58 protein-coding genes, 1 other RNA gene and 1 pseudogene (1 of these 60 only partly in view) are annotated in these 54,982 nt (G+C 71.5%); 26 read left to right on the top strand and 34 right to left on the bottom strand.

Features of this window, described 5'->3' with window-relative positions:
• Positions 1 to 25: 25 nt before the first annotated feature.
• The 3 genes from K1T35_RS14145 to K1T35_RS14155 all read right to left on the bottom strand — a co-directional run bounded on the left by K1T35_RS14145 (position 26) and on the right by K1T35_RS14155 (position 4,025).
• Complete coding sequence (locus K1T35_RS14145) at positions 26 to 370, bottom strand: VOC family protein (RefSeq protein ID WP_220260625.1); 345 nt, start codon at positions 368 to 370, stop codon at positions 26 to 28.
• Between the two features lie 182 nt (positions 371 to 552).
• Positions 553 to 2,421, bottom strand: coding sequence for an ABC transporter ATP-binding protein (locus K1T35_RS14150; RefSeq protein ID WP_255622587.1), 1,869 nt, complete (start codon positions 2,419 to 2,421; stop codon positions 553 to 555).
• 26 nt (positions 2,422 to 2,447) lie between these two features.
• Entirely contained in the window at positions 2,448 to 4,025 is a 1,578-nt protein-coding gene (locus tag K1T35_RS14155) for an MFS transporter (protein ID WP_220260626.1), read from the bottom strand.
• Positions 4,026 to 4,674: 649 nt separating this feature from the next.
• Between K1T35_RS14155 and K1T35_RS14160 the strand changes: the two genes are divergently transcribed.
• Together K1T35_RS14160 and K1T35_RS14165 are read left to right on the top strand one after the other, a co-directional pair.
• Entirely contained in the window at positions 4,675 to 6,042 is a 1,368-nt protein-coding gene (locus K1T35_RS14160; RefSeq protein WP_255621877.1) for an Nramp family divalent metal transporter, read from the top strand.
• Positions 6,043 to 6,103: 61 nt separating this feature from the next.
• Positions 6,104 to 6,496, top strand: coding sequence for a hypothetical protein (locus tag K1T35_RS14165; RefSeq protein ID WP_220260628.1), 393 nt, complete (start codon positions 6,104 to 6,106; stop codon positions 6,494 to 6,496).
• 90 nt (positions 6,497 to 6,586) lie between these two features.
• Here the strand turns inward: K1T35_RS14165 and hpf are convergent, their stop codons facing one another.
• From hpf to K1T35_RS14185, 4 genes are all read right to left on the bottom strand, one after another.
• The gene (gene hpf, locus K1T35_RS14170; RefSeq protein WP_220260629.1) at positions 6,587 to 7,081 is read right to left on the bottom strand and encodes a ribosome hibernation-promoting factor, HPF/YfiA family; all 495 of its coding nucleotides are present in this window, start codon (positions 7,079 to 7,081) and stop codon (positions 6,587 to 6,589) included.
• Positions 7,082 to 7,169: 88 nt separating this feature from the next.
• On the bottom strand, positions 7,170 to 7,637 hold the full coding sequence (locus K1T35_RS14175) for a DUF5994 family protein (RefSeq protein WP_220260630.1): 468 nt from the start codon (positions 7,635 to 7,637) through the stop codon (positions 7,170 to 7,172).
• 179 nt (positions 7,638 to 7,816) lie between these two features.
• Positions 7,817 to 8,275 carry a hypothetical protein gene (locus tag K1T35_RS14180; RefSeq protein ID WP_220260631.1) on the bottom strand — a complete coding sequence of 153 codons (459 nt, stop codon included), beginning with the start codon at positions 8,273 to 8,275 and terminating at the stop codon, positions 7,817 to 7,819.
• A gap of 174 nt (positions 8,276 to 8,449) precedes the next feature.
• Positions 8,450 to 9,706, bottom strand: a complete 1,257-nt coding sequence (locus tag K1T35_RS14185; protein ID WP_220260632.1) for an AI-2E family transporter — start codon at positions 9,704 to 9,706, stop codon at positions 8,450 to 8,452.
• A gap of 168 nt (positions 9,707 to 9,874) precedes the next feature.
• Here K1T35_RS14185 and K1T35_RS14190 point away from each other — a divergent pair, with 168 nt between their 5' ends.
• Entirely contained in the window at positions 9,875 to 10,204 is a 330-nt protein-coding gene (locus K1T35_RS14190; RefSeq protein WP_220262593.1) for an SDR family oxidoreductase, read from the top strand.
• Between the two features lie 374 nt (positions 10,205 to 10,578).
• Positions 10,579 to 10,773: an RGCVC family protein gene (locus K1T35_RS14195; protein ID WP_220262594.1), complete on the top strand. Its 195-nt coding sequence runs from the start codon at positions 10,579 to 10,581 to the stop codon at positions 10,771 to 10,773.
• A gap of 736 nt (positions 10,774 to 11,509) precedes the next feature.
• Here the strand turns inward: K1T35_RS14195 and K1T35_RS14200 are convergent.
• Positions 11,510 to 12,487 carry an acyl-CoA desaturase gene (locus K1T35_RS14200; protein ID WP_220260633.1) on the bottom strand — a complete coding sequence of 326 codons (978 nt, stop codon included), beginning with the start codon at positions 12,485 to 12,487 and terminating at the stop codon, positions 11,510 to 11,512.
• Positions 12,488 to 12,725: 238 nt separating this feature from the next.
• Here K1T35_RS14200 and K1T35_RS14205 point away from each other — a divergent pair, with 238 nt between their 5' ends.
• The 3 genes from K1T35_RS14205 to K1T35_RS14215 all read left to right on the top strand — a co-directional run bounded on the left by K1T35_RS14205 (position 12,726) and on the right by K1T35_RS14215 (position 14,387).
• The gene (locus K1T35_RS14205) at positions 12,726 to 13,451 is read left to right on the top strand and encodes a TetR/AcrR family transcriptional regulator C-terminal domain-containing protein (RefSeq protein ID WP_255621878.1); all 726 of its coding nucleotides are present in this window, start codon (positions 12,726 to 12,728) and stop codon (positions 13,449 to 13,451) included.
• 176 nt (positions 13,452 to 13,627) lie between these two features.
• The gene (locus tag K1T35_RS14210; protein WP_220260634.1) at positions 13,628 to 14,161 is read left to right on the top strand and encodes a DUF5994 family protein; all 534 of its coding nucleotides are present in this window, start codon (positions 13,628 to 13,630) and stop codon (positions 14,159 to 14,161) included.
• A 64-nt stretch (positions 14,162 to 14,225) separates the two neighbouring features.
• Positions 14,226 to 14,387, top strand: a complete 162-nt coding sequence (locus K1T35_RS14215; protein ID WP_255621879.1) for a DUF6307 family protein — start codon at positions 14,226 to 14,228, stop codon at positions 14,385 to 14,387.
• Positions 14,388 to 14,658: 271 nt separating this feature from the next.
• On the opposite strand, the gene K1T35_RS14220 is transcribed toward K1T35_RS14215, so the two are convergent.
• From K1T35_RS14220 to K1T35_RS14240, 5 genes are all read right to left on the bottom strand, one after another.
• Positions 14,659 to 16,158 carry a glycoside hydrolase family 130 protein gene (locus tag K1T35_RS14220; RefSeq protein WP_220260635.1) on the bottom strand — a complete coding sequence of 500 codons (1,500 nt, stop codon included), beginning with the start codon at positions 16,156 to 16,158 and terminating at the stop codon, positions 14,659 to 14,661.
• Positions 16,159 to 16,169: 11 nt separating this feature from the next.
• On the bottom strand, positions 16,170 to 17,201 hold the full coding sequence (locus K1T35_RS14225) for a hypothetical protein (protein ID WP_220260636.1): 1,032 nt from the start codon (positions 17,199 to 17,201) through the stop codon (positions 16,170 to 16,172).
• Positions 17,198 to 18,394, bottom strand: coding sequence for a glycosyltransferase (locus tag K1T35_RS14230; protein WP_220260637.1), 1,197 nt, complete (start codon positions 18,392 to 18,394; stop codon positions 17,198 to 17,200). The genes K1T35_RS14225 and K1T35_RS14230 overlap by 4 nt, the downstream gene beginning before the upstream one ends.
• 98 nt (positions 18,395 to 18,492) lie before the next feature.
• Positions 18,493 to 18,726, bottom strand: a complete 234-nt coding sequence (locus K1T35_RS14235) for an RGCVC family protein (RefSeq protein ID WP_220260638.1) — start codon at positions 18,724 to 18,726, stop codon at positions 18,493 to 18,495.
• 202 nt (positions 18,727 to 18,928) lie between these two features.
• The gene (locus K1T35_RS14240) at positions 18,929 to 19,471 is read right to left on the bottom strand and encodes a TetR/AcrR family transcriptional regulator (protein WP_220260639.1); all 543 of its coding nucleotides are present in this window, start codon (positions 19,469 to 19,471) and stop codon (positions 18,929 to 18,931) included.
• A gap of 55 nt (positions 19,472 to 19,526) precedes the next feature.
• On the opposite strand from K1T35_RS14240, the gene K1T35_RS14245 reads away from it, so the two are divergent.
• The 3 genes and pseudogenes from K1T35_RS14245 (at position 19,527) to K1T35_RS14255 (ending at position 22,631) form a co-directional block, all read left to right on the top strand.
• Entirely contained in the window at positions 19,527 to 20,801 is a 1,275-nt protein-coding gene (locus tag K1T35_RS14245) for an ATP-grasp domain-containing protein (RefSeq protein WP_220260640.1), read from the top strand.
• 35 nt (positions 20,802 to 20,836) lie between these two features.
• Positions 20,837 to 21,574 carry a zinc ribbon domain-containing protein gene (locus K1T35_RS14250; protein ID WP_220260641.1) on the top strand — a complete coding sequence of 246 codons (738 nt, stop codon included), beginning with the start codon at positions 20,837 to 20,839 and terminating at the stop codon, positions 21,572 to 21,574.
• Positions 21,571 to 22,631: pseudogene (locus K1T35_RS14255) on the top strand (bifunctional RNase H/acid phosphatase). Before K1T35_RS14250 ends, K1T35_RS14255 begins: the two are co-directional and overlap by 4 nt.
• Here K1T35_RS14255 and K1T35_RS14260 read toward each other — a convergent pair.
• The 4 genes from K1T35_RS14260 to K1T35_RS14275 are packed head-to-tail and all read right to left on the bottom strand — an operon-like array spanning position 22,628 to position 25,512.
• Positions 22,628 to 23,845 (bottom strand): RNA polymerase sigma factor, encoded by a 1,218-nt coding sequence (locus K1T35_RS14260; protein ID WP_220260642.1) that lies wholly within the window; start codon positions 23,843 to 23,845, stop codon positions 22,628 to 22,630. The pseudogene K1T35_RS14255 and the gene K1T35_RS14260 sit on opposite strands and share 4 nt — an antisense overlap.
• Entirely contained in the window at positions 23,842 to 24,213 is a 372-nt protein-coding gene (locus tag K1T35_RS14265) for a YciI family protein (RefSeq protein WP_220260643.1), read from the bottom strand. Before K1T35_RS14265 ends, K1T35_RS14260 begins: the two co-directional genes overlap by 4 nt.
• Positions 24,210 to 24,698, bottom strand: coding sequence for an SRPBCC family protein (locus K1T35_RS14270; RefSeq protein WP_220260644.1), 489 nt, complete (start codon positions 24,696 to 24,698; stop codon positions 24,210 to 24,212). The genes K1T35_RS14265 and K1T35_RS14270 overlap by 4 nt, the downstream gene beginning before the upstream one ends.
• Positions 24,699 to 24,750: 52 nt before the next feature.
• A complete protein-coding gene (locus K1T35_RS14275) occupies positions 24,751 to 25,512 on the bottom strand; it encodes a sulfite exporter TauE/SafE family protein (protein WP_220260645.1) in 762 nt (253 codons plus the stop codon).
• A gap of 96 nt (positions 25,513 to 25,608) precedes the next feature.
• Here K1T35_RS14275 and K1T35_RS14280 point away from each other — a divergent pair, with 96 nt between their 5' ends.
• The 3 genes from K1T35_RS14280 (at position 25,609) to rnpB (ending at position 26,800) form a co-directional block, all read left to right on the top strand.
• Positions 25,609 to 25,785 (top strand): hypothetical protein, encoded by a 177-nt coding sequence (locus tag K1T35_RS14280; protein ID WP_220260646.1) that lies wholly within the window; start codon positions 25,609 to 25,611, stop codon positions 25,783 to 25,785.
• 44 nt (positions 25,786 to 25,829) lie between these two features.
• Entirely contained in the window at positions 25,830 to 26,375 is a 546-nt protein-coding gene (locus K1T35_RS14285) for a hypothetical protein (protein ID WP_220260647.1), read from the top strand.
• A gap of 28 nt (positions 26,376 to 26,403) precedes the next feature.
• Positions 26,404 to 26,800, top strand: an RNA gene (gene rnpB, locus K1T35_RS14290) — RNase P RNA component class A.
• Positions 26,801 to 26,864: 64 nt separating this feature from the next.
• Here the strand turns inward: rnpB and K1T35_RS14295 are convergent.
• Positions 26,865 to 27,911 (bottom strand): bifunctional 2-polyprenyl-6-hydroxyphenol methylase/3-demethylubiquinol 3-O-methyltransferase UbiG, encoded by a 1,047-nt coding sequence (locus K1T35_RS14295; RefSeq protein ID WP_220260648.1) that lies wholly within the window; start codon positions 27,909 to 27,911, stop codon positions 26,865 to 26,867.
• A gap of 261 nt (positions 27,912 to 28,172) precedes the next feature.
• Here K1T35_RS14295 and K1T35_RS14300 point away from each other — a divergent pair, with 261 nt between their 5' ends.
• Positions 28,173 to 28,574, top strand: a complete 402-nt coding sequence (locus tag K1T35_RS14300; protein WP_220260649.1) for a VOC family protein — start codon at positions 28,173 to 28,175, stop codon at positions 28,572 to 28,574.
• Between the two features lie 198 nt (positions 28,575 to 28,772).
• Here K1T35_RS14300 and K1T35_RS14305 read toward each other — a convergent pair whose 3' ends face one another.
• From K1T35_RS14305 to K1T35_RS14320, 4 genes are all read right to left on the bottom strand, one after another.
• Positions 28,773 to 28,979, bottom strand: coding sequence for a hypothetical protein (locus K1T35_RS14305; RefSeq protein ID WP_220260650.1), 207 nt, complete (start codon positions 28,977 to 28,979; stop codon positions 28,773 to 28,775).
• Between the two features lie 334 nt (positions 28,980 to 29,313).
• The gene (locus K1T35_RS14310) at positions 29,314 to 30,021 is read right to left on the bottom strand and encodes a class I SAM-dependent methyltransferase (protein ID WP_220260651.1); all 708 of its coding nucleotides are present in this window, start codon (positions 30,019 to 30,021) and stop codon (positions 29,314 to 29,316) included.
• 117 nt (positions 30,022 to 30,138) lie between these two features.
• On the bottom strand, positions 30,139 to 31,149 hold the full coding sequence (locus K1T35_RS14315) for a hypothetical protein (RefSeq protein ID WP_255621882.1): 1,011 nt from the start codon (positions 31,147 to 31,149) through the stop codon (positions 30,139 to 30,141).
• A gap of 14 nt (positions 31,150 to 31,163) precedes the next feature.
• On the bottom strand, positions 31,164 to 31,607 hold the full coding sequence (locus tag K1T35_RS14320; RefSeq protein ID WP_220260652.1) for a hypothetical protein: 444 nt from the start codon (positions 31,605 to 31,607) through the stop codon (positions 31,164 to 31,166).
• A gap of 116 nt (positions 31,608 to 31,723) precedes the next feature.
• Here K1T35_RS14320 and K1T35_RS14325 point away from each other — a divergent pair, with 116 nt between their 5' ends.
• On the top strand, positions 31,724 to 32,599 hold the full coding sequence (locus tag K1T35_RS14325; RefSeq protein ID WP_255621883.1) for an LLM class flavin-dependent oxidoreductase: 876 nt from the start codon (positions 31,724 to 31,726) through the stop codon (positions 32,597 to 32,599).
• A gap of 7 nt (positions 32,600 to 32,606) precedes the next feature.
• A complete protein-coding gene (locus tag K1T35_RS14330; protein ID WP_220260653.1) occupies positions 32,607 to 32,807 on the top strand; it encodes a hypothetical protein in 201 nt (66 codons plus the stop codon).
• Positions 32,808 to 32,816: 9 nt separating this feature from the next.
• On the opposite strand, the gene K1T35_RS14335 is transcribed toward K1T35_RS14330, so the two are convergent.
• Complete coding sequence (locus tag K1T35_RS14335; protein WP_220260654.1) at positions 32,817 to 34,382, bottom strand: multicopper oxidase domain-containing protein; 1,566 nt, start codon at positions 34,380 to 34,382, stop codon at positions 32,817 to 32,819.
• The gene (locus K1T35_RS14340) at positions 34,379 to 34,783 is read right to left on the bottom strand and encodes a hypothetical protein (protein WP_255621884.1); all 405 of its coding nucleotides are present in this window, start codon (positions 34,781 to 34,783) and stop codon (positions 34,379 to 34,381) included. The genes K1T35_RS14335 and K1T35_RS14340 overlap by 4 nt, the downstream gene beginning before the upstream one ends.
• A gap of 132 nt (positions 34,784 to 34,915) precedes the next feature.
• Here K1T35_RS14340 and K1T35_RS14345 point away from each other — a divergent pair, with 132 nt between their 5' ends.
• The 7 genes from K1T35_RS14345 to K1T35_RS14375 all read left to right on the top strand — a co-directional run bounded on the left by K1T35_RS14345 (position 34,916) and on the right by K1T35_RS14375 (position 43,667).
• Entirely contained in the window at positions 34,916 to 36,025 is a 1,110-nt protein-coding gene (locus K1T35_RS14345; RefSeq protein WP_255621885.1) for a sensor histidine kinase, read from the top strand.
• Positions 36,022 to 36,681 carry a response regulator transcription factor gene (locus K1T35_RS14350; protein WP_220260656.1) on the top strand — a complete coding sequence of 220 codons (660 nt, stop codon included), beginning with the start codon at positions 36,022 to 36,024 and terminating at the stop codon, positions 36,679 to 36,681. Before K1T35_RS14345 ends, K1T35_RS14350 begins: the two co-directional genes overlap by 4 nt.
• Positions 36,682 to 36,825: 144 nt before the next feature.
• Positions 36,826 to 38,250, top strand: a complete 1,425-nt coding sequence (locus K1T35_RS14355; RefSeq protein WP_220260657.1) for a dynamin family protein — start codon at positions 36,826 to 36,828, stop codon at positions 38,248 to 38,250.
• Positions 38,247 to 38,840, top strand: a complete 594-nt coding sequence (gene grpE, locus K1T35_RS14360; RefSeq protein ID WP_220260658.1) for a nucleotide exchange factor GrpE — start codon at positions 38,247 to 38,249, stop codon at positions 38,838 to 38,840. Before K1T35_RS14355 ends, grpE begins: the two co-directional genes overlap by 4 nt.
• Positions 38,837 to 40,639 carry a dynamin family protein gene (locus tag K1T35_RS14365; protein WP_220260659.1) on the top strand — a complete coding sequence of 601 codons (1,803 nt, stop codon included), beginning with the start codon at positions 38,837 to 38,839 and terminating at the stop codon, positions 40,637 to 40,639. The genes grpE and K1T35_RS14365 overlap by 4 nt, the downstream gene beginning before the upstream one ends.
• Positions 40,636 to 42,471 carry an Hsp70 family protein gene (locus tag K1T35_RS14370; protein ID WP_220260660.1) on the top strand — a complete coding sequence of 612 codons (1,836 nt, stop codon included), beginning with the start codon at positions 40,636 to 40,638 and terminating at the stop codon, positions 42,469 to 42,471. The genes K1T35_RS14365 and K1T35_RS14370 overlap by 4 nt, the downstream gene beginning before the upstream one ends.
• The gene (locus K1T35_RS14375; RefSeq protein ID WP_370645506.1) at positions 42,471 to 43,667 is read left to right on the top strand and encodes a DUF6777 domain-containing protein; all 1,197 of its coding nucleotides are present in this window, start codon (positions 42,471 to 42,473) and stop codon (positions 43,665 to 43,667) included. The genes K1T35_RS14370 and K1T35_RS14375 overlap by 1 nt, the downstream gene beginning before the upstream one ends.
• A 42-nt stretch (positions 43,668 to 43,709) precedes the next feature.
• Here the strand turns inward: K1T35_RS14375 and K1T35_RS14380 are convergent, their stop codons facing one another.
• The 5 genes from K1T35_RS14380 to K1T35_RS14400 all read right to left on the bottom strand — a co-directional run bounded on the left by K1T35_RS14380 (position 43,710) and on the right by K1T35_RS14400 (position 47,423).
• Positions 43,710 to 44,177, bottom strand: a complete 468-nt coding sequence (locus K1T35_RS14380; RefSeq protein WP_220260662.1) for a DoxX family protein — start codon at positions 44,175 to 44,177, stop codon at positions 43,710 to 43,712.
• A 327-nt stretch (positions 44,178 to 44,504) separates the two neighbouring features.
• Positions 44,505 to 44,801, bottom strand: a complete 297-nt coding sequence (locus K1T35_RS14385; RefSeq protein ID WP_220260663.1) for a hypothetical protein — start codon at positions 44,799 to 44,801, stop codon at positions 44,505 to 44,507.
• Positions 44,802 to 44,877: 76 nt separating this feature from the next.
• Positions 44,878 to 45,438, bottom strand: coding sequence for a PadR family transcriptional regulator (locus K1T35_RS14390; RefSeq protein ID WP_370645377.1), 561 nt, complete (start codon positions 45,436 to 45,438; stop codon positions 44,878 to 44,880).
• Positions 45,439 to 45,477: 39 nt separating this feature from the next.
• A complete protein-coding gene (locus K1T35_RS14395; RefSeq protein WP_255621887.1) occupies positions 45,478 to 46,608 on the bottom strand; it encodes a YbfB/YjiJ family MFS transporter in 1,131 nt (376 codons plus the stop codon).
• Positions 46,608 to 47,423, bottom strand: coding sequence for an alpha/beta hydrolase (locus K1T35_RS14400; RefSeq protein ID WP_220260664.1), 816 nt, complete (start codon positions 47,421 to 47,423; stop codon positions 46,608 to 46,610). The genes K1T35_RS14395 and K1T35_RS14400 overlap by 1 nt, the downstream gene beginning before the upstream one ends.
• A gap of 73 nt (positions 47,424 to 47,496) precedes the next feature.
• Between K1T35_RS14400 and K1T35_RS14405 the strand changes: the two genes are divergently transcribed.
• A complete protein-coding gene (locus tag K1T35_RS14405) occupies positions 47,497 to 48,093 on the top strand; it encodes a TetR/AcrR family transcriptional regulator (protein WP_220260665.1) in 597 nt (198 codons plus the stop codon).
• Positions 48,094 to 48,333: 240 nt separating this feature from the next.
• Here K1T35_RS14405 and K1T35_RS14410 read toward each other — a convergent pair whose 3' ends face one another.
• Complete coding sequence (locus K1T35_RS14410) at positions 48,334 to 50,055, bottom strand: HNH endonuclease signature motif containing protein (RefSeq protein WP_220260666.1); 1,722 nt, start codon at positions 50,053 to 50,055, stop codon at positions 48,334 to 48,336.
• A gap of 39 nt (positions 50,056 to 50,094) precedes the next feature.
• Positions 50,095 to 50,496, bottom strand: a complete 402-nt coding sequence (locus K1T35_RS14415; protein WP_220260667.1) for a PPOX class F420-dependent oxidoreductase — start codon at positions 50,494 to 50,496, stop codon at positions 50,095 to 50,097.
• Between the two features lie 144 nt (positions 50,497 to 50,640).
• Between K1T35_RS14415 and K1T35_RS14420 the strand changes: the two genes are divergently transcribed.
• Positions 50,641 to 51,027 carry an amino acid synthesis family protein gene (locus K1T35_RS14420; RefSeq protein WP_220260668.1) on the top strand — a complete coding sequence of 129 codons (387 nt, stop codon included), beginning with the start codon at positions 50,641 to 50,643 and terminating at the stop codon, positions 51,025 to 51,027.
• A 23-nt stretch (positions 51,028 to 51,050) separates the two neighbouring features.
• Complete coding sequence (locus tag K1T35_RS14425) at positions 51,051 to 51,320, top strand: amino acid synthesis family protein (protein ID WP_220260669.1); 270 nt, start codon at positions 51,051 to 51,053, stop codon at positions 51,318 to 51,320.
• A gap of 47 nt (positions 51,321 to 51,367) precedes the next feature.
• Here the strand turns inward: K1T35_RS14425 and K1T35_RS14430 are convergent, their stop codons facing one another.
• From K1T35_RS14430 to K1T35_RS14440, 3 genes are all read right to left on the bottom strand, one after another.
• Positions 51,368 to 52,600, bottom strand: coding sequence for a flavin-dependent oxidoreductase (locus tag K1T35_RS14430; protein WP_220260670.1), 1,233 nt, complete (start codon positions 52,598 to 52,600; stop codon positions 51,368 to 51,370).
• Positions 52,601 to 52,762: 162 nt separating this feature from the next.
• Positions 52,763 to 53,653, bottom strand: coding sequence for a pentapeptide repeat-containing protein (locus tag K1T35_RS14435; protein WP_220262602.1), 891 nt, complete (start codon positions 53,651 to 53,653; stop codon positions 52,763 to 52,765).
• Between the two features lie 94 nt (positions 53,654 to 53,747).
• On the bottom strand, positions 53,748 to 54,982 hold the 3' portion of the coding sequence (locus tag K1T35_RS14440; protein ID WP_220260671.1) for an aminotransferase class V-fold PLP-dependent enzyme. Its footprint extends 115 nt past the window's final position; the window shows 1,235 of its 1,350 coding nt (coding positions 116-1,350); its start codon lies off the right edge, out of view; it ends in the stop codon at positions 53,748 to 53,750.

The raw sequence follows: 54,982 nt of genomic DNA on the forward strand, positions 1-54,982 counted from the left end.
GTCGAGTACCGGGGCCGAGCCGGGGTCAGTGAGCTGCCGGCTGGTGGAGGCCGAAGCGGACGCCTTGGTCGTCGCGACACGCGGTGAACCGGCCGAATCCCTCAGCTTCCGGGCCCGGGTCGTCGGCCTGACCACCGGCCTGGCGGACCCGGGCGATGGCGGCCTCGATGTCGGGTACCGCGAAGTAGATCTCGATCCTGTGCTCGGGATCGTCGTCGTGGATCCCACCGCGGGCGCCCGGTGTCTCGATCCAGGACATGTCGCTATCAGGCCATGCGTGGAAGGCCCAGTCGAAGACGTGAGAATAGAAGGTGCGCGCACGTGTGGCGTCCGGGACGCCGATCTCGAAGAACGATGGTTCACCGGCCATGGCTGATTCATCTCTGCTCGTGGTTTGTCTCCACGATGAACCTACGCGCGGGATGGCTGCGGCGTATTGGACGTTTGGGTCGCCACGATCGGCGTAACGACTGACCCGGGCCTGAGAGTCAGTAGGGGCCTGCGCGCCGCGGGCGGTGACCCAGTGGCTTGCTGGTCAGGACCCGCTTCGCATCAGCCGACCACTTCGATCTCGCGTGCCGGCGCACCGGACGGCTGGTCGAACTGGGTGTGGTGCAGCTCCGCGTAGCGGCCGCCGCGGGCGAGCAGCTCCGTGTGCGTGCCGCGCTCGACGATCCGGCCCGCCTCCAGCACCAGGATCTGATCGGCCGCGCGGATCGTGGAGAGCCGGTGTGCGATCACGATCGAGGTGCGCCCGACCAGCGCCTCGGTGAGGGCTTCCTGCACGGCCACCTCGGAGGTGGAGTCCAGGTGCGCGGTGGCCTCGTCGAGCACGACGACCCGAGGCCGGGCGAGCAGCATCCGGGCGATCGCGAGCCGCTGCCGCTCGCCACCGGAGAGCCGGTAGCCGCGCTCGCCGACGACCGTCTCCAGGCCGTCGGGAAGCGACGCGATCATGTCGGCGAGCCGGGCGCGGCGCAGCACGTCCCACAGCTGCGGCTCGTCGGCCTCGGGCCGGGCCAGCAGCAGGTTGGACCGGATCGACTCGTGGAACAGGTGCCCGTCCTGGGTGACCAGGCCGAGGGTGGCGCGGATCGTGTCGAACGACAGTCGGCACACGTCGACCTCGCCGATGCGGATCGCCCCGGCGTCGACGTCGTAGAGGCGCGGAAGAAGTTGCGCGATGGTCGACTTGCCTGCACCGGAGGATCCGACGAGTGCGATCAGCTGCCCGGGCTCTGCCCGGAACGTCACGTCGTGCAGGACCTCGTCGCCGCCGCGGGCGTCGAGCTGAGCGACCTCCTCCAGCGACGCCAGTGAAACCTTGTCCGCTGCCGGGTAGCCGAAGCCGACGGCGTCGAGCTCCACCGACAGCGGACCCGCGGGCAGCGGCAGCGGGGTGGCCGGCTCGGCGATCAGCGGTGGCAGGTCGAGCACCTCGAACACCCGCTCGAAGCTGACCAGTGCGCTCATCACCTCGACCCGGGCGCTGGCCAGTGCGGTGAGCGGGGCGTAGAGGCGGGTGAGCAGCAGCGCCAGCGCGACCACGTCGCCGGCGGCCAGGCCGCCGTTCAGCGCGAAGTAGCCGCCCAGGCCGTAGACCAGGGCGAGCGCGAGCGCGGAGACGAGGGTGAGCGCCGAGACGAAGATCCACTGCACCATGGCGGTGCGGATCCCGATGTCGCGCACCCGCGCGGCGCGGGCGACGAACTCGCGGGTCTCGTCGTCGGGTCGCCCGAACAGCTTGATCAGCGTGGCGCCGGGCGCGGAGAACCGCTCGGTCATCTGCGTGCCCATCGCGGCGTCGTGGTCGGCCGCCTCGCGTTGCATGCTCGCGAGCCGTCGGCCCATCCGCCGCGCCGGCAGGACGAACACCGGTAGCAACACCAGCGCGAGCAGCGTGACCTGCCAGGACAGGCTGAGCATCACGACCAGGGTGAGTGCCAGCGTGACGACGTTCCCGACCACCCCGGACAGGGTGTCGCTGAACGCGCGCTGCGCGCCGATGACGTCGTTGTTGAGCCTGCTGACGAGCGCGCCGGTGCGGGTGCGGGTGAAGAACGCGATCGGCTGGCGTTGTACGTGGTCGAACACCGCGGCGCGCAGGTCGAGGATGAGGCCCTCGCCGAGGTGGGATGAGAACCAGCGCTGGACGATCCCGACGCCGGCCTCGGCGACCGCAATGGCCGCGATCAGCACCGCGAGCCCGACCACCGCACCGAGCGGGCCGCCGTGCACGATCGCGTCGACGACCCGGCCCGCCAGCACGGGGATGGCGACCGCGAGGACCGCCCCGACGACGCTGACCACCAGGAACGCGGCCATGCGGCAGCGATGCGGTCGTGCGAACGCCGCGATCCGACGCAATGTGGCCATCGAGAACGGGCGTTGCTCCTGGTGATCGTTCGCGGCCCGGTACATCGAGTGCCACGCGACCATCTCCATGCTCATCGCTGACCCACCTGCTCGCTCGCCGTGCTCGGATCGGAGTGCGCGATGTCCGGACCGGCGCCCGCCCGGCGCAGCACGATCGCGGCGACGACGGCAACGCCCGCGAGCGCCACCGCGGACACGGCGGCTGCCAGCTGGAGACCGTCGGTGAACGCGTTCCCGGCGGTGACGAGCAGCCCCGGCGGCAGCTGGTCGGCCACCCCGGTGGCACCGCCGAGGGTGTCGCGGGCCGCCTCGGCGGCCTCGGGGGTGACGCCCTCGGCGACCACGTCGAGCATCTGGCCGCGGTAGACCGCGACGCCGATGCTGCCGAGCAGGGCGATGCCCAACGCCAGCCCGAGCTCCTGGGTGGTCTCCGACACGGCCGACGCCGCTCCCGCCCGCTCCGGCGGGGCCGAGCCCAGGACGACATCCACGCCCAACGCCGAGACCGGCATCAGCCCGGCGAAGACGATCGTCAGCCCGGCCACGACCGCCGTGAGCCCGGACGCGGCGTCGGCCCGGCTCACCACCGCGAAGCCGAGCGCTGCCAGCGCCAGGCCTGCGGCCATCACGAAGCCCGGACGAACCCGGCGCACGACCAGCGGCGCGAGCAGCATCGCCAGGATCCCCACCCCCAGCGGGGGCAGCATCCACAGGCCCGCGTGCAACGGTGAGAGCCCCAGGACCAGCTGCAGGTACTGCGCGACGAGGTAGCTCACCCCGCCCATGACGATCGCGCCGAGGGTGAGTGCCCCGAGCGAGACGCTGAACGTGCGCGCCGCGAACAGCCGCAGGTCGATCAACGGGTCGGCGAGCGTGCGCTGCCGTCGGGCGAACGCGACGCCGGCGACCAGCCCGGCGGCGATCGCCAGGGCGGGGAGCAAGCCGAGGCCGTCGGCGGCGATCTCCTTGAGCCCGTAGATCACGCCCAGCACGGCGGCCAGCACCAGCGCTGCGCTGGGCAGGTCCAACCGGCCGGCGTGGCGGTCGCGGTACTCGGGCAGCAGGATCGGCCCGGCCACCAGCAGCAACACCATGACCGGTACACCGATCAGGAACGCCGAGCCCCACCAGAAGAACTCCAGCAGCGCACCGCCCACCAGCGGGCCGAGCGCCGCGCCGGCCAGGAAGCTGGTGAACCAGATCGAGATCGCCACGGTGCGCTGCTCGGGATGGTGGAACATGTTCCGGATCAGCGCGAGGGTCGACGGCGCAAGCGTCGCGCCGGCGACGCCGAGCAGTGCGCGCGCGGCGATCAGCATCTCAGCGCTCGTCGAGAACGCCGCGAGAACCGACGCGACGCCGAACGCGGCGGCACCGATGAGCAGCAGCCGGCGGCGGCCGACGCGGTCGCCCAGTGTGCCCATCGTGATCAGGAACCCGGCGATCATGAAGCCGTAGATGTCGACGATCCACAGCAGCTGTGAGCTGCTCGGCATCAGGTCGGCGCTCAGGCTCGGCACCGCCAGGTGCAGCACGGTCAGGTCCATCGACACCAGCAGCATCGGGAGTGCCAACACCGCGAGTCCCCACCACTCGCGCCGCCCGGCCCGGGTCTTGTCGATCGCTGCGTGGTTCGGATGCGGCTCCATGCCGGCTCCCAAGAGTTGGGTAGTGCCACGTTGGCATCCGGCCGGGATGTGCGGTCGTTCGAGGCGATGAACCCACGCTCGCACTGCGAACCTGGCGACGGCGGCCGCGTGGTGGCAGCCGGCCCAGGAGCGGGTCTCGTGAATCGACTTGCCGGCGGGGTCTCGACCGACCGGGTGCTGCGGATCCGTGGAGACCCGCCGCCTACCCGTGACGGTACAACCTGAAGCTAAGTTGAGGTCCAGACCGAGTCGTGGAACCCGGCATCCTGGGGGAGGCGGGGCGACCTCGGAGACCAAACTCTCCGGGCCGCCCCTTGATCCAGATCCTCGTGAGCGAGGACATGGACCCACATCGAGTATGCCCCGGTCGGTCCGACCCCACTCAAAGCCGTCTCGTCACGGCTCGCACTTCCTCGGCAGGCGTTGCTCGATCTTGGCCGTGCCATCGCGATCACCGGAGTTGACGGCCCGACGCCGGCACCGTTGACTGCTCACGGCGTCACCGGGCGTTGCGGATCACTTCTGCTGCCCCGCGGACCCGACCTGCGAGGAAGGGCATGTACCGATGGCAATACCAACGAGCCCGAGTGCTGATCAGACCGGCTTCGCGCTTCCCAGCAAACACCTTCCCGCGGTCACGGTCCGGGACATGCCCGAGCCGCCGGTGCAGACGTGGAAGATCATCGGCCCCGGCGTCGTCGGCGCCGGCATCGGGCTGGCTTCCGGTGAGTTCATCCTCTGGCCCTACATCGCCTCGCAGATCGGCCTGGTGTTCCTCTGGGGCGCGGCGATCGGGGTGCTGACCCAGTGGTTCATCAACATGGAGATCGAGCGCTACACGCTCGCCACCGGCGAGACCGCGCTCACCGGCTTCAGCCGGATGTGGCGGCACTGGGGCCTCGTCTTCGTCGTGATGACCTACTTCGCGAACCTGTGGCCGGGCTGGGCGACGAGCTCGGCGACCTTGTTCACCTACCTCTTCGGCGGCGGCGACGCCAACCTCATCGCGATCGGCATGCTGCTCGTGATCGGCGCCTCGCTGACGCTGGCGCCGGTGGTCTACGTCATGGTCGAGCGCGTCATCTTCCTCAAGGTCGCGGCGATCGTGGTGTTCGTCGTCATCGCGGCCGTCTTCGCCATCACCGCCGCCACCTGGCAGAGCCTGCCGTCCGCGGTCACGAGCTTCGGCCAGGTACCGGCCGGGGAGCTCGGGTGGGCACTCGTGCTCGGAGCGGTCGTCTTCGCCGGAGCCGGTGGTGGTCAGAACCTGTGCCAGAGCAACTGGATCCGCGACAAGGGATTCGGCATGGGCGCCCACATCCCGCGGCTGGTGAGTCCGATCACCGGGCACGAGGAGGCGGCCCCGTCGACCGGTTTCGTGTTCGAGCCCACCGAGGCGAACCTCTCCCGTTGGCGCCGCTGGTGGCGGTTCGCCAACTGGGAGCAGATGCTCACCGTCCCGGTGATCACGATCTTCACGATTGCGTTCATGTCGATGCTCGCCTCGTCCACCGTCTTCGGACGCGAGGACCTCCCCAACGGCATCGGTTTCCTCGACATCGAGGCTCAGGTGCTCGGTGAAACGGTCGGTCCGTGGTTCGGCGCGCTCTTCCTCGTCATCGGCGCCTTCTCCCTCTTCGCGGCTGCGATGGGCATCGTCGACTACACCAGCAGGCTCGCGGCCGACCAGCTCAAGACCTCATACCTGCGCAAGTCCACGATCAGCGAGAGCAAGCTCTATTTCGGGCTGGTGTGGGGCCTGGTGGGGATCGGGATCCTCGTGCTGCTGGCCGGCCTCGACCAGCCGCTCGTCCTACTCGTCATCTCGGCTTGCGTCGGCGGCGGGATGATGTTCATCTACTCGATCCTGCTGCTGGTTCTCAACCGGCGGACGTTGCCCGCGCCGCTGAAGATCCGGTCCTACCGGATCGCCGCCATGGTCTGGTCCATCCTGCTGTTCGGGGTGCTATCCGTCATCACCGTCATCCAGCAGGGCCAGAAGCTCTTCGGCGGGTAGCGAGAGATCATCTTCGCCCCTACTGATCGCGATCGGTGGCTGTGCCGGGCACGATCTCGGTATGGCTGCCATCAGGTCCGGCTCCGACCTCGACCTCGACGGGCTTCGATTCGCGATGGTGTCGTCAACGGCGAGCGAGGTCGATCCGGCATCGCCCACGATCTTCGACTACCACGAGCGCGACGGGATGATCTGGGGCGAGTACGAGGGCGACACGGTACGCATCGGCCGCTTCGTCGGCACGCGTGCGGACCGGCGGATCTCGATCCAGTTCACGCACGTCGTCGCGGCCACCGGTGTGATCGTGAGTGGCGCCGCGGAGAGCCGCATCGAGCAGCACGACGGCGGGCTGCGGCTCGTGGAGGAGTTCCGCACGGCCGACGGCGACCAGGTCAGTATCTGCGCGCAGATCGGCCCTGGTCGTGCCGCCCATGGACACCGCTCGCCCGGATGACCCGCGTCGTGCACGAGCACTACGCAGCAGCTCATCGAGCGCTACGCGGCCGTCAGGGGTCATCAGACCTGTTGACGGCCGCAACTCCGGCTAGTCGGACGGGTCGGTGGTGTGGATGCTGGCGAGTGCGGCGGTCGCGGCGGCAACCGATGTGGGGTTGTGCTGGCCGTGGTGCACCAGACGACGGTCGTGAGTCCGGCGGAGCCGCTCCTCGAGTTTGCCGGCCGCGAGCTCGAGAGCGGCGGAGACGTCGGGGCCGTACGCTTCGGCGCGCATCGTCGGGCCTCGTCCGCTGCCGGTGATCTCGACCCGGTGGCTCGTCTTGGGCCGGCGCGGGTTCTTCTCGTGGTCGATCACGACGTCGAAGTGGACGACGTGGCTGCTGTAGCGCCCGAGACGGGCCAGTCTGTGAGCGATGTGCGCGCGATACCGGTCGGGCGCATCGATGTTGCGCCCCGTCACGACGATCTCCATGCCGGTGTCGGGGGTGTCCTGGAGCTTCCTCGGTTCCATGTGACTCCGATGCTGTGGTTTGGATGTTCTGGCGTGGGATGAACGACGCCGGCTGACGACCTCACGGTCCATGGGCGATTCGACACGTCCAGCATCGCCTGCGCGATGAGCGACTGTCCGACCGGCGCTGTGTCGATTTCGACGCTCCCGCCGTCGGTTCCTAGCGATTGACCGGATCTGGCTCGGCTGGCCGCGGAACCGGTTGGTGTGGTGTCGGAGCACCGGCTGCGATCGCGAGACAGGCGAGCGCAAGAATCGTGGCGGTGTCAGAGGGAATCATCATCAGGTCGAGTCGCGAGCGGCGTGAGCCGATCAAGCTGATCGTGTGTGCGTCCCGCTCACCGAACCAGTCGAGCCGAACTTCCCGACCCTCGATGCCCATGATCATCTGGGGCCGACCGTCCCATGCCGCGGCGTTCAGTGTGATCCGGCGCACCGGGTCCAGCCGGTCGGTGACAGCGGCGACGAGCGCCGGCAGCTCCGTCGCCGGATCCCGGCTCCGCGGCCACCAACCGCCGTCCGGGAGTCCATCGGCGGTCGGCGAGCGTGGAAACACCAGCCGCAGGTCGTCGTGCGCGGACGTGATGCGGAGAACCGCTTTGTGCAGAGAATTCCCGAGAACCGACAACACGTCGGCGCTCCCGCCTCCGGTCTCGAACCGGCTGCCTGCGCTGGCGACGACTCCGACGTGGACGTCGGCGCTCGATGTGCCGCCAGTCACCGCACCCTACTCCCATCCGTTCGCTCCGAGTGCCGGAAATACCGCAGCGCGCGTATCCACTGATCACCTGGCCGGCCGACCTGTCTTCACACGTTGTTCTGGGCCGTCGCCGCCGAGGGCTCGCCGCCGAGATGGCCGAAGGACCATCCCGAGACCTCCGACATCCGGCCGCGCCAGTACATCCCCGCAACCGGCAGCGGACTGACACCGGGAGCAATCACGCGAGCTTCGCGCAAGTGGATGTAGGTGTTGCGGTCCTCTTGGGCGATGAGGCGCGTGTAACGGTCGGGGAGGTGTTCAGTTGCCTCCCGGGCAGCCCGATGCTCGTCACGAGCCTGCACGAGTGACTCCGCGACGCCCTCGAACAGGCTTGCCCAACCACCGTGCTCGTCGTCGATCGAACCGCCGGTGTGAACGACGAAGGCGGCCCGGGCCGTGTGCTCCACCTCATCGAACCACTGCCAGTCCGGGATGACCGACCCGCTGACGATCAAGCCACCCAAGGTGAGTACGACACCCGGACCGTCGTCCTGGATCTCACTCATGTCATTGATCGCCCCGACGACGGCTGCGAGCGCTCGGTCGACCTGCGGTGCGCCACCACTCTGAGCCATGCTGCGGATTGTCCTCTCCGCCGGTCCGCGTCGGGTCCGGTCCCGGACGCCAGCCAGATCGGCTCGCCCGGCTCCGCCGCTTCAGTGCTGGGTGCCGGAGGCTTGTCAGCCGGTGAGCGTCGCTTGCCGGTCCACGTCGGGTTCGTCGGGGCCGGTGGCTTCGGGTTCGCTGGTGTGCACGTCTTGTGGACGGGTGTGCCGGTCGGCGTCGCTGCGCAGCGAGCGGATCGCGGAGTTCAGCACGGCGAGCAGCGGCACGGCGAGCAGCGCCCCGGCGATGCCGGCGGTGAGCAGCCCTGCCGCGATGGCGAGGATCACGGCGAGTGGGTGGAGCTTCACGGCCCGGCCGAGCAGCAGGGGCTGCAGGATGTGGCCCTCGAGCTGCATGATCCCGACGATGATGGCCAGCACGATCAAGGCCGATACCGGGCCATGGGCGACGAGGGCGATGAGTACGGCGACCCCGCCGGTGACCACGGCACCGATAATCGGCACGAATGCGCCGAGGAAGACGAGCGCTGCGAGCGGGACGGCGAGCGGGATGCGGAGCACGGCCAGCCCGATCCCGATGGCGACGGCGTCGACGACCGCGACGACCGCGGTTGCGCGGATGTAGCTCACGAGCGCGGCCAGGCTGCGACGTCCGGCCACGTCCACCCGGGTGCGGACTTCTGCTGGCGCCGCACTCAGGAGGAACTCCCAGATGCCTCGCCCGCTGTGCAGGAAGAAGATGAGGGTGAACACCACGAGCAGGAGCTCGGTGACCATCTGCCCGATCGTCGCCGCGGTGGTGAGCGCCCCGACGGTGATGGACGACTGGTTGGCGCTCAGCGTCGCGAGCACCTCGTCCTGGGCGCCGCGCAACTGTTGCTCGCTGAGCTGCAGTGGACCCGTGGTCAGCCAGGTCACGATGGTGTCGACGCTGGTGGAGAGCTGGTTGCCCAGCTCGGGAAGACCGCGGATGAAGGTGATGATCACGAACGTGAGCACGCCGCCGAGTCCGGCGAGGCCGCCCACCATCACCAGTGCGGTCGCCAGGGCCCGGGGTACGTGGTGCCGGGTGAGCCGGCCGACGGCGGGTGACAGCAGCGCGGCGAGGAGCAGGGCGATCGCGACGGGGACGACGATCGCCGCCAGGTAGGCCACCACTGTGCCGATCACGGCCAGCGCGGCGACGACGACGAGCAGCCGCCAGCTCAGGGCCGCGCTGATCCGGAGGGTCCTGGGGACGGACGCTCGGATGTCGTCCGGTGGATCGGACCGGGTTCGGTCGTCTCGGGCCGGCCGGGAGCGCGGTGGTCGAGCGGTAGCGGCCGGGTCGCCTGGAGAAGGCGCTGGCGGGGGTCTTTCGGTGGTCGCCATCGCGTCTCCCTCATCGTGCTCGCGGGTGGCGTACCCACTGGCGGCCCAGCCCATGTGCTCGAGACAGGCGGCGCAGGACCGGACGCTGCGGACTCGTCGACTGAGCCGGTTGCGTGGGCGACATCGTCGGCTACGCGGCATTCGTCGGGTCGGCTGTCGATCAGATCGATGGACCTGACCTGCCGCCTGTCGCCGAATCCCGGCTGCGACACCAGGTGTCCGCGTCGCCGCCGCGTGAACTCGGTGTCCCCGGGGCCGGTGCTCGCCCCGTGGTGGACCGATGAGGGCGGCGCTGCGGACATCATCGCCGCGAAGGCGGGAACGGACAGGGACAGCGTGCTGAACAGAGTCGGCCCGGAGATGATGGGCCTGGCCACCGGCCGGCTCGTCGATCCGCAGGAGATCGCTGACGTGGTCGCGCTGCTCGTCTCGCCGCGTTCGGCCAGCACGACCGGATCTGAGTTCGCGGTCGACGCCGGGTTCCTCAAGGAGCCGTGACCGCCCGACAGCCGTCGTGCACCGCCCGGGCATTACGAGCGTGGGCGCGCTCGCGGTCCGCTACATTGGGCAGTAGTCGCGGTTCTCGCGATGTGGCTCCGCCCGAGACCCCGGTCGCCATGAGGTGCAACGAGGGGATCCCGAATGGAGCCGCCCATTCCTCCGGTGATGCTCGACGTGAACCGGCGATCGGCCGGCGTTTTCGCCGAGCTGGCCCAGGTGATCCGGCAAGCTGGCTGCACGAGCAGATCTTCCGCGGACGGCGGGCCAACGACGCGGTCGGGCGCCGTTGCGCGCTTCGGCGCGGTGAGGCCATGAGACAAGCGCCCGCCGGGATCCGCCACCACCAGACGAGTCAGGAACAGAACATGCCCATGATCGACGCCCCACCAGCAGCCGTCCCATCCACCGGAGGACGGGCCGATCGCGCCTGTGCCGCTTGCCCCCACGACCGGGATGCCCACGACGCGATCGGAACGAGATTCTGCTCGGCAACGAGCGCCCGCGGGCTGCACCGCGGCTGCGTCTGCGTCGGCGTGGCTCTCGCGTCCGGGCAGCGGGATCGCTGAGCACCGTCATTCCGCACAGATCCGTGACGTGCTGTCGGACTGCCGGTCTCCGCCGGACAGGATGGCATCAGCCCACCGCGTGGGCGCCCCGAATGTCATGGACGCGGGCCGCAGCCGGTCCCGATTTGATCCGAACGGGGCCCCGATCCGCGGTATCGGCGTGAATCGCAGCCAACTGGCGCGGGTGCGCTGGCCATGCCCGGTGAGCGAATTCGACTCGGTCCGCGATGGAGTGGCTCATCTGTGGTCTCCCGGCGGGATGTGTCCCCGCGCATCGGTGTTCGTTCGCACCGGGGGGCAGGGGTGAGTGGCGCCGGACCAGGCACCTTCTGCTTTCCCGGACATCGGGTCTCGACCGGTTGTCTCCGGTCGAGACCCGGCGCCTGTGGGCAGCGGGATCTCGCCCCCGCAAGACAGTGCCACCAGCAGGTGGGGTTCCGGTTGGTCCGGGGAAGCGCGACATCGTCGATACGCCCACCCGGAACTGCACTACGCGTGAAAGCGGGCACCGGGGGTCGCGCCTAGACGGCGAGCCGTCCGCCGTACAGCGCCGATCGGTGGGCGGCGGGAGCGCGGGATGGGCGTGGGGTGGGCCGGCCACCCGAAGTCGCTACTCGTTCGGCCGGCTCGGGTCGCGCAGCGCGGTCCGTCAACCCGCGGACTGAGACGATCAGCCCGTCGTCGCCACCGTGAGGACGACGACGGGCGCGTCGAGCTGTCGCGACCGGTGGTTGAGTCAGCTCGTGACGTCTAGCTTCGCGAGGCGGGTGGGGGTGGGCCAGCGCACGTCGCGGGCCCAGCCCAGCTTCTCGAACGCCCAGATCAGGCGGGCGGACAAGTCGATCTGACCGGGTCGCACGCCGTGGCGGGCGCAGGTGGGGTCGGCGTGGTGCAGGTTGTGCCACGACTCGCCGAGGGACAGCAGCGCCAGCGGCCAGAAGTTGGTCGCCTTGCCCTGCGCGGCGAAGGGGCGCTCGCCGACCATGTGGCAGATCGAGTTGATCGACCAGGTGACGTGGTGCAGCACGGCCACGCGGACCAGCCCGGCCCAGAAGAACGCCGTGACGGCGCCCCAGAACGACATGGTGATCAGGCCACCGAGCAGGGCGGGCGCGAGCAGGCTGATCGCGGTCAACAGCGGGAACAGCCGGCTGATCCGGGCGATGTCGCGGTCGGCGAGCAGGTCGGGGGTGAAGCGCTCTGCGTTCGTGCGGTCCTTGCCGAACAGCCAGCCGAAGTGGGCGTGGAAGAAGCCCTTGGCCAGCGCGGCGGGAGTGGTGCCGAAGAGCCACGGGGAGTGCGGGTCGCCTTCCTTGTCGGAGAAGGCGTGGTGGCGGCGGTGGTCGGCGACCCAGGTGATGACGTCGCCCTGCATGGCCATGCTGCCCGCGACCGCCAGTCCGCTCCGTAGACCTCGGTTCGCCTTGAACGCCCGGTGGGTGAGGTGGCGGTGGAAGCCGACGGTGACGCCGAAGGCGGACAGGAGGTAGAAGCCCACGGCGAGGCCGATGTCGGTCCAGCTCAGCGCCCAGCCCCAGGCCAGCGGTATGGCCGCGAGCAGGGCGAACGTCGGGATCAGGGTGAAGGTGTAGACGAGCACCCTCTCGCCGGGCGGGCGTTGACCGGCGAGGACGGGTTTTGCGCCGCCGCGCCGTGAATCGCTTGTGGGCGGTGCGCCGCCGCGGGCGGCGGACGCGGGGGTCAACGTCGTCATTTCGGATTCTCCTCTGTTGTCGGATGTGCAGCAGCCGTCTGGGTGGCTGGGGAAGCCCTGCGGCGTGACGTCCGCGGGCGTCCCGGGGCGTCCATCAATGGGTTACCCGGGGATCGTCAGCTGTAGCGCTACGGTTGGAACTACGATGTAGCGCTACGATGTAGACTCTACGGTCTAGCAGGCAGATCTTCTGCCGATGGTGGGGCAACACACGATGGCGAGCACGGAGGTGAGTGAGGTGGACGGTGACGCCGACCGCGGCACAGCGCTCGACAGCACGACAGTCGGGCGACGGGTCAGGCGACGCACCGGGCTGTCCCGCGCCGACGTACTCAGCGCGGCGTTGGCGCTGGTCGATGCCGACGGGGTCGAGGCGCTGTCCATGCGGCGGCTCGGCAAGTCGCTCGGCCGTGATCCGATGCGGCTGTATCGCCATGCGCCCAGCAAGGACGACCTGATAGACGGGGTCGTCGAGTTCGCGCTGGCCGAGCTGCCGGTTCCCGCGATGCCCGAGAGCGGCGACTGGGAAGAGGCGCTACGCCGCGCCGCGCACGCCTTCCGCGCGCTCGCCCTCGCCCACCCGCATGTCGTGCCGCTGATGGTGACCCGGCCGCTGGCCACCCCGCTGGCCATGCGCCCGCTCGGCACGTTGCGCCCGCTCGAGGCCCTGTTGGACCTGTTCGTCGAAGCCGGATTCGACGGATGCGGCGCGCTGCACGCCTACCGGCTCTACGTCGGTTTCCTCTACGGACACGTGCTCAACGAGCTGCAGGAGCGCGTGCACGACCCGGACGAGAGAGACCACCTGCTGCGGCTGGGCCTCCACCGGCTGCCTGCCCGCGAATTCCCGTGGTTGCGCGCGCTGGCCGGTGAGCTCGCCGCATACGACGGCGAACGGGAGCTCGACGAAGGCCTCGACATCATCCTGGAGGGCCTGCGTTCCCGAACGACGCAGTGCGAATGAGCTCGTCGAGTTCCTCTCCGCGAGGAGCGCGAGCGACATCGCCGAGAACACCCAGGCGAGGTAATCAGGTGTACCGTTCGCAGTGTCGGGTTCTGTCAGCACACGGGCGTTCGAGCTCATGTCGTCCTCGGCGAAAGTCCATGCCGGGCGTCCGCGTCCGAGGACGGAGCACCGACATGGCGTCGGTATCCATCATCCGGAGCGTTTCTCCGATCGGCGACCACCAGAACGTCCGACTTCAGTTGAAGCCGCACGAACCGGCCACGGGTTTCGTCGACGGTGGGTGGTGGCCCCATTCACGTGACCTTCCGGTCGAGTTGCCGGCCCTGCTGGCCGGGCTCGCGGTCGGGCTGGGTCCGGTCGAGAGCGTGAGCTACAACCTCGACGCCTGGGACCCCGCACCGCGCAAGATCACAATTGGCGGTCGCATCATCCGGCTCGCCGGCTACCGCTCGCAACATCCCGCCACGATCGACGTCCTCAGTGCAGGCCACCGCGTCACCTTGCTGGTCGTACCGCCCGAGGCCACGCCGGAGGCCGCGCACGGCACGCTGATGGCGGCAGGCCATCGAGGCAACGCCGACGGCATCGACGCGCTGTTGCTCACCGGCTCTGCCGACGAGGTGGCGCAGGAGCGGCGGGAGCTCGACGGGGCACCCGTGCGCATGCACGCCGTCGGCAGCCGACCGGTCCGCGCCCCGGACGCCTGACCCGTACAGCCCACATACCGACCGCCCAGATATCGACCGCCGACACCTCACGGAAGAGTGAATCATGGACACCAGCACCAGAACCCACATCTCGCTCTACGAGCAGCGTCTCCAGCTCGTCGCTCATGCATTGACGGAAAACTCGAAGCTCAGTGAGAAGGTCGCCTCGGATCTCGCCGTGCACGTGCTGTACGCCATCGACCACATCCCGGAGAAGGTGCGATAGATCCATCGAGCCGGATCGCCCAAAGCCATTACCGACCGCGTCATTCGGCGGTAGACTGACCGGCGACGGGCGGGGTGAACTCGTCGTTGCACCCACTTACGGGTGCTGAATGATCGCCGCGTCGACGGCATCGAGATGCCCTGTCCGTCCCGAATCCCGCCCGAGCGCACACGATGCGTGACGGCTCTGACGCGGACGAGATGTTCCGGCTGTAGAGCGCCGAGGCCCAGGCGTCCCGAGCTGTGGGCCGCCGCTGACGAGCGCCACCCGCTCAGCGGGACGCGCCGTGATCTCCCGCTGTCGCTGGTGGCCCGTCGTTGACCAGTTGCTCGAGGAGGAGCGGCACGTCGACGACGGCGAACCGCACGCATGCGTCGCTCGCGCCGTACGGCAGTAGGAGCCGGTCGCCGTGCAGGAGGGCGCCGCAGGAGTACACGACGTTGGGCACGTACCCGTCGCGCTCGTCGTCCCGCGGGCGCATGAGCGGCTCGCGAAGCGCGCCGATCACCCGGCTCGGATCCTCCAGGTCGAGCAGCAGGGCGCCGATGGAGTACTCGCGCATCGGCCCGACGCCGTGCGTCAGGACCAGCCATCCCTCGTCGGTCTCGACCGGCGAGCCGCAGTTGCCCGTCTGCGTGAGCTCCCACGCCCGGCTCGGGACGTGCAGCGTGCGCGGTTCCCCCCACACGAAGCCGTCGAGGGACGTGGCGATCGCGTTGGTCTCGCGGTCCCATCGGGACAGGGCGACATGGCGTCCCCCGACCGTGCGGGGGAACAGGGCCATCCCCTTGTTCTTCGCGGCCGGCCCGGCGAGCTGCGACATCCGGAATCGCTGGAAGTCGGAGGTCTCGATGAGCTGCGGTGCGATGTGGTCACCGTCGAACGCGGTGTAGGTGGCTCGGTAGGTCGCGGTGCCGTCGTCGAGGACGACGCGGACGAAGCGAGCGTCTTCCATGGCGTGTGCCTCCGACGGGCCGTGCGGCCACAGCACCCGCTCGGCGATCGCCGACCGCGGCGAGAACACGACCTCGTAGCCGCACCGGGCGATGCGCCGGGCCCGCTCCGCGGTGCGGACGCCGCCGTGCCGGGTGACCTGCTGCCTCGCCAGCGCCTCGATGGCCCGCTCCAGCTCGTCGTCTCCGAATCGCGCGGGGAGGCTGCCGACGAGGAACGACGTGCTCTCCGTGTCGGAGCCGTCCTCGGCGAGCAGCGCCGCGAACAGCGTCGTGTCGTGGACGGCCGGCCCGGGACGGCCGGTCTCGACGTGCGGGCCGGGGTCGTCGAGAAACAGCTCGTGTCCGTCACCGAATACCCCGGTGCGGAACTCCACCGACGACACGTGGCCCTCGCCGACCGCGCGCAAGCTCATGACGAACCGGAGGTGGCCTGCCGGGAGGTCGGACTGGTCGGGGTGCGGCACGATCGACGGGTTGAACAGCGCGGCCGCTTCGATCGCGTACTCGTGGGTGAACCACGCGCCGATCAGGGTGCGGCGCTCCTCGGTCAACGCGTCGTCGCCGGGCACGCGGTGGGCGATCTCCGCGTAGTGAGCGGCGAGCGTGCTGCGCAGGTCCCGATGCCGCCTCGGGTAGCGGTCGAGGACGCCGCGCAGCGTCGAGCGGACCTCGTCCTCTCCGAGTGCGAGGATCCGCGCCAGCACGCCGGTGGCCCGGGACTCCGTCGCCCCCACGAGCTCGTGGCCGGGGACGAAGAGCCGGGCCAGCACACGGGCCGGGTCGGCGGTCAGGGCGGCGTCGAGTCGCGAGACCATCCCGGTCTTCCTCATCCGATGCCGTCCGACGTCAAGAGTGCGCGAGCGTGCTGCAGGGTCGACATCAGTGCCAGGGTGGACTCCGCGCCCTGGTTCTCGTTGCGTCCGTAGCGCTCGAGGCCGTCGCAACCGCCTCCGCTGACGGGGTCATAGAGGGCCCTTGCGGTGTCGTTGGCGCCGAGGAACCAGTCGGCGGCGCGGGAGATCCCGTCGAGCCATCGCTGGTGTCCGGTGATGCGGTACGCCCGCGCGCAGGCATCGGCGAGCGCGGCCGCCTCGATCGGCTGCTGGTCGTAACCCGGCCCGCGGTCGGACGGCCCCCGGCCGGCCGCGGGAACCAGCGAGAGGTGGCCGTGGCGGGTCTGCACCTCGACCAACCAGGTGAGTAGCCGCAGCCCGTCGGCGATCATCGTGGACACGTCCAGCGCGGCGCCCGCCACCAGCAGTGCCTCGGGCAGCACGGCGTTCGCGTAGGCCAGGCGTGGTTCAGGCCATGGCCACTCCGCACCGGGGGCGGGTCTCCCGATCGCGATGGCGGCAGCGGCGAGCAGGTCCAGCGCGCCGACGTGCGCCGGTTGGACGGAGAGCACCTCCGCGGCGCCGAGCGCGGCGAAGGCCATGGTGCGTGGCGACGTCGAACGCCACCGCGCACCGCGGTCGAACGCAGCGAGTGCGCGCGGGTCCTCTGCGGCCGCGCCGAGTGCCCAGAGGGCCCGGCCCCAGCAGTCCTCGACACAGGGTGCGCCTCGGAAACGCAGGTCCGTGCCCCGGCGGTTGCGGAACCGGCCGTCCTCGGCCTGTGCGGCGAGCACGAACGACAGGTAGTGCTCGCGAAGGTCGTCGTGCTCGGGTCCGCTCTCGCGGCAGACGACCACCAGCGCCCGCGCCACGTCGTCGAGGCAGTAGCCGTGCTCGCGACGCGGGGTGGTGCCGCGGGCGTGCTCGTAGACACCGCCGGCGTCGGTGAGCCGCCTCAGGTGCGTGAAGGGCGGGGACGGGATGTGGTCGTAGCGGGCGGCGCGTGCGCCGGTGGGCGCGCTCATGACGTGGACACCGGTGCGGCGACCAAGGACTCCGCGATCTGCTGGTAGCGGGCAGCGACGGCGCCCCACAGCAGGTCCGGGGCCTTCCGTGCGGCTCGTTCCGCCAGCCCGTCGGCGAGCCCTGGTTCGCCCAGCGCCCGGCGCAGCGCCGCCTCCATCGCGGCGGCGTCGCGCTGCGGCACCACCAGCCCGGTCCCGTCGCCAAGGAGTTCGACGGCGTGCGGGAAGGCAGTGGAGACAACGGGGCGGCCTGCCGCCACCGCCTCGATGAGCACCCCGGAGGTCACCTGCTCGTGCGAGTCGTACGGAAGGAGGACGACATCGGCGCGCTGCACGAGATCGGCGAGCTCGCCCACCTCGAGGTACCGGTCGTCGAGCTCCACGACGTCGGCCACGCCGCGGTTGTGCGCTCGCAACGCCAGGCTCTGGCGGTACTCCTCGCCGTCGCGTTCGACCACCTTGGGGTGCGTCTTGCCGATGACGAGGTAGTGCGGTCGGAGATCCTGCAGGCCCGGCAGCGAGTCGATCGCCCACTCGATGCCCTTCCCCGGCCCCAGCAGCCCCCAGGTGAGGACGAGCGGCCGATCGGCCGCGAGCCGTTCCGCCCTGGCCGCCTCGAGATCGAGCGGGCCGTGGTCGTTGGCACCGTGCGGGATGACGACGACCGCGTCGGGGTTGGCGCCGTAGCTCGCCACCAGTCGCTGCCGCGCGGTCTCGGTCATGGTCACGACGATGTCGGCCGATTCGACGAGCCAGCGCAGGATGCGGCGTTGCCGCGAGGTGGGCTCCTGCAGCACGGTGTGCAGGACGATGATCGTCGGTACCGTCAGGCCCGCCACGATGTCGATCACGTCGCAGCCGTCGGCCCCGCCGTAGATCCCGTACTCGTGCTGGACCACGACAGCCCCGAACCCGTTCAGGCGGCGCACCGCGTCGACGGCGCTGCTGGGGGAGCCGTTCACCATGTGTGCCGCGACCTCTGCCCCCGGATACGGCTCGGCCCGATCGACGATCCGGACGACACCGGCGGTGCCCGCCCCTCGGTTCAGCTGCTCGGTGAGGGCGGCGCTGAACGTCGCCAGGCCGCACTGGGTCGGCGGGTAGGTGCTGAGGATCCCGATCGTCGCCGGTCGCGACGCGTCGGCGGGCAGGCGGGGAGCCGGTACCGGGGGCCGCTGGATGGTCGTGGGCACAGGTGCTCGTGACGTCGACGGAAGGTGCGGGGCGCCGCGGTGTGCCGAGCCGTCGAGACGGCGGTGGCAGCGGCGGGTCGAACGTCGTTCGCTCAGGATCAACGAGACTGGTGCGTGGACGCCGGGGCGAGGCCGACGCAGACGCATCCCCGGCTCAGACCGCCGGCGATCGTCGCCGTGCAGAACCTGGTGCCGATCGGGTCGTGCGCGTCCCGATCGTGTGGACATGCGGCACAGCGGAGATCCGTATCGGCCTCCGGAGCATGGGCGGTGGACGACGCGGGCGCCGTCGGTGGAGCATCGATCGAAGGAATGCGCTGTTCCTGACTCATGTGGTGGCGAACCCGGATACCGGGGCGTGCAGGAAAGGGCGGGCGACGGTGCGGCTACTGCTCCGGCCGACGGGCCCGGCGGGGCGCTCCGGGCACGAATCGCTCGTCGCTCATCGGAGCCACCTCCCCCTGCCGTCCAGCGTACGGCAACGCGGCGTGCGGACCGCGCAGATCGCTTCGCCACCGGCCCCGCGGATCGAGGTCAATCGCCGGGGGCGAGGATCTTGCGGATCTGGCTGCCTGCCCACCGGAAGTCCTCGTCGAGCTGCTCGGGGGTGGCGGTGAACCGGCCGGTGGCCTCGGAGGAGGCGAACCCGAGCACGAAGGTGGACACCAGCCGCTCGACACGCGGGATCGCCGATTCGTCGACGCCGGCATCGCGCAGCGCGCCGTAGACGGCGTCGCGGGCGCGCAGGGCCCCCGGAGTGGCGGCCGGCCGTTGCAGCAGCAGCGGGAAGACGCGCGGGTGCTTGCGCGCAGTGGCGCGCGTCGCAGCGGCCAGAGCATCGAGTCGCGCATGCCACGGCAGCGTGGGCTCGGGCAGGGGGAGCTCGAGGAGTAGATGTTCCACGAGCCCGTCCATGAGCTGGCTCTTGTCCCCGACGTGGCGGTAGAGCGCCATCGGGGTGACGCCGAGCCGGGCGGCGACGGCGCGCATCGACACCGCCGCCAACCCCTCCTCGTCGGCGAGGGCGAGCGTGGCGTCGAGAACCGCGGCGCGGTCGATGCGGGCTGGACGTGGCATAGCGGCAAGGCTAGTCTACGGCGTATATATACAGCGTAGAGTTTAGGGGACCCCGATGAAGGTGCTGCTGTCCGACGGATCGGGACTGACCGCCCGCCAGTGCGCGACGCTGCTCGCACGGGCCGGACACGAGGTCGGGGTGCTCGCTCCGGGGCCGCTCGTCCTCGCGCGGGCGACCACAGCGGTGCGCCGTTGGCACCGGGTGCCCGTCTTCGGGCTCGACCCGCTGGCGTGGGCGGACGCCGCGCTCTCGGTGCTCGACACGGGGCGCTACGACGTGCTGCTGCCCACTCAGGAGCAGGTCACCGTGCTCAGCCTGATCGTCGACGAGATCACCCGCCGAGGGGTCGCCACCGCGGTGCCGCCGTTCGCGGCGTTGCGCCGCGTGCAGGACAAGCTCTCGGCCGAGGAGCTGCTCACCGAGGTCGGGCTGCCCAGGCCAGGCGCGATCGTGGCCCGTACCCCTGACGAGTTGCTCACCGCGGTCCCCCCGGTCTACGTCAAAGCCCCGATCGGGACGGCGAGCACCGGCGTCCGCCACGTCACCTCCGAAGCGCAGCTGCGCGACGCCGGCCGGGCCATGCAGGCGCTGGACGCCTACGAGCTCGGCGGCGTCCTCGTCCAGCAGCCCGTGCCAGGCCCGCTGCTCATGGTGCAGGCGGTATTCGAGTCCGGCCGGCTGCTCGCGGCCCATGCCAACACCCGCGACGTGGCCGGCGCGGGCGGCGGCGCCAGCCACAAGACCAGCGTCGCCGTCGACCCGGTCCGGCCTGCCCTCGAACTCATCGGCGCGGAACTCGGCTGGCACGGCGCGCTCTCGTGCGACGTCATCGACGGTCCCGACGGGCCGGTCATCATCGACGTCAACCCCCGGCTCGTCGAACCGGGCAACGCCGCCGCAGCCGGGCTGGACCTGGTGGCCGTCCTGCTCGACGTCGCCACCGGCCGTGCACCCCGGCCCGGTCCGCAGGCCCGCCCGGGGGTGCGGACCTATCAGCTCCTGCTCGCGCTGGCCGGCGCCGCCCAAGGTGCCCGCCCGCGTCGGGCGCTGCTTCGTCAGCTCGGCGCGGCGGCCGCCCGCACCGGCGACTACCGCGCCGGCCACGAGGAGCTCAGCCCGCTCGCGCGTGACCCACTGGCCATGGCCGCACTCGCGGCGCTCAGCGCGGCACTCCTCGTCGCGCCGGTGCTGCACGCGCGGCTGGCCAGCAGTTCGGTGGCCAACTACGCCATCACCCCGTCCGCGTGGAGCCGGCTCACCCAGGCGTGGGACGCGCCGGAGCCGAACCGCGGGCGACCGCACGGCCATGGACGACGCGCGGGGCGGTAGCGTCGGCGTCTCAATACCGCCGGAAGGACCGCTTCGTGAAAGCCGACCCCGCCGTCCAGCGCCGGCTGCTCGACCTGGCCGAGGTCGACGCCGAGCTGTCGCGCCTCGTGCACCGCCGTCGCACACTGCCCGAGCACGCCGAGCTCGCCGCCGCCGAGGCCGCCGTGCGGGAGGCGAAGGACAAGCTGGTGGAGGTCGAGACCGCCGCAGGCGACCTCGACCGGGACATCCGCCGCCTCGAACGCGACGTCGACGGCGTGCGACAGCGCACCGAGCGCGACAACAAGCTGCTCGCCGGGGCCGGGATCGGCGCGAAGCAGGCCACCGACCTGCAGCACGAGCTGGAGACACTGGCGCGCCGGCAGTCCGTGCTCGAGGACGAGCAGCTGGAGATCATGGAGCAGCGCGAGGCCGTTGGCGCGGACGTGGAGCACTCCCGCGTCGTGCTGGCCACAGCCGAGCATGAGCTGGCCGCCGTCACCGAGCGCCGCGACACCGCTCTCGCCGACATCGACGCCTCCGAGACCGGCCGTCGCCGGGCCCGCGAGGAGGTCGTCGTCACGATCCCGGCCGACGTGCTCGGCGCCTACGAGCGGCACCGCGAGCAGCGCGGTGTGGGCGCCGCAGCGCTGATCGCGCGGCGCTGCCAGGCGTGCCGGTTGGAGCTGGACCGCACGTCGATCTCGGAGCTGAAGGCCGCACCCGCCGACGACCTGGTGCGTTGCGAGGAATGCGGCGTGATCCTGGTGCGCACTGAGGCGTCAGGGCTGTGAGGGTTGTCGTGGAGGCTGACGGCGGCTCCCGGGGCAACCCCGGACCCGCGGGCTACGGCGCGGTCGTGCTGGACCCCGACACCGACGAGGTGCTCGTCGAGCGGGCCGAGGGCATCGGCGTCACCACCAACAACGTGGCGGAGTACCGGGGCATGATCGCCGGACTGCGCGCCGCCGTCGAGCTGGGAGCCACCGACGTCGACGTCCGGATGGACTCGAAGCTGGTGGTCGAGCAGATGAGCGGCCGCTGGAAGATCAAGCACCCCGCGATGCGGCCACTCGCACAGGAGGCCGCCGAGCTCGTCCGCGAAATCGGCTCGGTGCGGTTCGAGTGGGTCCCGCGGCTGCGCAACTCCCGCGCCGACGCGCTCGCCAACCAGGCGATGGACGCCCAGGCCGCCGCGCAATGACGTCCGCCTCCTGGACCGGCCAGATCGGCACGCCGACTCGCTTGCTCCTGCTGCGGCACGGGCAGACCGAGCTCTCGGTGCAGCGCCGCTACTCGGGGCACGGCGACCCGGAGCTCACCCCGCTCGGCACCGCGCAGGCGGCCGGTGCGGCCGCGCGGCTCGCGCGCGTCCCGGACATCGCCGCGGTGCTCACCTCCCCGCTGCGGCGGGCCCGCCAGACCGGGGAGGTGGTGGCCGCCTCGACCGGCGCCCCGCTCGTCGTCCGGCAGGGGCTGATCGAGACCGACTTCGGCAAGTGGGAGGGCCTCACCTTCCCCGAGGCGCGGGCCCGTGACCCGCAGCTGCACGCCGAGTGGCTCGGCTCGGAGGAGGTCGCCCCGCCCGGTGGAGAGAGCTTCGCGGCGGTCGGCCGGCGGGTGACCGCGGAGCTCACCGACGTCCTGCGCGAGTACCCGGGGGCCACGCTCGTGCTGGTCACGCACGTCACGCCGATCAAGATGCTGCTGCGCGACGCTCTGCAGGGTGGCCCCGGCGTGCTCTACCGGCTGCACCTGGACCTGGCCGCGCTGTCGATCGTCGACTTCTACCCGGACGGCGGCGCGAGCGTGCGGCTGGTCAACGACACCAGCCACCATCCCGATCGCTAGCGGGCCAGCCGTGCGGCCTTCGCCTCGAGGTAGCGCTGCTCCGGCGCACTGAGCGTGAGGCGGGCGGCCAGCCGGAACTCCACGACGGCGGCGTCGAGGTCCCCGGCCGCTTCCAGCATGTGGGCGCGGACGGCGTGCAACCGGTGGTGCCCGGCGAGCGCCGGGTCGGTGGCCGCCGCCGTGAGCTGTTCGAGCGCTGCCCGCGGGCCGCGCACCTCGGAGACGGCGACGATCCGGTTGAGCGTGACCATCGGACCGGGCGCAAGGACCTGCAGGTGGTTGTAGAGCGCGAGGATCTGCGGCCAGTCGGTGTCCTCGGCACGCCCTGCCTCGTCGTGCACGGCCGCGATCGCCGCCTGCAGCTGGTACGGGCCGATCGGCGCGGCGGCCAGGGTCTCGCTGATCAGCGCCGTGCCCTCGGCGATCGCGGTGGCGTCCCACGCCTGCCGGTCCTGCTCGGCGAGCGGCACGAGGCTGCCGTCGGGAGCGGTGCGCGCGGTGCGGCGGGCGTCGGTGAGGAGCATCAGGGCCAGTAGCCCGGCGACCTCGCCCTCTCCGGGCAGCAGGGCGCGCAGCTGCCGGGTGAGCCGGATCGCCTCCTCGGTGAGCTCGACGCGGCCCAGTTCCGCGCCGGAGCTGGCCGTGTAGCCCTCGTTGAAGATCAGGTAGAGGACGTGCAGCGCGGAGGCGATCCGCTCGGGCCGCTCGGTGGGCGTAGGCATCCGGAACTCCGCGCCCGCGGCCTTGATCCGCTGCTTGGCCCGGCTGATCCGCTGCGCGACGGTGGACTCCGGCACCAGGAAGGCGCGGGCGATCTCCGCCGTGGTGAGCCCGCCGACCGCGCGCAGCGTGAGCGCCACCTGCGACGGCGGGGTGAGCGCGGGGTGGCAGCACAGCAGGAGCAGGGTGAGGGAGTCGTCGACGGCGGGCGCCGGGTCCGGAGGGGGCGGCGCCAGCGCGAAGACGGTCTCCTCCCGCCGTTGCCGCGCGGAGTCCGAGCGCCACATCTCGATCCGCCGCCGGGAGGCGGTGGTGATCAGCCAGCCCTTCGGGTTGTCCGGCACACCCTCGGCCGGCCACTGGACGGCGGCGGCGAGCAGCGCCTCCTGCACGGCGTCCTCGCAGGCGTCGAACCCGCCGTGCCGCCGGACGACGGCGACGAGCACGTGAGGGGCGAGCTCCCGCACCAGCCGTCCGACGTCCGTCGGCGTCACCACTCCGCGAGGTCCAGGCTCCGGGCGGGCCGCACCTCGACGAGGCCGAGTGCCGCCTCCGGGACCTGCGCCGCGATCTCGACGGCGCGTTCCTCGCTCGCGACGTCGAGCAGGTAGAACCCGGCGAGGTGCTCCTTGGCCTCGGCGAACGGGCCGTCCGTCGTGAGGGTCCGGCCCTCGTCGACCTGCACGCGCTTGGTGGTCGACGGGTCGGCGAGCGCTTCGGATACGACGAGCTCTCCGGACGCCTCGAGCTCAGCGGTGAAACGCGCGTAGTAGGCGAGCCCCTCGCCACGCTCGGTCTCGGAGAACTGCTCCCACAGCTTCCGCGACTCGGCATTGCTGTAGATCAGGACGACGTACTTCACTGCTCAGCTGTCTCCTTCTCGGCGACGGCGGTGATCGTGCGCAGGGTCTCCTGCATGCCGCGGTGCAGGTCGGAGCGGCGGTCCTTCCCGCCGAACAGGGTGCCGATGATGAACCACCCGATCCGGGTGATCGGCCTCGTGACCTCGTAGCTCTCGGTCAGCCGCGTGCCGACGCCCTCCGGCTCCAGCCGGTAGCGCCAGACCAGGGTGCCGGCGAACGGCTCGGTGCGGCTGATCGCGAACTCGCGCCCAGGGTCGGCGGCGATCACGATCGGGGTGTTCTGCCACGGCGGGCGCCGCGGGAGCTGGTTGGTGGCGCGGAAGCGTGCACCGACGGCCGGCTGGTCCGCGCCGTCGAGCCACACGCACCGGCGGATCTCCGGGCTGAACTCCGGCATCCGGGTCACGTCGGACACGAGGCGGTAGACGGTGGTTGGCGGCGCCTCGATGTGCACCGTCAGCTCGTCACGGTCCAGCGTCTGCATGATCGGCTCCTTCCGCCGGGGGAGAGGAGCGTTGCGCCGCACCGCCTGCGCGTCAAGCCGTCACGAGCAGGTAGATCCCGACGGTCATGCCGAGCAGTACCACCGCTGCGCGCAGCACGGCCTCCGGCGAGCGGCGGGCGATGCGCGCTCCGATGTAGCCGCCGACGAGCGTGGTCGGGGCGAGCACCGCGACCGCGGGCCAGTACACCGGCGCTCCGATCGCGAAGTAGACGACGGTGACCGTGGCCACCACCAGCGACAGCAGGCCCTTCAGGGCGTTGAGCCGCACCAGGGAGTCGTGGGCGAACAGCGAGAGCGTCGCGATGAGGATGACGCCGAGCGCCCCGCCGAAGTAGCCGCCGTACACCGCCGCGAGGAACACGGTGGGAAGCAGGGTGACGAGCCGGTCCGGCGCGCCGGGGGTGGGCGCGGTCCAGCGCCGGATCAGCGGCTGCAGCGCGAACACACCGCTGGCCAGCAGCACCAGCGCCGGCACGACCGCGTCGAACACGGAGCTGGGCAGCACCAGCAGGAGCGTGCAGCCGACGGCCGAGCCGACGGCCGACACCACCGATGTGAGCAGGACGCGCCGCCCCTGGCCGTGCAGGTCGCGCCGGACTCCCGCGACGATGCCCAGGTAGCCGGGCCACTGGGCGATCGAGTTCGTGACGTTGGCGGCGAGTGGGGGCAGGCCCACCGCGAGCAGGGACGGGAAGACGAGCAGGGAGCCGCCGCCGGCAGCAGCGTTCACCGCGCCGGCCACCAGACCGGCGACGAGGAGGAACGCCAGCGAGCCCGGCGACGTATCGATCACCAAACCACGGTAGTTGCGGTATGCAGCGAATCCGGCGATACGCGGTCCGCGTCACCAGTGGTGCGCACGACACTCGAGAGGGCGCACGATGGAGTCGTGTCCGAGGGCGACGACAGCGGTGATGCGGTGTGCTGGCTCGGCATGCTGTGCCCGGAGTGCGGTGCCATGCCCAGCGACGGCGACGAACGGTGCTGGCGATGCGGCGCGCCGCCGGAGCGCAGCGGAGGCGCATCGATACCGCGGCGGCGTGCCGAGGAGCGCGAGGCAACCTGAGAGTGGGCGGGACGTCCTCAGGTAAGACGCCCGAGGAGGCCGCCATGTCCCGCACCCTCCGTCACCTGCTGACCGCCGTGCTCGCCCTCACCGCCGTCGCGCTGCCAGTCGCGGCTGCCACGACCCCCTCGCCGGTGCCCGTCGCGGCGACGTCCTGCGCCACTCAGTGGGGTAGCACGCCCGAGTGGGTCGTGCCGCTTGGCGCCGCGCAGCTGACCGCCGTGCGGGCCGGCCGGCACGACTGCTTCGATCGCGTGGTGTTCGACCTGGCAGGCCCCGCCGCCGGATACCGCGTGGAGTACGTCGACCAGGTGTTCCAGGACGGCTCGGGCGCCGTGCTCCCGGTGCCCGGCGGCGCGCGCCTGCTCGTCAACGTCAACCACCCGGCCTACGACGACGCAGGCAACCCGACGATCGCGACGAAGGACGTCGACGTGCGCGGCTATCGCACGCTTCGGTCGGTGGTCTTCGGCAGCAGCTTCGAGGGCGCCACGACCTTCGGCGTCGGGGTGCGCGCCCGGCTCCCGTTCCGCGTGTTCGTCGTGGACGGATCGCGCGTCGTCGTCGACGTGGCGCACGGCTGGTCCTGATCGGGCCCGAGTAGGCTGTCGGGGCGGACGAGCTGGCCGGGCGGCCGCGTCGACGGGCAACCGTCGCCGAGGAAAGTCCGGACTCCGCAGGGCAGGGTGGTTGTTAACGGCAACCCGGGGCGACCCGCGGGAAAGTGCCACAGAAAGCAGACCGCCCCGCGCAACCGTGCGGGGTAAGGGTGAAACGGTGGTGTAAGAGACCACCAGCACCCCGGGTGACCGGGGTGGCTCGGTAAACCCCACCCGGAGCAAGGTCAAAAGGCTCCCGCGCGCGGGAGCTGCGCAGGCGTTCGAGGGCGGCCCGTCCGAGTCTGCGGGTAGACCGCTCGAGCCCGCCGGTGACGGCGGGCCTAGATGGATGGTCGCCGAACGGAGCGCCGTGAGGCGCCCGGGAACAGGATCCGGCTTACAGGCCAGCTCGTCCGCCCCACGCCTGTGAGCTGGGCGGACACTATCTGCTGTCCGGCGTCTCCGCGAGATCCTCCCTGGCTACAGCGGCTTGGTCCATGCGATCGTGTGGCGGAATCCGAGATGGTGCCGTATGGCAGCACCCGGCATGACCTCAGCGACGAGTTTCCGTAGATCGTCGAACGACATCGTGGGCTCCTGAACGGGAAACGCAGGCGGCTGGGGCTCATTCTTGCTCGGCCAGGGGTGCTTGACGTAGCCGATGATCGGATTGGTCAAGATAGATGCGAGGTCCCACATATGGTCACGGAGGCTGCAGGGAGGGGCGAGGCCGACGGCTAAGAATCGCCCGCCGGGTACGAGAAGCTTGCGCACTTCCCGCAGGGCGTCAGCGACTTCAAGGTGATGCAGGACGGCAATCATAGTTACCAGGTCGAACGGACCTGCAATATTCGTCCAGGCTCCGTCATGGATCGTCACGTTGGATAGACCGGCGCAGCGATTCGCGGCATACTGACGCATCGTCAGGTTCGCGTCGTTCCCGAACACTCTCGCAAAGTGGGGTGACAGCGTAGCGACCAGCTCGCCACGGCCGCAACCGACGTCCAAGGCCGCATGGCGCTGCTCGGGTAGGTTCGCCATGATCCAGCTGTGAAAGTGGTCGTTGTGGCTCCAGGGGTGGCGGGCGTTCAATCTCGCCATCGCCGTGGCCAGCGTCCCTCCTGCACATGTCCTCGCCAATCGCCGAAGCATCATGGCCCACATTCTGCTGACCGTCTTGTGAGCCGCGGAAGACTCCCCACACACACCCGCCGCGAGTCGCACGTGAAGGCACTCTGACGCACGGACCGAAGGGGCGAGGCGAGGTTGACCTGCCGGACGGGTGCAGTCTCCGGGTCTGACAGTGCGAACTGATAGCAGCGGGTCCGAACGAACCCTCGCCTCGGTCAGGGTGGCCAGCTTCGCGCCGGACGTCTGCCCGCTGTCGTCGATCGCGGCCGACGCGAGGGCGTTGCACGCCGCGTCCGCCTCCGCGTCGCCGGTGAGTGGTGCGGGGCGCAGCACGAGCGCGAGCGTGACGGCCACGACGGCGACGAGCACGAGCGCGCCGCCGCGGATCGGGTACATCCGGAAGTAGGTCGCGATCGAAGATCATCCAGCGACCATCTCGCCTTGATCGCCGCGTTGCCCCAGGACGGAGGCCCGGCCGATTCAGCAACACGCTCGATCGAGGTTCCGGGTTGCCACCTCGTGATCATGTAAAGGTCGGCCAGGATTGTGGGAATGACGCACAAATTGTCAAGCACCAATCGGGTGGCGCCTGTTCCAGAGCGTGCGCGGCCATCGGGGCGACGCGGCACAACTGAACTGTCGTACCCCGTCCGTACGATGGCGAGCATGAAACCACAAGCGAACGCCCTTGCGCTGATCGTCTCCGACATCGCGGCATCGGTCGACTTCTATCAGCGGCTCGGCCTCGACTTCGGAGACGCGACCGGCGGCCACATAGAGTGCGAGCTGTTGCCGGGGTTCAGGCTCATGCTCGACGACGCGACCATGGCCAAGTCGTTCTATCCGGACTGGACCAAGCCGAGCGGAGGTGCCCACACCGCACTCGCATTCGAGTTCAGCACGCCATCCGAGGTCGACGCGACCTATCGAGAACTGACGGATGCGGGATTCGCCAGTGCCCATGAGGTGTTCGACGCCCCATGGGGACACCGGTTCGCCACCGTGCGCGATCCCGATGGCAACAACGTCGACCTCTACGCCCGACTTCCCGGAGGCTGATCGCCGGTGCGATGCCGCGAAGGTCCGGTCCGACTCAATAGGCTGGCTCACCCCTGCCGATCAAGGGCAGATGGTCGCTAGTCGATCTTCAACACTAACCATTTCCCCTTGGTCACCGACCCGCGGGATCACGCCACGGACCTCATGCCGCGAGCCCGGTCGCGCGGGAGACGACCGGGCTCGCGGGAGTTGCGGGAGTCAGAGGGCGGATCGCAGGCCGGCACCGATCTCGAGCAGGCGGGCCGCGTGCTTGCGGGCGTGGTGTCCGCAGAAGTGGAGCTCGCCACCGCTGGTCAGCGTGACCTTGACCAGCGCCCCCGCGCCGCACCGGTCGCAGCGTTCGAGCCGGGTGAGCGGCGCGGGAACTGCAAGGTCGCGGTTGCCCGCGGGCGTCGTGGTGTTCATGGTCGGCCGCCTTCCGGTCAGCTCGCCTGTCCGTTGCCGATAAGGGTCCGCGCCGCGCGGACCTCGGGCCATCCCGCTGGCACTACGAGCGCCTGGGGCCATCCCGCCGATGTCGATGGGGGCTGACCCCACCAGGCGCTCATCCGGCCGGACCTCGAATCCGTGACGATGACATCCATGACGGCCTCCCTCCCTCGGTGCGACGCTCGGCGGCGGACCGGCCGGTGTTACGCGCGGGTGATCCGCAGCGTCAGCCACAGTCGGCCGGGCAGCGGCACGGGGTGCACTGGCCCGCACGGTGCCGGGGAGTGCCACCGGGCATCGACGCGGTGACCTACTCAGCCGGGCTGCGTCGGCACAGCAGGTGCAGGAAGAACGGCCGGTGCAGCGCCGACGCGAGCCTCGGTTCTGCCCGGACCGCCGCCTCATCGGGGCGCGGCTCTCGCAGCGCCTCGATGACGAACCCCGCTCGTTCCAGCGCGCGGGTGTAGTACTCGAGGGGCCGGTCGATCGACTCGAAGGTCATCGTCAGCCCGTTGGCCTCGACCGGGTCTGCGGCCCGCTGGTGCTCGAAGTAGTTCGCCAGCCGGTCAGGGGGCCGGTTGAGCGGGTGCACGATCGCGGCGCAGAGGCAGCCACCGGGTTCGAGCACGCGTGCGCACTCGTCGATCGCGGCCGCTGGGTCGTCCATGTCGTGCAGGCTCATGAACGCGACAACCAGGTCGACGGCGTCGTCGTCGAGTGGGATCGCGCCGGCATCAGCGACGTGCACGCTGTCGTAGTGACCGGTATCGCGCGCCAGCTCGGCGAGCGTCGGTGATGTGTCGAGCCCGACCAGCCGATACCCGCGAGGGTGCAGCAGTAGCCCCGCGCGTCCTTCGCCGCAGCCGAGGTCGAGTGTCAGCCGGCCAGGTGGCGGCAGCAGCTCGTCGAAGCCAGGCCAGTTGAGCAGCGTGAAGTGGACGTCGTTCCCCGGCGTGCGCACCCACGCCTTCCATGCGGCGGCGCGCCGTTCCCACGCCTCCCCAAGCGGAACCTCCACGGCGCCAGAGGGTACCGCGCGATTCGGGGTAGCGGTCCGGTAGCGATGGGCCGGCCGGCGGTCTTCGTCGAGCGTCGCTCGACCGGAGAACGGCTGCCGCTCGCCGTCCGGACCTGATCACACCAGGTCGGCCGGCAGCACCGGTTCCGTCAGGAGCCGGCGGACGCGCGCGTTCCGGTCCGGGTGGTCGAGCCACCGCCGCAGTAGCTGCCAGCCGTGGACGTAACCCAGCACGTAGGTACGCATGGCGGGGGAGCGGAGGAAGTCGAGCGCCCACGCGGTTTCCGCATCGGTGAGCAGGGCCCAGCGCGTCAGGTGGTCGGCCACCTCGGCGTCGGGTCGGCCCGCATCGGTGAGCAGGGCGGCGTTGCCCCACGCGCCCCACAGCGCGTTTCGGGCGTCGTGGATCGCGGCCAGATCGCCGTCCACCGCGATCCCGAGCTCGGCGGCGAGCCAGTGCTGCGCCTCGTGGCCGGGGAACCCCTCGTGCGCGACGACGGAGAGCAGGTCCGCGCCGTTGAACGGCTGGGCGTCGCTCACGTGGAGCGTGCCCCGGTTCCCGCCGGCGTAGTGCCCGCGGTGCGGGCCCGCGTCGAGCCGGACGTCGAGGTGGATCTCGCCCGGGAGGGCGACGATCGCGCGCGTCCGGGCGACGGTCTCGGCCATCGCGCGCCGGACCAGCTCCGGGACGTGATCCGCCGGGACCATGTGGGTCTGCTGCCATGCGTGCAACTGCTCGGCCAGCGATCCGGACCCGGGCGGGAGTGCGGTGGCGAGCCGGGAGTGGGCGTCGGCGAGCAGGTCCTCCGGCGTGGGTTCGATCGGCACGCCGAGGCAGCGCCGGGCGTGCTCGGCGAACGGGATGCCCTCGTCGGTGAGCCGGCGCGCCGTCGCGTGCATCGCGGTGAGCTGTGCGGCGAGGAACGTGCCGCGCTCGCCGTCGACGGGGATGTCCTGGCGCAGCGCCTCGCACTCGTCGGCGAGCGTCGCCGGCGGGACGGGTTCCTCGGCGGCGACCGCGGCCCGCCATTCCGCCGGACCGTCGTAGATGAGCGCCGTGCCGTCCAGGTGCCGGTCGATCCGGAGAGCGAGGGTGGCGTAGGAGCGCAACCAAGGTTGAGTCAGCACGACTCAACTATGGCTCACGGTGCCCAGAGGTGCGGGTGGTACTTCGGGCAGATGCAGTGCGGGTCGTCGACGGGCGGGTCGATCACGGAGGACGTGAGAGTGCCGAGCGCGGCCTCGATCGTGATCGCGGAGTCGACCGCCCGGGGGGTCACCTCGTACGGCTCGTCGGGGTCGGACAGGCTGATCTCCAGGCGGCCGGGCCGGGTCCAGACGTATGCGCGCTCGCCCGCGATGTGGACGTGTCCGAGCCCAGTGATCCCGAGCGTCCCGAGAACGGCGGCCAGCTCTTGCTCGGTCTCGGCCCGCAGCGCGAGCCGGAGAGCGTCGCCGTCGTTGTTGTGCGCACCGAACGCCCGGCAGAGCCGGAACCACCGCAGGCGGGTCACCCAGTCACGCACCTCCCGCGGTGAGTGCCTGCGGTAGAGGTAGGCGTTCCATCTGGGGTCCTCGTCGGTCATGCGGGCAACGTTCACAGGAGCTGGTCTCAGCGGCCTTTCAGCGACGTCTCATGCCGGTCACCGACGGGAGACAACTCGTGGGAACCGAACGGCCGTCCTCCACGACAAGGCGTCCCATGACGATCGCGTTGGGCGGGCTGAGCATGGGTTACCTCCTGCACGTCGCCGGGTCGGGTCCACCCGCGCGGGTGTACCGCGAGACCGTCGATCTCGCCGTGGCGGCGGAGGAGCTCGGCTTCGACTCGCTCTGGGTGGCGCAGCACCGCGGCACGGCGGCGGGCGGCATGCTGCCCGCGCCGCTGGTGATGCTGGCCGCGATCGCCGAACGGACCTCGACGATCCGGCTGGGCACCGCCGTGATCGCGGCCGCGCTGGAGGACCCGCGGCGGCTCGCGGAGGACGCTGCCGTCGTCGACACTCTGAGCGGTGGCCGGCTGGAGCTCGGGTTCGGGGCGGGCAACGACCCCGCCGCGTCCGCCGCGTTCGGGCGTGACCACGCGCGACGGCACGAGGACTGCACCGCCGTTGTCGACGAGGTCTGCCGCCTGCTGGACGGGACGGCGCTCGTCCCGGCCGCGCCGGGGCTGCGGGATCGCCTGTGGTGGGCGACCGGCTCGGCCGAAGGGATCGACGTGGCCGCGACCCGCGGGATCGGCATCCTGTCCGGGCGCCCCGACGGCGCCGCCGAGGGCCTCGCCCGGTACTGGACGCGGGCCGCGGGCTCGCCCCGCGTGGCGGCATGCCGCCTCCTGCGAGCCGGAGAACCGCTGGATGCGTTCCCGGAACGCTGGCGGACCGACCCGGTCCGGGAATGGGCGACCCATCTGGTGGTGCAGACCCAACCGCCGGGCGCGACGTTCGAGGAGCACCTGAGCACCCTGCGTGGCATGGTGCGGTGCACCGAACGGGCGAATCCGGGCGTGCTCCGGAACCACGAGGCGGTCGCGGGCGACCTGCTGATCCGACCGCTCCGCCCTCGAACACCCCTGTGAGGACGTCATGCGCCACATCGCCACGTTCTGCGGCCAGTGCAACTGCGGCTGCCCGGAGCTGTACCTCGACGACGCCGCCGCACCCGAGCGCCGCGTCGTGATCACCGACGACTTCGGCCAGCGCATCCAGATGAGCATCGAGCAGCTCGCCGACCTCGTCGCCGACGTGCGCAAGGGCGTGCTCGACGACGTCGTCGCCCCGGTCTGATCCGCCTGATCAGACCACCTCGAAGTTCGCCATCATCATCATGTCCTCGTGCTCGAGGTTGTGGCAGTGGAGGACGTACTTGCCGCGGTAGCCCTCGAACCGGACCAGCAGGTCGGCCCGCCCGCCGTTGTCGAGGTTGACCGTGTCCTTCCAGCCCCGCGTGTACGGGCCGGGCTCGTTGCCGTCCTGGCGCAGGACCTGGAACGGCGCGAGGTGGATGTGGATCGGGTGTTCGACGTTCTGGGAGCGGATGATCCACCGTTCCGTGGTGCCGAGGCGGGGGCGGGCGAGGATCGTGTCGGGGCTGAACGGCTGGTCGTTGACCGTCCACAGCGTGGTCCCGTGCGCCTGCGCGCCGCCGCGGGCGAACACGAACACGCGCTGCTCCACCACGTCGTCCTCGGAGAGCGTCTCGACGTCGGCGAGGCGGGCAGGCACCGTGCTGGTGTCGGTCTCCCGACGGCTCACGACGAACCGCATGACCTGCGACGTCGTGCCGCGACCGTGGTCGTTCACCATCGTGATCTCGTCGCCCGGTGAGTGATCGGTGAAGTCGACGACGACGTCGAACCGCTCGGCCTGTGCGATGTCGAGCTCGTCGTGCGTGACGGGTGCGGCGAGCAGGCCGAGGTCGCTGCCGATCTGGACGAAGGGCGGGCCGCCCTCGAGGCGCAGCCGGTAGCGGCGGGCGTTCGAGGCGTTGAGGATGCGGAACCGGTATTTCACCGTCGCGACCTCCAGCACCGGCCACGGTGCACCGTTGACGAGGATGCAGTCGCCGAGCACGCCGCTCATGTAGTCGTCGTGCACGCCCGGCGTGCCGGTGAGGGACGGGTCGACCGACGGGTAACGGAAGGATCCGTCGGCGGCGAACGCCCGATCGGTGATCATCAGCGGGACCTCGCGTTCCCCCGACGGAAGGCCGAGCCCGTCCTCCACGTCGTCGCGGACGAGGTGGAAGCCGGCGAGCCCGCGGTAGACCTGCGGGCCGGTGAAGTCCATCCGGTGGTCGTGGTACCAGAGCGTCGCGGCGGGCTGGTCGAGCTCGTAGACGTAGTCCCGGCCGCCGACGACCGAGGCACCGGAGTGGCTCGCATGGCCGCTGCCGGCACCGGCCGCCGGCATGATCAAGTCGGTCGGATAGCCATCGTGCTCGGGTGCGGTGCGACCGCCGTGCAGGTGGACGGACACGGGAACCGGCAGCTCGTTGCGGTGGTGGACCACGGTGCGCCTGCCACGCCGGGAGACGATCGTCGGTCCGGGGAAGATGCCGTCGTACCCCCAGATCTCCGTCGCGAGCCCCGGCAGGATCGCGGCCCGCCCGGCGCGCTGGGTGATCTCGTAGAAGTCGGTGCCGCCGTCCCGGCGCACCGGCTGGAGGACCGGCGGGATCGGCAGCGGCGCCCGGAACGGCGACGGCAGCGCGGTCTCGCTGGTAAGTAGCTGACCCGCGCTGCCCTGCGTGCTGTTGTTCCCGCCGCCGCTGGGCAGTAGGCCACCGGCCGCACCGCAGCCGGACAGGACGGCCAGCACGGCCGTCGTCCCGCCCGCGGCGAGGAAGCGGCGCCGGTTCATCGCGCCGAGCCCGCCCGTGCCCGGCGGACCAGCAGCGCGATCACCCCGGTGATCAGCCCCCATACCGCGTTGACGGCGAGCACCGGGATGATCGCGAACGGCATGGCGAGCGGGCCCTGGAGCTGCCCGGTCAGGATCGGGGACAGGATGCCGGACAGGACGATGGATGCCGCGCCGTAGACGACTCCGGCGCACACCAGGGTCAGCACGGGGTGCGAGACCCTCGTCAGGCCGACGACCGCGATCCAGATCACGGAGATCACGAGCGTGAGGGTGATGGCGGTCGCCGGTGCGTCGGACGTCCCGCTGGGATCGGTGACGATCCGGATGAGCGGGCGGACCAGCGCCAGCGCGCCGAGGCCGAGCACCAGTGGCCAGTGCAGGTTCTTGAGCGTTTCCACGTCATCGGACGCTATGAGCGGGCCGACGTGCGCGAATCGGCCCGCGATCTCGGCTCGAGTCGCTCCGGAGCGACATCGGGATACGTCCGGGAGCGCATGCCGGGCGCCCGCTCCGGCCATACGCTGATCGCCGTGACATCGGCAGACGAACGGGTTCCACCGGTCGTGGTCGACGCGCTGTTCGGCACCGCGGTGGCACTCGGGATCGCGCTCGTCATCGCCGCCGCGCGGGGTGGTGACCGGCCGCCGGACCTCGGCGCGTACCTGTTCGCGGCCGGCTTCGGCCTGCTGATGCTGCTGCGCAGACGCACGCCCCGCACGGTGCTCGTGCTGACGACGCTGGGGCTCTTCGCCTACTACGCCTTCGACTACCCGCCGATCGGGATCGCCCTCCCGGTGGTCACCGCGCTGTTCTCGGCCGCGGACCTCGGCCGGACGCGCTGGGCCGTCGGAACCGGCGTCGTGCTGCTGGTGGTCTCGTTCTACTTCCGGATCAGGGAGGGGGACTCACTCGGCGCCCTGATCGGGTACGAGGCGGTCTCGAACATCGCGCTCATCGCGGCGGCGACGGCGCTGGGCTACAGCGTCCGCAGCCGCCGCGAGATCGCCCGATTGACCGCGGTGCAGCTCGAACGGGAGGCCGAGTGGCGGGTGCAACGTGAACGCGAACGCATCTCGCGCGACCTGCACGACACCGTCGGCCACACGATGTCCGTGATCTCGTTGCAGGCGGGCGTGGCCGCCGAGGCCGTCGAACCAGGTGGCCCGGCCGCACAGGCGATCGAGCGCATCAGGGCGGCCAGTGGCCAGACGCTGCGGGACCTGCGGTCCATGGTGCGGCTCCTGCGTACCCCGGACGGCACGCTCGAGGTCCTCTCGCTCGCCGCGGTCCCCGACCTCGTGGACGCCACCCGAGGCGTGGGCCTCGAGGTCACCACACGCATCGACGTCGACGGGCTCACGCCACAGGCGGACGCGGCGGCGTACCGCATCGTGCAGGAGGCGCTCACGAACGTCGTCAAGCACGCCGGCGCCCGGCACGTCGAGGTGGTGGCCCGGCTGCACGAGGGCGTCCTGCACGTACGCGTGTCCGACGACGGTCGGGGTTCGACGGACCCCGCCGACGGCCACGGCCTGGCCGGGATGGCGGAACGGGTGCGGCTCCTCGGGGGGACCCTCGAGACCCGGTCCGGTGACGGGTTCACCGTCGAGGCGCGGATCCCTGCGAGGCCGGCCGCGTGATCACGCTCGTGCTGGTCGACGACCAGGAGCTCGTCCGCACCGGGCTGCGCACCCTCGCCGAGCGCGACGGCGACATCACGGTGGTCGGTGAGGCGGCCGACGGCCGCGGCGGTCTCGGCGTGGTGCGCCAGTACCGGCCCGACGTCGTCCTGATGGACATCCGGATGCCGGTCATGGACGGGATCGCGGCGACGAGGGCGATCGTCGACGACCCGGTCCTCGCCGGGGTGCGGGTGGTCGTGCTCACGACGTTCGACGAGGACGAGAACGTCATGAACGCGATCCGGGCGGGGGCGGCAGGCTACCTGCTCAAGGACGTCTCCCCGGTGGACCTGCGGGAGGGGATCCGGCGCGTCGCGGCGGGCGACGCGCTGCTGTCCCCGGCGATCACGGGGACCGTCATGCGTGCGCTCGCCGGGCGGCTGAGCCGCAGCACCCGGCCTGCGCTCGTCGAGGGGCTCACCGAGCGGGAGCGGGAGGTGCTGCAGCGCGTCGCGCTCGGGGAGTCGAACGCGGAGATCGGCGCGGCCCTCCACATCAGCCCGGCGACGGCGCGCACCTACGTCGGCCGGCTGTTGACCAAGCTGGGCGCCCGCGACCGGGCGCAGCTCGTGGTCATCGCGTACGAGTCGGGGCTGGTTTTGCCCGGCTCGTGAGCTGCGGCGACGCGCTGATACTACGTAGTTCTTCCACCTACCCCGGCCGGCGTGGAGGACGGATCCTCGCACTGGGTGGGCTCGGCCGTCGCGCGAGACCCCTGGTCCACGTCACGCGACGAGGGATCCGGGTCGTGTGATGCGATGCCCAACGTTCCTGGGCCGCTGGCGGGAGCGGTCGTTGCCCTCGCAGCCAGGGCCGAGCGGTCGGTCGACCAGCGGTTGGCCGATGTCGGTCATCGATGCCTGGAGCGGCTGCGGGCACCGCTGTCCATCGCGCTGGTCGGCCGCGTCTCGAGTGGGAAGTCGACGCTGCTGAACGCCCTCATGGGTAGCAGGGTGGCGCCGACCAACGCGCGCGAGTGCACCAAGATCGTCTACAAGTTCCGGTACGGCCCTCGCCCGACGGCCACGCTCGTCCTGCGGACCGGGTCCGGACGCATAGCGGTCGACCTCGACGACTCCCGTCTTCCGGCGGATTTCGGCCGCCCGGCGTCCGAGATCAGCCACATCGACGTGACGATGCCACTGCCCCTGCTCCAGGAAGCGGTCCTCATCGACACACCGGGGCTGGCCTCGGCGCAGACGGAGAACGCGGCCGCGACGGAGCGGATGCTGCACGACACGGGGGATTACGCGGCGAGGGCGGACGTGATCCTCTTCTGCATCAACGGCCCGATCACGCAGGACGAGGCCGATGCCGTCCACACGTTCGCCCGTGGCAGCGGCGGGAATCGCCTCAACGGCGCCACCGCGGTCGGGATCCTGACCAAGGCCGATCAGCTGTCGGGGAATCCGCTGACCTCCTGGAAGGCGGCGACGGAGATCGCCCGCAACACGGCGGCCGGGCATGCGGACCTGTTCTGGACGGTCGTCCCGGTCGTGGGGTTGCTTGCCGAGACCGCCCGGACCGGCGCTCTGCGTGACGTGCATGCGCGTGCATTGGGCGCGCTCGCGCAGGCGTGGAACCGCGATGTCGCTCACGCCGTGCTCCGGCACAAGAAAATGTTCCTCGGCGCGGAAGGACCGGTCGACACCCCGGTCCGTGCTGAGCTCCTCGACCTGCTGGGCCGGTTCGGTGTCGGTGAGCTGCTCGATCAGATCCGAAGCGGAACCCGCCCGGATGTCGCTTCGCTGAGCCGGGAATCGGCCGTGGCCTCCGGCATGGCCGCGGTGTCGTCGGAGATCCACGGGTGTCTCGCCGGCCGCAGCGATGCGCTCAAGGCGGCGGGGGCGCTCGACGAGCTGGTACCGGCCGCCTACTACGCGGGTGATCGCGCGCTTTATGAGGACGCCAACTCGATGCTCGACTGGCCGCAGATGTTCCCGGTGAAGGTGATCGGTATGGGCCAACAGCTCGCGACCGGGAGGGTCCGGCCGCCGGCAGGGCTCGTCGACGAGGCGTGGAGGGCCGTCCGAACCGGACTGCCCGGCGCTACCTCTGGGGAAGCGGCCAGGGCCGCCGGCGAATGGAAGCGATGGGCCTTGCTGACCGACGGTGCCGGGCGCCGGATGGCCGACGTGATGGTGCGCGCTTGGCAGTTGGCAGCCGAGGAGGGGCGACGGTGAGCGGCACCCGCGGAATTGCGGGCGCAGCCGGTGTGGGTTTCGCGCTCCTCGGGGGAACCGCCGCCTTCCTGATCTCCTGGTTGATGGCGCCCACCGCCCCGCCCGTCACGGAGCCCGGCGTCCCGCCCTCGGTGAGCGAGAGCGCGTGGGAGGTGCCGTTCGTGACGATTGCGACCGTGCTGACCGGCATCGTCGCAACCGTCGTCGTCCTGTGGCTCGGGCGGCGCGACGACTCCACGATCAGGATGGAGCACGTTGCCGGTCCGGCCTGTGCACCTGATCCCCGGCTCGCCGAGCGGGAGACGGCGATCCGGGAGCTCGCCGAACTGGTGGGCAGGCTGCCACCCGAGTTCGAATGGCAGGCGGCCAACGTGCTGCGCTCGGCGGGAGCGGATCAGATCCTCGCCGACGGCAACCGGTTCGATCCCGCCGTCCACTTCGCGGTCGGGACCGAGTCCGCCCCTGACCCCACCCTCCACGACGTCGTCGCCCGCACCATCAAGCCGGGATGGGCCGATCGGGGGCGGGTCGTCGTCCCGGCGCGGGTCGTCGTGTACGTCGCCGCGTCCGAGCACGAGGTGCTGCCGTGAATCCAGGCGCGGGTGACCCGCTCGCGGTCGAGCGGCTCCGGGAGCGGCTCGCCGCGGAAGCGCGGCGCGTCCGGCGCGACGATCTGATCCAGATGCTCGACGACCTGCCCGCCGTCGACGAGGCGGGACCGATCCGGGTGGTCGTCGTCGGCGAGACCAAGCGCGGCAAGTCGACGCTGCTGAACACGCTCGTCGGACGTCCGGACCTTAGCCCGGTGGGGGCCGACCTCACGACCTCGTGCTGGCTGGAGGTCGGGTACGGGGACCGCGACGAGGCCGAGGTCGTCCTCGCCGACCCGGCGGTACCGGGCGAGCTCGTCCGCCGGGCGTGCCCGCTCCGGGACGTGGAACGGTACGTGGCCATCGGCAAGGTGACCGAGCCGGTGATCGGCGTCCAGGTGCGGATCGCGTCGCCGATGCTGCACGGCATCACCCTCGTGGACACGCCAGGGGTCGGCGGCCTGGACAGCGGTCACTCCCGGACGACGCTCGCCGCCCTGCGGGCGGCCGATGCCCTGCTCCTCGTGTGCGACTCGCTGCAGCCGGTGCTGAAGCCGGAGTTGGATTTCCTGACCGAAGCGGCGCTCCGGGTGCCGACGGTCGTCGTGGCGGTGACGAAGTGCGACATCAATCCGGCGTTCGAGGATGTCGTCGACGCGACCAGGGAGATCATCACAGGCAGGGCAGGGCTGGAATCCGTGCCCGTTCTCCCCGTCGCGCCGCCGTTGGCTGACGACGCGGCGCAGATGGAGGACACCGGGCAAGCGCAATGGATGCAGGAGATCTCGGGGATCCCCCTGCTCGTCGACACCCTGCGCGAGTACAGCGCAGCGGGCGCGGCCGCCACCCGCCTCGCCAACGCGGCGCGCGTGCTCGCACAAGTCTGCCGGACGCTGCGGAACCGATCCGACGAGATCGTCGACATGCTCGACGGCAACGCGGACCGTGAGCGCGAGGTGCAGCGGGAGATCGCGGCCGCGCGGACGTTGCTCGACGACTTGCCGCGGCTTGCGGGGCCCGTCCACCAGGGCCTGGACCAGCTCCGCGATGACGCGGCGACCTCCTTCGACCAGGCGCTCGACGCCCTGTGCCGCCGGTACCGCTCTCGCGTCGACGAGGCATCGGCCGGGCTACTGTCCGAGCTCCCGTCCCGCCTTACTGCCGACATCACCGCCGCCGCGGTCGCTGTCCTCGAAGACGCCGCCGAGCGCAGTGCGTGGATCATCGCAGGTCTCGGACCGCGACTCGACGGTGCGGACCATCGGCGCGTCACACCCGAGCGGTTCGTGATCCGGATGCGGCCGGCTGCCCGGCCGGACGCGCAAGGCGGCTGCATCGACCTACCGGCGTCGGCGCAGCTCTTCACCACCCTCGTCAACCTCCTCGCGGGAGCGGCAGGCGTCCCGTTCCTCCCCGGTCCTGTCGTGGTCGCGGCGAGCCTCGCGCTCGCAGGCGGTACGGGGTGGCTGACGTCGAAGGGCAATGCCGAGCAGGAGCAGCGCGCGAGGCTCGCGGCGTGGATCGACGACGCCACCGCTGAGGCGGGCGTGACGTTCCGGGCCGCGATCGGCAACCGGATCCGGGAAGCGGAGCGTCGCGTCTCCGAGCTCCTGCCGGCGCTCGTCGGCGCGCGAGAGCGTGAGTTCACCCGGCTGTCCGAGGACCTGGCCACAGTGAGGTCGACTGCCAAGGATCTCCGGCGCGCGCTCGACGAACAGCGTGCCGTGGCGGATGGGCTGCGGGACGTCGAGCGGGAGATCGACGTCCTCGTGTCACGGACGGTGGCCGTCCACCCATGATCGGGAACGCCTCGTCGCCTGCCTCGCCCGAAGTGGACGAGCGGTGGGTGCTGGCCGTCGACTTCGGCACGACGAATACGGTCGCCGCGATCGGCGACGACACCGGCGTGCGGACGATGACGATCGACGGAAAGACGATCATGCTCTCCGCTGTGCTGCTGGACGCCGGGCCCGGACGCCCCGACAGATGGATCGTCGGCGAGCGCGCGGTCAACATGGCCCGGCGGCGTACGGAGTGGTTCGACCAAACGCCGAAGAAGCGCATCCCGGACGGCTCGCTGTTCCTAGGCGGTCGCAACGTGCCGGTGGTCGAGGTCGTCGCGGAGGTGCTCCGGGTCGTCGTCGACGAGGCGGCGAAGCAGCAGGGCTCCCGGCCCCCGGAGACGTTCGTGGTGACGCATCCCGCGAGCTGGCCGCAGGCCCGGATCGCGGTACTGGAGGAGGCCGCGCGAACGGCGGCGTCGACCCACGATGGATGGCCCGCGCCGGACACGTTGCCGGAGCCGGTCGCTGCGGCCGAACGGATGCTCGAGGTGGCCGCGGTGCCGACCGCGGCGCGGATCGTCGTCCTGGATCTCGGCGGTGGCACCGTCGACGCCGCAACCGTCGACATCGCGACACCCGAACCCGTGGACGACGGCAGACCCGAACCCGAGCTGACCGTCGTCGGCTACCCAACGGGAATCGAGGACGCGGGCGGGGAGGACTTCGACTACCGGCTCGCCGTCGCGATGGTCGAACGGGCGGGGGCGCCGGATCTGTACCCGCAGCTGGTCGGGTCCGACGATCCGGAGGAGCGGGAGCGGGCCTTCGAGATCCTCTCGCTCGCCAAGAACGTGAAGGAGGAGCTCTCGCGGAAGACGGACATTCCGGTCCCACTGCCGAAAGTGCCTCCACATCTCCCCGAGACCAAGTCGGTGCAGGTCACCCGCACACAGCTCGAGGAGCTGATCAAGGGCGGTCCGGGGAATCCCCCCGGCCTCGCGAACGCGGTCGACCTGGCGAAGGCAGCGCGTCGGGACGCGCCCAGCGGCGGCCCCGCATTCGCCGGGGTATACCTCGTCGGCGGGTCGTCGCGCATCCCGATGCTCACCAGGCTCATCCAGGAGCAGATCGGCCGGCCACCGATCATGGGTGGCGATCCGAGCACGACCGTCGCGGACGGCGCCGCCCGACACGCGCTCCGGCTGCTGCCCTCGGTTCCCTCGCGCCCACGTACTCGATGGAGGGGCATCCTGGCCGGCGTGGTCGCCGCCTTGCTGGTGGTGGGAGTAGTGGCGGCCACGTTGATCCCGCCGCGTCCGCCCACGTCGCCGCAGCCATCACCTACCCCGGTGCCGACGCCGAGCCGGATCGCGGACAGCGGGGATCCGATGCTCACCACCTGCCCGACCGCCGGGGAGGGGGACTGCTCGGCGAAGATCCTCGCGGTAGCGCACGCGGCGTGGCCGATGCTCCCCACGGCGGGCTGCACGGTCCACGACTCCCTGTTCGGGATCGACGCCTACTCCGTCGAGTGCCGGACGAGCGAAACGACCCATCTCGTCTTCTGGCGCAGGTCGGGATCCGTCGTGTCCTCCCTCGCGGGCCAGATGATGATGCCCACGACCGCGGACTTCGTGCTCCCGGGTAGCTCCGAGCGACTCGGGAGCCAGGTCGGAGGAACCCGGCCGACATCGACCGGGAGCCGCTACACCTGCGCATGGGAGTACGAGGCCTACCCGATGACCATGGTCATCGACGGACCCAACGACAACGCGACGGTCGCACTGTGCAGCACGGCGACGTTCCTCGACACGGCAGGGCTGCACAGCGCTCTGGAGGCACGGTGATGGACCGGCCGGCCCGGCGTCGCTCCGCGCGGATCCTCGGGAGCCTGGCGACCCTGCTCATCACGGTGGTCGTGCTAGTCGTGGCGTCCCCTGCGTTGACGCGGCTCGCGAGTGGTGGTTCCGAAGACGTCGTACAGACGGAGGCCGCCGACTCGCTCGGAGCGGTCCCTGCGTTCATCCCGCAGGCCGGAGTCGCCGCCACCCCCCTGCGACCGCTGCACACCGCGGGCCACGTCGTGTCCGGCGACGCCCCCGGTCTCTACGGGGGCACCGCGGCGAACTCCTGCGACATCGCCGCGATGCAGGCGTTCCTGGCGACACAGCCGGATCACGCCGCCGCATGGGCGGATGCCCTGATGATCGCGCCGTCCCAGATCGACGCGCACTTCGCCTCCCTGACCCCGGTGGCGTTGCAGACCGACACCGCGGTTACAAACCACGGCTTCGACAACGGGGTCGCGACCCCGTTCCACACCGTCCTGCAGGCGGGAACCGCTGTTCTGGTCGACGCCGTCGGGATCCCCCGCGTGCGGTGCTACTGCGGGAATCCCCTCCAGACCCCGGCGCCCCGTCAGAACGTCCGCTATGTCGGCGCGCGCTGGAACGGCTTCGACGCGCAGTCGGTGACCGAGATCCACACGGCGCCGACGGTGATCCAGCAGTTCGTCGTCGTCGAGCGGGATGCGGACGGGGATGTCGCCGAGGTGGTCAGCCGGCCACGGGCGACGCGGGGAGAGCAGGACGAGGACGTCGACGCCACCGTGGAGAACGACATCCGGCTCAGCTTCAGGCTTGGGTTGGTCGGGCCCCGTGAACCGCCGTCGACCCCCGGACCGTCGAGCACCCCCAGCACGCAGAGCACCACCAGCGCTCCGAGCACGGAGTCCCCGAGCACCTCCGCGTCCCCCGGACCTTCGTCGACGGCCACATCCGTGGTTCCACCCGAGACCTCGATCGCTCTGACTCCGGCTCTCGTCACGACGCCGACGGCTCCGCCGGTGACCAGCGACCTCCCCGTCCCTCCGACGTCGGTGATCCTCGAGAGCCTCCCGATGACCGAGCCGGGCGGTCCCGCGACGACGGAGCCGAGCGGCGACCCGGGGCCCGAGGTGGAGGACCCGGGGCCCGAGGAGGACGAGCCGGCGCCCGAGGAGGACCCGGAGAGCGAGGAAGGCGACGCGGACACTGAGGATTGATCGCCCCGCCGCGCCCCGCCGGCTCATGGTGGCCTGCGGGCGTTACCGCCCCGCCGCTGTCCGGGCCCCGCGGAGCCGAGGGACGATCACGTGGTCGAGCCCGAACCGCCCGGAGCCGGTCACGGCGAGGACGAGGCTGAGCAGCGCGATCATGATGACAAGCTCCGGGCCGTTGTGATCCATGGAGAACAGGGGGCTGGTGTGCACGAGCACCCATGCACCCACCATGTTCAGCGCCATCAGCACGCCGACGATCGGTACCCCGACGCCGACGATCATCGCGACGCCGCCGACGAACTCGAAGAGGACGTTGGCCGGTCCGGTGATCGCGGGCAGTGGCACGCCGGACTGGGCGAAGAGCGGGCCGACGCCGACGATGCTGCCGCCGGCGAAGTCGTACATGAGCTTCGCGTGGGCGATCATGATCACACCGAGGCCGATGCGGGCCAGTAGGAGTACGAGGTCCCGGGTAACCCGGATGCCGGTGGAGTCGGCAGTCGTCATGGTCATTCCGCTTCCTAGCGTGAGTGGTGGGCCGATACGAGCTTTGACCGTCGACCTGGCAAGAACTCATCGGTCCGGTGTCGTGGCGACCGCATCTCGGCGACCGGACCCGTGTTCAACGCGGTGCCCAGCGACCCGCGGTCGCCAGCGGCCCATGCCGCGACGCCGTCGGGGCGGATCAGTTGAGCGACCCCGCTGGTCGAGTAGCGGAGGCGCCCTGCGCCGGAGCGTATCGAGACCCCTCTGTTTCTGGGGTCAGCCTTGGTGGTGGGTCTCGATACGGGCCGGCGCTGGGGCGCCGGCCCTACTCGACCACCGGGTATCTGCCGGCGGTCAGGCGGCGCTTACCGGGGCGAGACGGACGCCCGGGACGTCGACCGTCCGGTCGCGGTCGGCCAGCGCGCGGGCGGCGGCCGTGATCGCTTGGTGCATCGCGATGCGGGCGTCGACGAGTGCGGCGGCAGCGTGACGCGCGCCGGTGTCGGTGAGACCGATCCGGGCAGCGTCCTCCGCGGCGGCGTTCAGTGCGTTGAGCAGGTGCTGGATCGGGGTGTCGATCTGCTGGTTGGCACACATCGCGTAGCTGCGTGGCTCGGACGCAGCCTGTGGGTCTCCGGGAGTGCACCGCATGGCGACGACTCTGCTGCCCCGGTCCGCCACGGGCCATGGGGGAGACCCCCGACCCGACCCTGGACAACCCCCGAGGTCATCTGCGGCGGGCTTTCCGGAGGCGATCCAGGTCCCCGTCGGCCAGTGCCGACCAGAACCGCAGCGCCGCGTGCTCCATCTCGAGCCCGAGCTCGAGGGTGATCATGCGCGGCTGGGCGTGCGGGTCGTCGCCGAAGCGCTCGACCATCGCCTCGTACACCGCGATCCGCTCCTCGTGCTGCGTGATCTGGTCGTGGGCGAGCGCGGGAACGTTCTCCGGGTCGCCCGCCTCGTTGAAGAAGAGCTTGAGCTCGGCGATGTCGCGCATCTGGAAGTGCTCGTGGGTCGGGGAGGCGAGCCAGCCCTGCAGGGCGGTGCGCCCCGCGTCGGTGAGCGAGTAGGTCTTGCGCCGCCGCCCGCTCTCCTCGACGGTGAGCTCCAGCAGGCCCAGCCCGGCCAGCCGATCGGGCTCCGAGTACAGCTGGGCGTGCGGGAAGTGCCAGAAGTAGCCGACGGAGCGGCCCACAGCGCGCTTGAGCTCGTACGGCGTGGACGGACCCCGCAGCGCGATCATCCCCAGCACGACGTACGACGTCGGGGACAGCCGCACATCGCCCACTGCTCGCTCCTCCCGTTCCGGAACAGAGTGTGGAGGGTGTCACGTCCGCTGCGTCTGTCTCGTGCGGTGTCCGGTCAGGGCGATCACCGCTCCCGCGAAGCACAGGACCGCCGTCCACGCCACCGTCGCACCGGTCGAGGTGTGGTCGGCGACGATGCCGGCGATCCAGGGGCCCGCGGTCTGGCCCGCCGCGAAGAGCGTGGTGAACGCCGCGATCGTCGCCGTCCAGTCGGCCGGTGGGGTGGCGTCGCGGACCCGCGCGGTGACGGCGGCGGGCACGCTCATGAACGACGCCCCGTAGAGGACCACGGACGCCAGGATGACCGGGAGCGCTGTCGATACCAGGGCCAGTGCCGCTCCGGCGGCGAGGATCGCCAACAACGCACCGAGGGCCGTGCCGCCGGGCCAGCGGACGACGGGGCGGCTCCACAGCGCGGGCGCCGCCATCACGGCCAGCCCCATCACCGTCCAGACGAGCGTCACCTCCGGCACCGAGGCATGGCGGTCGGCGAGATATGCGGACAGGAACGTGATGTAGGTGATGTAGCCGGTCGCGAACAACACGTACGGCACGGCGACCCACCACAGCGGGAGCACGAACGCCCGGCCGGCGGTGGCTGCGGGTGCCTCCCCTTCCGCACGAGCGGCCGTCCAGCTCACGAGCGCGGCGACACCAGCTGCGGCGGCAAGGCCGACCCATCCGGTACGCCACTCGGACCCGAGTGCGGGGATGCTCGCCCCGCCGGCCGCGATGCCGAGGCCCGACCCCGCGAAGAAGATGGTGAGGGGGACGCCGGAGGAGGAGCGGGCGGCGATGCGCGCCGCGATCACCCCTCCGGCGATGAAGACCACGGCTCCGGTCACCCCCGCCGCGGCCCTTGCGGCGAGCAGGATCACGAAGTCGCCGCTCAGCGCCGTGGCGGCGAGCGCAACCGCGGTGAGGACCATGCCTGTGCGGAAGGCGGCCGCGGTGCCGATCCTGCGCACGACGGCGGCCGCCAGCATCGCGCCGAGCAGGTAGCCGAGCCCGTTCGCGGTGTTCATCGCCCCGGCCTGGGCGAGGCTCCAGTGCAGGTCCTCGCGCATGGCGGGTAGGAGGAGGCCGTACGCGAACCGCGCGAACCCGAGCGCCGACGCGGTGCCGAGGGCCAGCCGCAGCGCCTGGATCATCAGACGCGCTGCAGGAAGCCCATGACCGTGCGGGCCAGCGTCACACGGTGGTCCGACAGCGCGTGGTCGGTCGCGAAGACGTGGTGTTCGAGGTGTGCGTCCGCGTACGCCGCGACGAGCGGGTCGTGGTGCAGCTCGTGGGGGCTGACGGCATCGCGCCCGGCGCCGACGAGGAGCACCGGTCGGTGCGCCAACATCGGCGCGAGCCGCGCCAGCCGCCACGACTCGCCCGCCGCCTCCATCTCCGCGACGAGCGCATCCCCGCTGGTGCCCCGCAGCGGGCCGAGCGAGTCGTCGAACGCCTCGACCCATGCGGCGCGGACGTCCTCGTCGGCCCGGCAGAGCGCGGCGACCGCACCGAAGTCGAAGCCGGCGATCGACGCGACCGCGGCCACCGACGGGTCGGCGGCCGTGGTCATCAGGGCCGCGAAGCCGCCGAGGCTGTGACCGACCAGCGCCGGTCGGCTCGGATCGAGCCGGTGGGTGGCCGCGAACCCCGGGTCACGGAGGGCGGCGAGGACCGCCGCCGCGTCCTCGAGCACGTGGGCCCACGACCACGTACCGCCCACGCCCCACGAGCCGCGGTAATGGAACACCAGCGACGCGAAGCCCGCGCGGCGCAGCACCTGCGCGAGATCGAAGTTGCGCTCGTTGCCCGGGAACCCGTGCAGTAGCACGACGACCGGGTGCGGCCCGCGGCCTGCGGGCACGTGCAGCACACCCAGCAGCGTCTCGCCGCCGCTGACGAACGTCACCGCGGGAGTGGTGGCCGGGAAATCCGGGTCGGGCGGGGGATCGGCGGCAAGCGGGTCCATCGGGCTCCTAGATCGAACCGATCGGTACGGCCGTGACGGTAGCACCCATCGAACCGACCGTTACTATCTGCCTGTGCCGGTTCCGAAGGGCTCCACGATCGATCCCGCACGCACACGCAGCGCCATCGTCGAGGCGGCGACCCCGCTGCTGTACGAACGCGGGCTCGACGGCGTCGGCGTCGCCGAGCTGTGCGCGCGGCTCGGGGTCTCCAAGGAGACGCTCTACCGGCACTTCGGCACGAAGGACGGCCTCGTGCGGGCCGTGCTGGAGGCGCGGAGCGAGCGGGTCCACGCCTGGATCGGAGCCGCCGTCGCGGCGGCCGGTGACGATCCGGCGGACCAGCTGGCCGCCGTCTTCGACGCGTTGGGCCGGTGGTACGCCGAGCCCGAGTTCCGCGGCTGCGCGATGGTGAACGCGGCCGCCCAGCACCACGTCGAGCCCGTGCGCGCTCTCACGGAGCGGCATCTGAACCGCCACCTGGACCTCCTCACCGACATCGCCGCGCGCGCCGGAGCGTCCGACCCCGTCGCCCTCGGCAGGCAGCTGCTGATGCTGGTCGAGGGGGCGACGGTCGTTGCCGCCCACCACAGCGTGGTCGACGCGGCGGCACAGGCACGTACCGCCGCCCTCGCCCTGCTGGCAGGAAATCAGGCTCGGTCGCCGCTGTAGGCGGCCTGGTAGAACTGCCGCTCGGGTTCTTCGCGGACCTGGCGGCACTGGCGCAGATGGACATACCGGAGGGCGAGGGCTGCGTGGAGATCCCGGACGGCGCGATCAGCACGCGCGACGCCGAAAGGGTGGGCACGAGGAGTTGCCCAGGTGCGAGGTGGACGGCGCGGTCGAGTTCTTCGCCAGGCATCTCGGCCGGATCGGCACGTCACCGGCCTGACGGCAGTTATCCGGCCGTGGTCAGAACGGTGCCGGGTCGTGCGGATCGGGTGGAAAGGCGTTCTCGCCGTGCCAGAGCGCGGTGACGATCTCGTCGCGCTGTTTCGCGGTGAGCCCGTTCGGCCCCTGAGGTGGCGGTGGATCCGCTGCCGTTGGGGGTGGCGCTCCGTGGTCGGGTCGGTAGTCGTGCGGGTCGCTGCAGTACCTGTGCCCGGTGGGCGTGATCCACTCGATGCGCCCACCCGGGCGGGTGCGGACCCTCCAGCCGGGGGCGTGCTTGGCGTGGTGATCGTGCCCGCATCCGCCTATCAGGTTCGTCTCGCTGGTCGCGCCCTTCGGGTACGGGACGATGTGGTCCAGCTCGGAGTCAAGCGCCCGGCGGCCGCAGATGGGCCCCCGGCAGTGCACGTCACGCGCGCGCACGAAGTCGGCCAGCGCGGCAGGCGGCCGGTACGTGGTGCGCCCGTGGTCGAGCAGCGCGCCCGAGAGCGGATCGAAGACCAGGCGCTTCAGGGTGGCGTCGGCGGCGATCTCCCGGGCCAGCTCGGCCGGGATCGGGCCGTGCCCGGCGAGTTCACACGCCTGCTCGTCGAGCCCCAGCAGGGTGGTGAACGGCATCAGCACCTGCACCAGCGGCTTGCCGGGATTCACCGGCCGCGGCGGCTCGGTGCGCACCCCAGCTGCCGAGCCGAAGCCAGGGGAGGTGTCGGCGCTCTTCGCGCCGGTCTCCGGGGCGCGGCGCTCACCATCGCCGGTGGCATCCGTGCCGCCGGAGCCGGAGCCGGAGTCGGCGTTGTCGACCTCGTCCGCGTCGTCGGTCTCGTCCGCGTCGGTGGTGGCGTAGGTGAGGGTGCCGGTCAGCAGGCTGACCATCAGGTCGGCGCGGCGGGCGTCCATGCCGCGGGAGTCGTCCTTGCCGCAGCCCTGCGCGAGCCGGGTCAGCCACTGGAAGCACGAGCGCGCGTCGGTGGCCGACAGCAGCGCCCACAGCGAGGCCATGCCTTCCTGCTCTTCCCCGACCGCCACCCGACGGTCGCGGCGGGCGGCGCGGTGGCGCTCGCGGGACCCGTCGGGGTCGGCGTGCAGCACCGCGCGCTTCAACGCGGCCTTGAGCTGGGCGAGGGTCTGCTCGGGCGCTCGGTCCAGCACCCGCTGCTGCACCGCCCGCGCCTTCTCGACCGGCAGGTAGTGGGTGGCGTCGCAGATCGCGGTGGCCCGCCGCTCATCCAGCTGACCCTGCTGCCAGGCCTGCAGCGTCTCGGGCAACACCTGTGTCAGCTGCACGGCTCGCCCCAACCGGGCCTTGGCCGTCAACCGGGACAACTTCAGCGCGAGCCCGACCTCGTCCGGAGCGAACCGGCTCATGGCACACGACTTGTCGGTGGCCACCATCGTGGGGTCGTCGCCGGGGCGGCGGCGGGCGAACTCGGCCAGCAGCCGCGCCTGCCGGGCCTGGGCCCACCCGGTGAGGTGCTCGAACCCGACGATCGCCTCGATCAGGCCCGCATCCGACAGAGCGCCGGGCTCGGCGGTGGCCGCGTCCAACCCGACCGCGGACTCCTCACCCGGAATGGCGGAGCCCCACGGCCATTCGTCCGGGGCGAGGCGCACCCTCGGCTCCGGGTCGAGGCTTCCGGGTGGGCCCAGCAGCTCGTCGAGCTCCAGCTGGTCGAGCAGGTCGAGCTCGTCCTCGCCGACCCAGCCCGCCGGCCGGTCGATCTCGACGAACGCCGACTCGAACATGTGTTCGATTCTACGTGAGTGGGGGGTGGACTGCAAGCCTCACGGGTTCGGCCAAGGGCTGAAGACCTTCTCGGCTCGAATTCGCACGCTGATCCATTGCGGGTTCGGTCCAGCGAATCCGGGATACGGCCCGCCCGTGTACTTGTGCGACAGCTCGTCGATCAGCGTGCCGTCCGGATCGTCCTCGATGGACGCGGTGCCCTGCACCTGGACGCTCTCGTAAGGGCTCGCGGGATCGAAGATCGCCACGGCCGCACGGGGGTCGCGCCGTAAGTTGGCGGTTTTGCGGCGGCTCTTGGGCAGCGCGAACAGGAGGTCATCTCCGTCGCGCTTGACCCAGACCACCGTCGAATGCGGATTTCCGTCCGGTTCGAGCGTGGAGAGGACGGCGAAGTTCGTGTTGTCGAACAACGCGCCTACTTTGCCGGTGAGCTGTGCCATCGATTGCTCCCTCCGGGGATGCTTCTGTGACTCAACACACGCTACGTCGTCCCTCTGACATTTCGGGGCGTTCCGCGGCCGCCGGACGCCGCTTAGCCTGGCGTTGCTTCCCCGGGGTCGGTCCGGGCGCTCGAAGGAGGGGACATGGCTGTTCGCAAGTTCGTGCAGTTCGAGGAGCAGGTGCACGCGGAGTCCGGGCTCCCGGTGTCCCCGCCCCTGACCCGCGTGGTGGTGGGCGCGGTGGCGCCGAACCCCCTCGCGGGCAAGCCGGCGCCGACGGACATCTCGCCGCTGGTGGAGCTGTCGGAGACGCTGGGGGAGCAGCTCACGACCCGCGCACTCGACCGGATCGGGGACCCGGCGGGGATCCGCGCCTACGGCAAGGCGGCCCTCATCGGCACGGCGGGCGATCCGGAACACGGCGCCGCGTCCCCGATGGCGGTGGCCACGTTCGCACCGATCGTCGAGCTCCTCACGCAAGCGGGCGTCGTCGCACCCGGCAGCACCACCTTCGACGTTCGCCGGCGCTGATCCACCCGAGGCTCGGCATGGCCATGCGCGCGACCCTGCGTCGCGGGCGGATGCTGATCCCGGGCAACGCGAAGATCGGTGCGGCCGGCACACCGATCGACCTCGTCTTCGGTCCGCTCGAGGAGAGCTGGGACCTGGACGCGATGGACACGCTCACCGTCACCGTCGCGGATGCCCCTCGCCCCGACGAGCTGCTCCTGCTCGTCGGCTACACCACCGGCGCGCGCCCGAACGCCCGCTCGAAGGGCCCCACCCAGGACGAGGTGGACGCCCTGCTCGCGTCGTTCGGCTGATCTAGTGTCCCGAACCGGAAGTCCGGTGCATAAATCGGCGGATCCTGCTAGCGGCCGGTCGGCGCCGCCACTGAGGCCGCGGCGTAGCTCTTGACGATCGCATCCAACTCGGCCGGGTCGATCACGTCGTCGAGCCGGTCGAAGCCGTCGGGGGCGCGGCGCTCGACCTCGTCGATCACCATCTCCGGGCCGCCGGCCCGGTTGCGCAGCACGATCTCGCGGGTGGCGGGCAGCCGCTCGTCCTGGTAGGCGGTCAGCGCGGTCTCGGGGTCGGCACCGGAGGTCAGGTGGCGGGTGAGGGCGACGGCGTCGAGCACGGCCTGGCCCGCGCCGTTCGAACCCATCGGGTACATCGGGTGGCCGGCATCTCCGAGCAGGGTGACGCGGCCGTGGCTCCAGCGGGGCAGTGGGTCGCGGTCGCACATCGGGTACTCGTACATCGCCGGCGTGGCCGCGACCAGGCCGGCCACGTCGACGTGCTGCGTGTGGAAGCGCGCGATGTGCGGCGCGAGCTCCTCCGGGTCGCCCGGGCGGGACCAGTCCTCCCGGCGCGGCGGCGGGTCGCCGGGCTCGCCGGTGCGGGCGCAGATCGCCCAGTTGGTGAGCACGGTGTCGGGCGAGCCGCCCCGGCCGATCGGGTACAGCACCAGCTTGGCCGGGTTGCCCCCGGCGATGATCATCGAGCGCCCGGTCAGGAACGGCGGCCAGTCGGTGGCTCCGCGCCACATCATGACGCCGTTCCAGCGCGGCGGGCCCTCGTCGGGGAAGAACGTGGCGCGCACGGTGGAGTGGATGCCGTCGGTGCCGATCAGCACGTCACCCTCGCGGTCGCCCAGCCGAGCGCCCGCCGGGTCGGTGAACGTCGCCCGGACGCCGTCGCCGTCCTGCTCGAACCCCACGAGCCGGTGCCCGGTGCGCACGGAGTCCTGCCCGAGGCGCTCGCGGACCGCCCGCAGCAGCACGCCCTGCAACCGGCCGCGGTGCACCGACAGCTGCGGGACGTCGAACCCGGCGTCCATGCCGCACGGCCGGTGCATGATCACCTGGCCGAGGCGGTGGCAGTAGAACAGCTCCTTCGTGCGGACGGCCACCTCGTCCAGCGCGTCGAGCAGGCCCAGCCCGGCGAGCGGCCCGACGGCGAGTGGCAGCGCGTTGATCCCGACCCCCAGCTCCCGGATCTCGGGACTGCGCTCGTAGATCTCGCACTCGATCCCGGCGTCGTGCAGGAACAGGGCGGTGGCCAGCCCGCCGATGCCGGCCCCGACGATCAGCACCTTCACATCCGGCGACGCTAGCGGCGCCGGGCGGTCGGTGGAACCCGGATCACCGGCACAGAACCGCCTAAAAACCGACATCGCGGATGGGAGCCGTGTCCGGATCCCGGCGGTCTCGCCGCCCGGCACGCACCTCGTGCCGGCTCGCGCACCCGATCCGGGCTCGCGCTACCGCTCGACCGGGCGCGTCGGCCGACCCGAGGTGCGCCGGCCGCGGGCGGCGGTCCGGCGGGTGCCCTGACGTGTGGTGGGCGCCCAGTGCCGGGGGCGGGGGAACGCCGGCGGGAGCCGCGTGTCGGCGTCGCCCCGGGCCGCCGCCAGCTGGGCAGCGGTGAGGAAGAGCGTGTCGCGCAGGTCGGCGCCCGCGAGGTCGGCGCCGCGCAGGTCCGCGCCGAGGAGATCGGCGCAGCGCAGGTCGGCACCCCGCAGGTCGGCGCCGACGAGCAGGGCCCCGCGCAAGCTCGCCCGGCGCAGGTCGGCGCCGCGCAGCCGGGCGCCCAGCAGCTGCGCCCCGCGGTGGTCGGGCCCAGGGCTGCCGGCCCTGGCGAGGTCGCTCACCCTCCCCAGCAGGTCGGCGACCGACCGCCGGTGCGCCTCCACGTCGAGCGCGGCGAGCTCCTCGGGCGTGCCGGCGGCGAGCCGATCGGTCTCGGCGAGCGCCGCGTCGAGCGCGTCGGAGAGCACTGCGGCCGCGGGGAGCGCCCGTGCCTCGCTGAGGTACCGCAGCAGCTCGTGCAGCACCCGGACCACCGGGAACACCGCGAACATCGACCCGGCGACCTCCGGGTGGTCGCGCCAGTTCCGCCCGCCGAACGTCACCTGGACGACCTGCTGCCCGGCGCCGAAGCAGTCGTAGACCGTGCAGCCGGGATAGCCGGCCTCGCGCAGCCCGGCGTGGATGCCGCAGCTGAAGTCGGGCTGCAGGTGCCCGCACGGCGTGCCCGCCGGCTTGTCGACGGCGAAGTCGGCCGACGCCGCGAACGGGAGGGCGACGCAGCAGAGGCCTGCGCAGCGAGAGCAGTCGGCGGTGAGGCGGTCGGGGGCGGACACCGCACCCATTGTCCTCGGCCGCCGGGACCGCCCGAAGTTCAGGAACGCCACGTTCCTGTCCTGCAGGTTCATGAACGTGGCGTTCCTGAACTCCAGGGCAGGTTCAGTGGCCGCAACCCGGCAGCGCGGCGCCCGTCGGGCTGCCGATGCCGAGGGGGTCCGTCTCGCGCGGGTCGGGCACGGGGCTCCAGCGCCCGTCGACCACGGCGTAGTCCCAGCCGGGGCCGTCCGTGACCAGCCACTCGACCGCGTCGACGAGGCGGTCCACGTCGTCCACGGTGGTGCCGAGTCCGAGGCTGGCGCGCACCGCGCAGTCGTCGGGCGTCCCGGCGAGGCGGGAGAGCAGCGGGTGGGCGCAGAACTTCCCGTCGCGCACGCCGATGCCGTGCTCCGCCGACAGGTAGGCCGCCACGCGCCCGGCAGGGTGGCCGTCGACCACGAACGTGCAGACCGCGACCCGGTCGGTGCTGTCCGGCCATATCCGCAGCGTGCGGACGCCAGGCAGCGCGTCCAGGCCGGTCTCGAGCCGGTGCAGCAGCGCGGCCTCGTGGGCGGGGTCGAGCGCGCCGGGCAGCACACGGCAGGCCTCGGCGAGCGCTGCGGCGCCGAGGACGTTCGGGGTGCCTGCCTCGTGCCGGTGCGGCGCGGGGGCCCAGGACACCTCGGTGGCCCCGCCCTCGTCGGGCGCGGTGACGGCGTGCACGGCACCGCCGCCCGCCAGGTACGGCGTGGCGACGTCGAGCCAGTCGCGGCGCCCGACGAGCGCCCCGGCGCCGTAGGGCGCGTAGAGCTTGTGCCCGGACAGGGCGACGTAGTCGATGCCGGTGGCGGCGATGTCGACGTTCCGGTGCGGGGCGAGCTGGGCGGCGTCGACGACCACGCGGGCGCCCGCGGCGTGGGCGAGCGCGGTGATCTCGTCGAGGGGCAGCAGCTCGCCGGTGACGTTGGACGCCCCGGTGACGGCGAGCAGCGCTGGCCGGTCGGCGAGCAGGGCGTAGCGCAGGTCGGCGAGGGTCTGCTCGACCGTCGCGGCGGCGCGCAGCACCCGGCCGGGGCCCCATGCGAGGAGGTTGGCGTGGTGCTCGACGTCCAGCCGCAGGACCGGGCCGGGAACGCACCCGGCCAGCAGGTTGAGCGCGTCGGTGGTGTTGCGGGTGAACACCACGACGTCGTCGGCGCGGGCGCCGACGAACCGGCCGACCGTCTCCCGGGCCCGTTCCAGCACGGCGGTGCAGACCTGCGACGCGTAGCCGGCGCCGCGGTGGACGCTGGCGTAGTAGGGCAGGAGCGCGGCGACGTGATCGGCCACCGCGGTGAGCGCGGGAGCGCTCGCTGCGA

This window comes from Pseudonocardia sp. DSM 110487 (genome assembly GCF_019468565.1).
Lineage (GTDB): Bacteria > Actinomycetota > Actinomycetes > Mycobacteriales > Pseudonocardiaceae > Pseudonocardia.

Coding starts and splice junctions, on each gene's coding strand:
- K1T35_RS14145 (WP_220260625.1), bottom strand. CDS start 370: ATGGCCGGTGAACCATCGTTCTTCGAGATCGGCGTCCCGGACGCCACA.
- K1T35_RS14150 (WP_255622587.1), bottom strand. CDS start 2,421: ATGTACCGGGCCGCGAACGATCACCAGGAGCAACGCCCGTTCTCGATG.
- K1T35_RS14155 (WP_220260626.1), bottom strand. CDS start 4,025: ATGGAGCCGCATCCGAACCACGCAGCGATCGACAAGACCCGGGCCGGG.
- K1T35_RS14160 (WP_255621877.1), top strand. CDS start 4,675: ATGCCCGAGCCGCCGGTGCAGACGTGGAAGATCATCGGCCCCGGCGTC.
- K1T35_RS14165 (WP_220260628.1), top strand. CDS start 6,104: ATGGCTGCCATCAGGTCCGGCTCCGACCTCGACCTCGACGGGCTTCGA.
- hpf (WP_220260629.1), bottom strand. CDS start 7,081: ATGGACCGTGAGGTCGTCAGCCGGCGTCGTTCATCCCACGCCAGAACA.
- K1T35_RS14180 (WP_220260631.1), bottom strand. CDS start 8,275: ATGAGTGAGATCCAGGACGACGGTCCGGGTGTCGTACTCACCTTGGGT.
- K1T35_RS14185 (WP_220260632.1), bottom strand. CDS start 9,706: ATGGCGACCACCGAAAGACCCCCGCCAGCGCCTTCTCCAGGCGACCCG.
- K1T35_RS14190 (WP_220262593.1), top strand. CDS start 9,875: ATGGACCTGACCTGCCGCCTGTCGCCGAATCCCGGCTGCGACACCAGG.
- K1T35_RS14195 (WP_220262594.1), top strand. CDS start 10,579: ATGATCGACGCCCCACCAGCAGCCGTCCCATCCACCGGAGGACGGGCC.
- K1T35_RS14200 (WP_220260633.1), bottom strand. CDS start 12,487: ATGACGACGTTGACCCCCGCGTCCGCCGCCCGCGGCGGCGCACCGCCC.
- K1T35_RS14210 (WP_220260634.1), top strand. CDS start 13,628: ATGGCGTCGGTATCCATCATCCGGAGCGTTTCTCCGATCGGCGACCAC.
- K1T35_RS14215 (WP_255621879.1), top strand. CDS start 14,226: ATGGACACCAGCACCAGAACCCACATCTCGCTCTACGAGCAGCGTCTC.
- K1T35_RS14220 (WP_220260635.1), bottom strand. CDS start 16,158: ATGGTCTCGCGACTCGACGCCGCCCTGACCGCCGACCCGGCCCGTGTG.
- K1T35_RS14225 (WP_220260636.1), bottom strand. CDS start 17,201: ATGAGCGCGCCCACCGGCGCACGCGCCGCCCGCTACGACCACATCCCG.
- K1T35_RS14235 (WP_220260638.1), bottom strand. CDS start 18,726: ATGAGTCAGGAACAGCGCATTCCTTCGATCGATGCTCCACCGACGGCG.
- K1T35_RS14240 (WP_220260639.1), bottom strand. CDS start 19,471: ATGCCACGTCCAGCCCGCATCGACCGCGCCGCGGTTCTCGACGCCACG.
- K1T35_RS14245 (WP_220260640.1), top strand. CDS start 19,527: ATGAAGGTGCTGCTGTCCGACGGATCGGGACTGACCGCCCGCCAGTGC.
- K1T35_RS14270 (WP_220260644.1), bottom strand. CDS start 24,698: ATGCAGACGCTGGACCGTGACGAGCTGACGGTGCACATCGAGGCGCCG.
- K1T35_RS14285 (WP_220260647.1), top strand. CDS start 25,830: ATGTCCCGCACCCTCCGTCACCTGCTGACCGCCGTGCTCGCCCTCACC.
- K1T35_RS14295 (WP_220260648.1), bottom strand. CDS start 27,911: ATGTACCCGATCCGCGGCGGCGCGCTCGTGCTCGTCGCCGTCGTGGCC.
- K1T35_RS14300 (WP_220260649.1), top strand. CDS start 28,173: ATGGCGAGCATGAAACCACAAGCGAACGCCCTTGCGCTGATCGTCTCC.
- K1T35_RS14305 (WP_220260650.1), bottom strand. CDS start 28,979: ATGAACACCACGACGCCCGCGGGCAACCGCGACCTTGCAGTTCCCGCG.
- K1T35_RS14320 (WP_220260652.1), bottom strand. CDS start 31,607: ATGACCGACGAGGACCCCAGATGGAACGCCTACCTCTACCGCAGGCAC.
- K1T35_RS14325 (WP_255621883.1), top strand. CDS start 31,724: ATGACGATCGCGTTGGGCGGGCTGAGCATGGGTTACCTCCTGCACGTC.
- K1T35_RS14330 (WP_220260653.1), top strand. CDS start 32,607: ATGCGCCACATCGCCACGTTCTGCGGCCAGTGCAACTGCGGCTGCCCG.
- K1T35_RS14335 (WP_220260654.1), bottom strand. CDS start 34,382: ATGAACCGGCGCCGCTTCCTCGCCGCGGGCGGGACGACGGCCGTGCTG.
- K1T35_RS14355 (WP_220260657.1), top strand. CDS start 36,826: ATGCCCAACGTTCCTGGGCCGCTGGCGGGAGCGGTCGTTGCCCTCGCA.
- K1T35_RS14370 (WP_220260660.1), top strand. CDS start 40,636: ATGATCGGGAACGCCTCGTCGCCTGCCTCGCCCGAAGTGGACGAGCGG.
- K1T35_RS14375 (WP_370645506.1), top strand. CDS start 42,471: ATGGACCGGCCGGCCCGGCGTCGCTCCGCGCGGATCCTCGGGAGCCTG.
- K1T35_RS14380 (WP_220260662.1), bottom strand. CDS start 44,177: ATGACCATGACGACTGCCGACTCCACCGGCATCCGGGTTACCCGGGAC.
- K1T35_RS14385 (WP_220260663.1), bottom strand. CDS start 44,801: ATGCGGTGCACTCCCGGAGACCCACAGGCTGCGTCCGAGCCACGCAGC.
- K1T35_RS14395 (WP_255621887.1), bottom strand. CDS start 46,608: ATGATCCAGGCGCTGCGGCTGGCCCTCGGCACCGCGTCGGCGCTCGGG.
- K1T35_RS14400 (WP_220260664.1), bottom strand. CDS start 47,423: ATGGACCCGCTTGCCGCCGATCCCCCGCCCGACCCGGATTTCCCGGCC.
- K1T35_RS14410 (WP_220260666.1), bottom strand. CDS start 50,055: ATGTTCGAGTCGGCGTTCGTCGAGATCGACCGGCCGGCGGGCTGGGTC.
- K1T35_RS14415 (WP_220260667.1), bottom strand. CDS start 50,496: ATGGCACAGCTCACCGGCAAAGTAGGCGCGTTGTTCGACAACACGAAC.
- K1T35_RS14420 (WP_220260668.1), top strand. CDS start 50,641: ATGGCTGTTCGCAAGTTCGTGCAGTTCGAGGAGCAGGTGCACGCGGAG.
- K1T35_RS14425 (WP_220260669.1), top strand. CDS start 51,051: ATGCGCGCGACCCTGCGTCGCGGGCGGATGCTGATCCCGGGCAACGCG.
- K1T35_RS14435 (WP_220262602.1), bottom strand. CDS start 53,653: ATGGGTGCGGTGTCCGCCCCCGACCGCCTCACCGCCGACTGCTCTCGC.